Origin of the sequence: Micromonospora sp. NBC_01392, from assembly GCF_045040125.1 — a bacterium.
Classification (GTDB): domain Bacteria; phylum Actinomycetota; class Actinomycetes; order Mycobacteriales; family Micromonosporaceae; genus Micromonospora.
On sequence record NZ_CP109549.1, the window covers coordinates 461113 to 516248 of the forward strand.

Genomic DNA, 55136 nt, shown 5'->3' on the forward strand with positions numbered 1-55136 from the left:
GTCCTGACTCAACAGCACCCGATCGGTCGGATTCGTCAGGTCGGGCAACTCGTAGTGGGGCGCCGGATAGCCGAGCGCGACGAGTCGTTCGACGATAGTTTCCAGGGGGAGGCCGTACTCGTCGGCCACCGCGATGAGGTGACCGATAGGCACCGGTCGGGTTGGATCGAGCCAGGAGCTTCCGTCGTCGTTGGAGTGGGTGAGGATCGCGTCACTCGGCCGCGCCCGGACGATTCGCGCGGCGGACACCTGCAACTCGGTGCCGTGGAAGCCTGCGGCTATCCAGGCGACCAGCCGCCAGGTATCGACTGGATGGCTGAGCGTCGTGCTGTCGGGCTCCAGCCCTTGGTCCTTCGGGCTGATCGGGAAAATGTCCCATCTGGTATCGCCCGGGTAGCAGCCGACGGTGAGCAGTTCGTTCGCCAATGTGCTCCCTGGCCAGGTCGTCCGGCCGGCGTCGAGCGCCAACTCGAACACCGCATCCGCCACCGCCGGCTGGTGCGTGGCCAACTCCGCGATCCAACCGTGGTCGAACAGCGGGCTGTCGGCCGCGCCCGCGGCGGTGGCCGCCTCGTGGAGGAGCGCAATCACCGCCTTCGACTCGTCGTCGAGTATCTGGGTGCGGTTGACCGAGAGTCGCGGCGACTGTCTGCCGGACAGGTTGACCACGGCGGTGACGTCCGCCCCCTGCAGCCAGATGCCGTCCACCAGGACTGCACCCGACCGATCACACCACCACACCGGATGCGGCTCCGCGCTGACCACGACCGGATCCGGGTTCGCCCGGCGTGGTTCGCTGGCCACCTCCAACGGCGCACCGCTGCCCAGCGGAGCGGTCGTCGACAGGGCGCGCGGTTCCCACATCGCGACCTCACTGCCGTGCGTCACGGTGGTCCGGAACTCCGCCACCCAGAGGAGCCGTCGGAGGAAGTCCAACGCGGAAAGCTCCTCGGTGTCCTTCCGAAGGTAGAGACGGACTCTCGTACCGGCGCTCCGGCCGGGCCCGAGCTCCCGGATCCGGAACAGGTTGCCCGGTCCGGCGATGGATACCCATAGGCGGCTGCCGGGACGCCCCTCCTGACCGAATCGGCAGGTCTCCACCGTGATCTCGTCGGCGAGCATGAAGTAGCTCAGCACGCCGACCCCGAAGCGGCTGTTCGGGAAGAACTCGATCGGCGGTGCCAGGCGTGCCCACCGCGACTGTTCCTCCACGAACTCGGACGTCTCGACGAAGCGGGTGCCGGCTTGTGAGAACACGTCGGTCAGCTCCCGGACCCCCATCCCCACGCCGTTGTCCGTGCACTCCAGGTAGGCGCGGCCCTGCTCGTCCCGGCCCTGGACGAAGTCGATCCGGCCCTCCCACGGCGGCAAGGCCCCGTCGGTACGCCTGAGGTACTCGTTCCGGGCGGCTCGGTAGCGGCACGCGTCGAGCGCGTTCTGGTAGAGCTCCCTGATGGCCAGCAGCGGATCACCGTAGAGCTGCTCACCCATGAGCAGTTCCTGGATGCGGTCCTCGGCGAGGTGGAACCGCACCCCGGCGGACTGGTAGGCCCGTCCGTCCGGTCCCTCGCTCGGGCGGACCTGGTCCGCGGAGGCGTGTGCCGGCAGGGCCGAGAGCGGGTGGAGGTGGGTGTCCTCGGCGGCGGCGTCCTGGATCTCGACCAGGAGCGTGTCGAAGAACTCGACGTGGGCCCGCAGGGCGATCTCGATGGCCGGGTGGGCGCAGGTGGTGCGCAATACCCGCACTGGCCCGCGGGATTCCCACTCCACTGCGTCGATGGAGGCGTGCAGTTCGTCAGGTGACACCGGGTCGCTGATCCCCATGTGCTCGACGACCACCTCGGGCAGCGCGGGGGCCTCGATGGCCATGGCGCGTCCCGCGGCCAGGAGGTAGGCGACCAGGCGCTCCCGTACCGGTTGCTCGTCGGCGGTTCCCGCGCCGACCGTGCGGCGGCTCCGGAGCCGTCCGGGCCGGTCGGTGCGGGTGAGGAAGCCCGGACCGCCGCGCAGGCTCCGGATCAGCTCGATCACCCGGGGTTTCTCGAAGACCCGCGCGGACAGGTGCAGTGACGCGACGCCGAGCGGAATCAACTCGGCGACGTCGTCGTCCGACGAGTGGGTCAGGGACTGCCGGGCGATCCAGCGGTGCAGCAGCCACCAGCCGATCTGCCCGGCGACGTCCGGGTGCTGCGCCTGGCTGTTCAGGCGGCGCGACAGCCGCGGAAAGCTCTGTGCGAAGCGCCGGTAGGAGTCGCTGTCGGGATCGGGCTGCTCGGGCGCGGGCCAGGTGGCCGGATCGACGTGGGCGGCTCGGGCGGCGCGCAGCGCCCACCACGTGTCGTACAGGTACGGGCCGGCGACCAGCAGCGCGGCCTCGGCCGCGGACAGGTGCAGCTCGCCGTCGGGGGTCGCGCCGGGAAACGCGAGAAGGCTCGTCAGGAACTCGACCCGACGACTGATGCGCGTGGCGAGGTCCGGCTCGTGCCACGGATCACGCGTCAACTCCCGGGCGGCGTCCCGGCGCAGGCGTACCACGTGCTCGACCAGGCTGACGGTGGAGGCGCGAAGCTCCTCGTTGACCAGCGACGGGGTGACCAGTTCCCAGGCCCGGTGGGACTGCGCCTGGGCCACCCAGTCGAACGAACGCCGCGTCGACCGGCGCGACGAGATCGGGAAGGGGGTGATCTCCACGCCGGCCGGCTCGACGTGGGCGGTCTGGACCCGCCGGCCGTGGGCCGCCGCCAGCTCCCGCATCTGCTCGTTGAGCGCGGCGACGAGGTCGTCAAGGGTGTGGCCGGTCTGACCGTTGACCAGGATCTGCTGCCACGCCCGGGAGAAGACGCTGAAGGAGTCGGCGGTACCGGGAACGAACTGGGCCTTCTCCCCGGGCCCGCAGGCGAACAGGAAGGCGATCCGCTGCTGCGCCACGTGGTCGATTCGCCCGGTGCTCCACCGCTGTAGCTCCACCGCCATGGACTGCTGGTCGAACCCCTCCCGGCAGGCGTCCACCACGAAGAGCACCTGCCCGGCGCGGCTGCGCTCCAGCGCACCGGCCCAGTAGTTGAGCGGGACCATCGACTCCCGCAGCGGGATCCGCAGGTCCGCCTCGGACGGCACCAGGTAGTCGACGCCCTCGGTGTGGGCGCCGTGCCCGCTGAGATAGACGAGCAGGCTGTCGTTCGGGCGGGCGTCGCCGAGAAACTGGCCCACCTCGGCGCAGATCTTCGGCCGGCTGAGCCGGCCACCGTCGAGCGTTCGGACGCGGTATCCGGTCTCCTCCAAGGCCACGCTCAGCGCGCCGATGTCGTTCGGGACGAAGGGCAGCGGCACGATCTGCGGGTCGTCGTACTCCGCGACGCCGAGCAGGAGAGCGCGGAAGGCGGCCACGACGGCTACTCCCGGAACGTCAGCGTGACCGTGCCCTTGGAGCCGATCTCGGTGGTGCCGACCAGGTTCAGGCCGCCCTTGGCCGACACCTCGAAGCTGAACTGCGCCTCGGCGAGCCGGAGCCGCCCGGTCTCCTCGGTCACCTCGTCGAAGACCGTGCGCAGCGCGGCCACCGTGTGCCGGACGCTCTCCCGGAGCACGGCGATCGGGATGTTCCGGACCGCCACCTCCCGTTCGCCCTTGCGGAACAACCCCATGGTGTCCGGGTCGTCCGACACGTCCACGGACACCAGAAAGGGCAGAGTGTCGACATCGGTTACGGGTTGGGACATCGGGGACGCCTTCCCGGATCGAGGATCATTGACGGAGGGCGGACAGCATATCCGTGGAATTCGCGCCGGAGCGGGACTGTCGCATCGTCGACATCCCGTCGGAACGGCCGCCGGGCCGGCCTGATGGCCGGCCTTCCGGGGCGTACGAAAGAATGCGGTACGTGACGACGATCCCGAACGTGCTCGCCAACCGTTACGCCTCGCCCGAGCTGGTCGCCCTCTGGTCGCCGGAGGAGAAGGTCCGGATGGAGCGCCGGCTCTGGCTGGCGGTGCTCCGGGCCCAGCGGGACCTCGGCGTGCCGGTGCCGGACGGGGTGGTCGAGGCGTACGAGCGGGTGGTCGACGACGTCGACCTGGCCTCGATCGCCGCTCGGGAGCGGGTCACCCGGCACGACGTGAAGGCCCGGATCGAGGAGTTCAGCGCACTCGCCGGGCACGAGCACGTGCACAAGGGGATGACCTCCCGGGATCTCACCGAGAACGTCGAGCAGCTCCAGATCCGGGCGTCGCTGGAGCTGATCCGGGACCGGGTGGTCGCCACGCTGACCCGGCTGGCCTGGCACGCGGGTGAATACTCCGGCCTGGTGATGACCGGCCGGTCGCACAACGTCGCCGCGCAGGCCACCACGCTGGGCAAGCGCTTCGCGTCCGCCGCGGAGGAGCTGCTGATCGCGTACGAGCGGTTGACGGACCTGATCGACCGCTACCCGCTGCGCGGGATCAAGGGGCCGGTGGGCACGGCCGCCGACCAGCTCGACCTCTTCGACGGCGACGCCGACAAGGTGGCCGAGTTGGAGCGCCGGGTGGCCGGGCACCTGGGGTTCGCCCGGGTGCTGGACAGCGTCGGACAGGTCTACCCGCGTTCGCTGGACTTCGACGTGCTCTCCGCGCTGGCGCAGGTGGCCGCCGCGCCGTCGTCGCTGGCCACCACGATCCGGCTGATGGTCGGGCAGGAGCTGGTCACCGAGGGTTTCAAGCCGGGGCAGGTCGGCTCCAGCGCGATGCCGCACAAGATGAACACCCGCTCCTCGGAGCGGGTGAACGGCTTCGCCGTGATCATCCGGGGTTACCTGTCGATGGTCGGCGAGCTGGCCGGTGACCAGTGGAACGAGGGGGACGTCTCCTGTTCCGTGGTGCGGCGGGTGGCGCTGCCGGACGCGTTCTTCGCCGCCGACGGCCTGTTCCAGACGTTCCTGACCGTGCTGGACGAGTTCGGCCCGTACCCGGCGGTGATCAACCGGGAGCTGGAGCGCTTCCTGCCGTTCCTGGCCACCACGAAGATCCTGGTCGCCGCCGTGCGTCGGGGCGTCGGCCGGGAGGCCGCACACGAGGTGATCAAGGAGCACGCGGTGGCCGTGGCGCTGGCCATGCGGGAGCAGGGCGCGGCCGGGAACGACCTGTTCGACCGCCTGGCCGCCGACGGCCGCCTGAACCTGACCCGCGCGGACATCGACGCGCTGGTCACCGACCGCAACACCTTCACCGGCGCCGCCGAGACCCAGGTGTCCCACCTGGTCGCCCGCGTCACCAAGATCGTCCAGTCCCACCCCGACGCCGCCGCCTACTCCCCACCCCCCATCCTCTGACCCCCCTCTCCGGTGCCCGCTGATTCACGGAAAGAGTGGCTGTTCCGCGCTCGATGGCCGCACTTTCCGTGAATCAGCAGGCACCAGACGGCGGCGAAACACGGGGTCAGGGGCCGGTGGGGGTTTCGGCGGCCGTCGAGAGGTTGGGGGCGCTGGCCGGCTCGGCGATGCCGCCGGGGGCGCTGGCGATCTCCGGGTCGTGGGCCGTTTCGGCCGCGATCATCGGCTGGTCGGGTGGCATGACGTCGGGTGTCTTCGGCGCGACGATCACCGCGGTGCCGTAGGCGCAGATCTCCATCCACATCTCGCCGCAGTCGCGGCTGTCGAAACGCATCCCGATCACCGCGTTCGCGCCGAGCCGCTGGGCCTCCTCACCCAGTCGGGCCACCGAGTCGGTCCGCCACCGGGTGAGGTTGTCCGGGGCCATCGGGTCGTAGGCGCCACCGCGCAGATTCTTGACCCCCTCGCGGTACGGGTTGCGGGTCCTCGCCATCGAGGAGACCACTTCGCCGAGGATCTGGCGGATCTCGTAGCCGGGCAGTTGATCCGTCGTCACGACCAGCACGGTTTCGATGCTGTCAGCCACCGGCGGAGGCGATCGGGTGCCGTGGGCACCCGATCGGATGCTGCAAAACGGCGCGGCGCGGACGGCCGGGCGGGACCCGGCCATCCGCGCCGCTTCGACGCCAACCGTCAGACACCGGCCACGGAGGTGATCCAGGACCGGTTGTACGCGACGCTGCCGTAGTTCTGGATGCTGGAGCCGTCGGCGGTGGAGGCCACGCCCACCTGCCGGCCGTTGTAGAACTGCGGGCCGCCCGAGTCGCCCCGCCACGCGTTGCCGTTGATCCGGGTGCTCCGGATCGCCTGGCCGCCGTACGCGTCGGTGACGTTGGTGCTGGTCACCTGGACGTTGGCGGTCTTGAGCTGGGGCGACGCGCCGCAGCCGCTGTAGCAGGTCATGCCCCAGCCGTAGATCGAGTTGGTGGAGCCGACCGGCGGGTTGCTGCTGGCCAGCGACACCGTGGAGGTGCTGACCGTGCTGGAGAGCCGGAGCAGGGCCAGGTCGTAGCGGGTGTAGGAGGCGCTCACGCTGCGGGTGACGCCGCCCGAGGCGGAGTAGACGCTGCCGACCCGGACCGACATGGTGCCGGTGACGCAGTGCCGGGCGGTGAGCACCCACTGGGACGCGATGACGCTGCCGGAGCAGGTGAACGAGCCGTTGCTGAAGACGGCCGCGGCCCACGGCGCGGACGAGACGGTGTTGCCGCCGATGATCGGCTGCGGACCGGCCGGTGCGGCACCGGCGCCGGATGCGGTGGCCAGCACGCCGGCGAGCGCGGTGGTCAGCACCGCGAGCAGGGGACGGAGGCGCATGTCGGGGCTCCTTCTGCGCGACACCCGGGATCCCCGGGTGCGGATCGGTGCCCGCCGGGCGGGGTGGGCCGGCGGGAGACATCGATCACTAGCATCGACATCTGACGATGCATGCTACGGTCGGGGCGAGTCCCGTCACAAGATGTCAATCGAGTTGAATCGATGTGTGGGGCGCGCCGGCCCGCTGTCGGAAGTCGGCCCTGTCCGCCCGGCGGTGGGACGTGAAACGCCTGGTGAGAGCCGTTGCCCGGGCCTCTGGGCGGATGCGCTGCGCAACGAATGCGTATCGACGCCGCAACGAACGCGCAACGGTCTCCCCGGTCCCGCCCTCCACTGTTCGAACTGGCCCCGGCCGGTGCGGGTCGGGCGGTATCTGCCAGGTAGGCTGGCTGCGCTCGGCCGTTTGTGGGCCGGCACCCAACTGCGTACACAGTCAGGAGTGCCCAGTGCCTCGCGTCGTCGTCGACGTCATGCTCAAGCCCGAGATCCTCGATCCGCAGGGCCAGGCCGTCGCAAACGCACTGCCCCGGCTCGGCGTCAGTGACGTCGCCTCGGTCCGGATCGGCAGGCGGATCGAGATCGAGTTCACCGGCGAACCGGACCTGGACCGGGCCCGCGAGATCGCCGACAAGCTGCTCGCCAACCCGGTCATCGAGGACTTCACGGTCCGCGTGGTCGAGGCCGACGAGACCGCGGGCGCGCACTCGTGACCGCCCGGGTCGGTGTGGTGACCTTCCCCGGCTCGCTCGACGACGGGGACGCGGCCCGGGCCGTCCGGATCGCCGGCGCCGAGCCGGTCCGGCTCTGGCACGGCGACCCGGACCTGCACGGCGTGGACGCCGTCGTCCTGCCCGGTGGTTTCTCCTACGGCGACTACCTGCGCTGTGGCGCCATCGCCCGGTTCGCGCCGGTGATGGAGACGATCGTGGACGCCGCCCGTGGCGGCCTGCCGGTGCTGGGCATCTGCAACGGCTTCCAGATCCTCTGCGAGGCGCATCTGTTGCCCGGGGCGCTCACCCGCAACCAGCACCTGCACTTCCGCAACCGGGACCAGGTCCTCCGGATCGAGGCCACCGGCACCGCCTGGACCAACACGTTCCAGCCGGGCCAGGAGGTGCTCGTCCCGGTCAAGAACGGCGAGGGCTGCTACGTCGCCGACGCCGCCACGCTGGACCGGCTGGAGGCCGAGGGCCGCGTCGTGGCCCGGTACGTCGGTGGCAACCCCAACGGATCACAGCGCGACATCGCCGCGATCACCAACGAGGCCGGCAACGTCGTCGGCATCATGCCGCACCCCGAGCACGCGGTGGAGGCGCTCACCGGCCCCTCCCTGGACGGCCTCGGCTTCTTCACCTCGGTGCTCAAGCACCTGGTGGGGGCCCCGGCGTGACCATCGGTCGGCTCACCCGCCGTCCCGACGGCGAGCGCAGCAAGGAGACGTCATGACCACCCATCCGGATCCGGGCCTGCGGGCGCCGCAGGGCGTGTCGCCGCAGGCCGGCCCGACCGACGACTGGGCGCCGGGCGTGGACACCGTGCCGCAGGCCGCCGGCACGCCGGAGGAGCTTCAGCCGTACGCCGAACTCGGCCTGCGTGACGACGAGTACGACCGGATCCGGCAGATCCTCGGCCGCCGGCCGACCCAGGCCGAGCTGGCCATGTACTCGATCATGTGGAGCGAGCACTGCTCCTACAAGTCGAGCAAGGTGCACCTGCGTCAGTTCGGGGAGAAGGCGCCGCCGAGCGACCGGCTGCTCGCCGGCATCGGGGAGAACGCCGGCGTGGTCCGGGTCTCCGACGAGCTGGCGGTGACCTTCAAGGTCGAGTCGCACAACCACCCGAGCTTCGTCGAGCCGTACCAGGGCGCGGCGACCGGCGTCGGTGGCATCGTCCGCGACATCCTCGCCATGGGCGCCCGCCCGGTGGCCGTGATGGACCCGCTGCGCTTCGGCGCGGCCGACCACCCGGACACCGCCCGCGTGCTGCCCGGCGTGGTGGCCGGCGTCGGCGGCTACGGCAACTGCCTCGGCCTGCCCAACATCGGCGGCGAGGTGGTCTTCGACCCCTGCTACCAGGGGAACCCGCTGGTCAACGCGCTCTGCCTGGGCGTGCTGCCGGTCGACCGGCTCCAGAAGAAGGACGCCACCGGCCCCGGCAACATCGTGGTGCTGATGGGCGCCCGGACCGGCCGCGACGGCATCGGCGGCGTGTCGGTGCTGGCCAGCGCCACCTTCGACGAGGGCAGCGAGCAGCGCCGCCCGTCCGTGCAGGTGGGCGACCCGTTCATGGAGAAGCTGCTCATCGAGGCGTGCCTGGAGCTGTACGACGCCGAGCTGGTCGTCGGCATCCAGGACCTCGGCGGCGCCGGCCTGACCTGCGCGCTGACCGAGACCGCCGCCTCCGCCGGCACCGGCATGCGGGTGTGGCTGGAGCGGGTGCCGCTGCGCGAGCCCTCGATGGAGCCGCACGAGATCCTGGCCAGCGAGTCCCAGGAACGGATGCTGCTGGTCGTCACGCCGGAGAAGCTGGAGGCGGTGCTCAAGACCGCCGAGAAGTGGGGCGTCTGGGCCACCGCCATCGGCGAGGTCACCGCGCCGTCGCCGGACGGCCGGCCGGGCCGGCTGGTCATCACCTGGCGCGACCAGCTCGTGGTGGACGTGCCGCCGGGCTCGCTCGTCGACGACGGGCCGGTCTACGCCCGCCCGATGCGGGAGCCGGCCGACCTGATCCTGCTCCAGGCCGACCGGGCCGAGACGCTGCCCCGCCCGAGCACCCCGGACGCGCTCCGGGAGACCGTGCTGCGCATGATCGCGTCGCCCAACCTGGCCGACAAGACCTGGGTGACCGAGCAGTACGACAGGTACGTGCTCGGCAACACCGTGCTCGCCCAGCCGGAGGACTCCGGCGTGATCCGGATCGACGAGCGCAGCGGTCTCGGCGTCGCGCTCTCCGTCGACGGCAACGGCCGGTACGCGCGCCTCGACCCGTACCACGGGACGAAGCTGGCGCTGGCCGAGGCGTACCGGAACGTGGCGGTGACCGGCGCGAAGCCGATCGCGGTGACCAACTGCCTCAACTTCGGCTCGCCGGAGGACCCGGGCGTGATGTGGCAGTTCGCCGAGGCCGTGCGCGGCCTGGCGGACGGCTGCCTGGAGCTGGGCATCCCGGTGACCGGCGGCAACGTCAGCTTCTACAACCAGACCGGCGCGGCGGCCATCCACCCGACCCCGGTGGTCGGCGTGCTGGGCATCCTCGACGACGTCGCCGCGCGGGTGCCGATGGGCTTCGTGCCGCGGCCGGCCGGCGACCACGACCAGCTCTTCCTGCTGGGCGAGACGCACGTCGAGCTGTCCGGCTCGGAGTGGGCCTGGGTGACCCACGAGCACCTGGGCGGCATCCCGCCGCAGGTGGACCTGGCCCGCGAGCGGCAGCTCGGCGAGCTGCTGGCCGAGGCGGCCCGGGTGGGGCACGTCAGCTCGGCGCACGACCTCTCCGACGGCGGCCTGGCGCAGAGCCTGGTCGAGTCCAGCCTGCGTCGCGGCGTCGGCGCCCGGATCACCCTGCCGGAGCACTTCGCCGACGGCTCGATGCCGTTCGTGTTCCTGTTCAGCGAGTCCGCCGGCCGGGTGCTGGTGTCGGTGCCGCGCGGGCACGAGAAGGCGTTCACCGCCCTCTGCGCCGAGCGTGGGGTGCCGTGGGAGTACATCGGCGTGACCGACCCGGCCGGTGGCGCGCTGGAGGTGCGCGGCCAGTTCCGGGTCGGCCTGGACGAGCTGCGTGAGGCGCACAGCGCGACGCTGCCGCGCCTGTTCGGCGACGCCGAGGCGCCGCGGGTGGAGGTGGCGGCGACCCGTACCGGCACCACCACCGTGCTGCCGGCGACCGCCGAGCAGCCGGTGGGGGTGGATCCGGCCCGGGTCGACGCGGAGCCCATCGCCCGTACGGCCCCGGACGCGGAAGCGCCGGCACCGTCGGGCGGCCCGACGCGGGCGGACGCGGGCACCGGGTCCGCCCCGGCCCGGCAGGTCTCGCCCGAGGCCGGAGCCGGCTCGCCCGAAGCGGGAGTCGGCTCGCCCGAAGCCGGGGACGCGCCGCCGACGGGTCCGACCGCGACGGCGGCTGGCACCGACTCCGCCGACCCGTCGCGGGGCGACACCGGGTCCTCCGGGTCGCTTCCGGCGCGGGCCGAGGCGCAGTCCGGCGGGTCCGCTCCGGCGCGCGTCGACGACGAACCGGCCGGGCCGGCCACGGGACGGGCCGAGGCGTCCCCGGCGGAGGTCACCGGGCCGCCGTCCGACTCCACCCCGGGCGATGCCCGCCCGGCTGCCGGTGAGCCGGACCAGCGCTGAGGTCACGAACGTGGGCGTCTTCACGCAGCCCGGCGCCGGCGCCCGATTCGACTGGGGCCTGACCGGAGCGGCGGAACTCGGCCGGGTCTGCGCCGTCCTGGTGGTGGTGGACGTCCTCTCGTTCACCACCGCCGTGGAGGTGGCGGTGAGCCGGGGCTCACGGGTGCACCCGTTCCCGTGGGGCGAGCAGGCGGCCGAGTACGCCCGCCGGGTCGGCGCCGTCGCCGCGGTGGGCCGCCGGCAGACGACCCCGGAGCATCCGTGGTCGCTCTCCCCGGCGGCGCTGCGGACCGCACCCGTGGTCGCCGACCTGGTGCTGCCGTCGCCCAACGGCTCGGCGATCAGCGCCGCCGCGAGCGCCACCGGGATGCCGGTGGTGGCGGCGTGCCTGCGTAACGCACGCGCCGTCGGGCGATGGCTCCGCCACCAGGGGTACGGCACGAACGACGCCGCCGTGGGCGTGGTGGCCGCCGGTGAGCGCTGGCCGGACGGGTCGCTGCGCCCCAGCGTGGAGGACCAGCTCGGGGCCGCCTGCGTGCTGGACGCCCTGGCCGGCGTGCCGGGTGGCCTCTCGGTGGAGGCGGCCATGGCGCTGGCGGCACTCGCCAGCACGCCCGACGTGCCGGCGGCGGTGCGGGGTTGCGTCTCCGGCCGGGAGTTGGCCGAGGGCGGGTTCGCCGAGGATGTCGAGGTCGCCGCCGAGATCGGTGTCTCCGACGTGGTGCCGGTGCTGCGCCAGGGCTACTTCGCCCCCGCCTGACAGTCTCCTCGCCTTCGGCGACCTTCGCGCTTCTCGGGATCAGCACCCTGCTGTTCGGGACGACTGAAGATCTTGGCACGAGACCATCCGGAAGGGCCGTGCCGTACCAAGATCTTGGGCCGATGGACCGGCGCTCTGGTGACCTGACGAGCGTGGCCGCCCGGCGGGTGCCGGACGGCCACGGGTGGCACGAGGAAGGTGGGTCAGTCGTCCAACCAGTCGAGGCGTCGCCCGCCCCGCTCCGGCGTACCGTCGGCACGGCCTCGACCGGCCTGCGCCGGATCGTCGGGGTAGCCGCCCGGGTTGTCGTAGCCGGGACCGCGCTGCTGCGGCGGCTCCTGGCCGTACCCGCCCGACTGGGCGTAGCCGCCCTGCTGGCCGTAGCCGTCGCCGTAACCGCCACGCTGGTCGTAGCCGCCCTGCTGGTGGCTGCCGTCGTAGCCGCCGGGCCCGTTGCCGTAGCCGCCGGCCGCGCCGGCCTCGTAGCCGCCCGGTTGGCGGGCGTCGTAGCCGCCGGTCGGGTTGCTGTCGTAGCCGCCGGCCGGCGCGTCGCCGTAGCCACCCTGCTGCCGGCCACCGTCATAGCCGCCCATCGGGGCGTTGTCGTAGCCGCCGCCCGGCCTGCTGTCGCCGTAGCCCGGGGCATCGCCGTAGCCGCCGGCGGGGGCGTTGTCGTAGCCGCCCGTCGGAGCAGCGCCGTAGCCACCGGTCGGCGCAGCGCCGTAGCCGCCCGGCTGCCGGCCGCCGTCGTAGCCACCGGCGGGGTTGCCGTCGTAGCCGCCCGACGCGGCCCCGTAGCCACCGCCGGCGCCGTAGCCGTCGGCCTGCTCCGCGCCCCGGCCGTACTGACCCGGGCCGGGCTGGTCGTAGCCCCGACCCTGCTCCGGCTGGTAGGTGCTGGTCGGATACGGGTCGGCCGCCGGCGCGTACTGGGTGCTGTCGCCGGTGTAGCGGCCGGTGGGCTCGTCGAAACGTTCGTTGGCGTACCCGCCGCCGCCCTGGGCCGCGGCGTAGCCGGCCGCGCCGGCCGCCCCGGCAGCACCGGCCGCGTAGTCGGGGCTGCCGTAGCCGGCGCCGGAGGACGGGCCGTTGCCGTAGCCGCCGCCCGAGGAAGGGGCGTTACCGTAGCCGTTGCCGGCACCCGAGGAGGGCGCGTTGCCGTAGCCGTAGCCGCCCTGACCGGGCGCGTCGTCGCCGTAGCCGTAGCCGGCCTGCCCCGCCCCGACGCCGTACGCGGGCCCGGGGGGCGCGCCGTACGGGTCCGGCGGGACGTCGTCCACCACCGGGCGCTGGAGCATGGTCGGCGCCTCGCTCATCGCGGCACCCCCGACCATGGTCGGAGCCGGCCCGGCGCCCATGCCGTTGACCACCCGGGTCTGGTCGTCCACGCCCCGGTAGGCACCGTGGGCCGCGGGGACCGCGCCCGCCGCGCCGCCGCCGGGACCGCCCGGACCGACCGGCCCGTCGGGACCGTCGCCGTCGCCCTCGTCGTTCTTGCGGCGCATGTAGAGCAGCACGATGGTGCCCACGCCGACGGCGACGAAGAGCCCGCCGAGCAGGATCAGCAGCCAGTTGCCGAAGCCGCCGGAGTCCTCGCTGGCCCCGGTCGGCTGCTGGGCGGCCGGGGCCTCGGTGGCCGGGCCGTCGGTGGCCTCCTCCTCGGTGACCTCCTCGGACGGCGGAGCGGACTCGCTGGCCGACGGCGTCGCGCTCGGGCTGGCCGACGCCTTGAGCGCCACGTTGAGCCGGACGCCGGTCACGGACTGGCCGGCGGCGGCGTTGATCGACTTGGCGCTCGGGGTCGCGCCGTCCGCGGAGGCGCCCAGGTCGATCCGGCCCGGCGCGATCGGGTTGTCGGCGGAGCCGCCGAAACTGAAGTTGCCACTGCCGTTCGTGTTCGTCCGGCGTTCCTTGCCGGCGCTGTCGCGCAGCATGACGAGCGCGCCGGAGATCGGCTCACCGTTGGAGTCGACCACCTTGCCGGAGACCGTCTTGACGGTCTGCGGCTGCTGCGGCGGCGGCGCGGCCTTGCCCTTGACGGTGAGGTTGAAGTTGCCGGTCGCCGCGTCGGACTTGTCCGGCTGCACCTGCACGGTCACCGAGCCGTTGGCGTCCCCGGCGTTGTCGTTCGCGCGGATGGTGAGCAGCTGCGTCTTGGGCATCGGGTTGCCCGGCGCGAAGTTGACCTGGCCGCAGCCGGAGACGCAACTGACGCCGGAGGGCAGGCCGGTGATGCCGATCTGCGCGTTCTGGTCGCCCTCGCCCGGGGTGACCCGGACGGTCACCGTGGTGTCGCTGCCGGCGTTGAGCGTGACCGAGCCCGGCGAGACGCTGACGTCGGCCGCGAGGGCGGGTGTGGCGGGGACGGTGAGCAGGGCGCCGAAGACCAGCGCTACGACCACACCGGCCCGATGCTTCCAGGCACGTCGGTGTGTGGACACGTCCACCGCCTTCCGGGTCTGATCTTCCCGCCGGCCGGTCCGGCCGGGTTGATCACTCACGGTACGAATTACGCCGTCGGCAACTATGCCTTGTCTGACCGGATCATCTCTACCCAGGGCCGGCGTCGGGCCGCCTTCTGCCGGGTCGTATCGTCCCGTCGTGTCCTCTCCGCACGCTTATTCCGACTCGGTGCTCACCGCTCTGGCGGCACTGGACGAGGGGCGTACGCCCGAACGGCCGGTGCTCCGGGAAGCGGTCCGGATGCTCTTGACCGCCCTCACGGAGCGCGCTCCCGGCCGATCGGTGGAGGTGCGCGTCCCACCCTACGGCGCGGTGCAGTGCGTGGCCGGGCCGCGACACACCCGGGGCACCCCGCCGAACGTCGTGGAGATGGACCCGGGCACCTGGCTGTCGGTCGCCACCGGCCGGCTCGGCTGGATGGAGGCGGTCACCGAGGGTCGCGTCCGGGTCTCCGGCAACCGCGCCGACCTCTCCGCGTACCTCCCGATTTAACCGCCCGGCACCGGCGTTCCGAGCCACGCTCAGCGGACATCTCGTGACTGTCGGTGGCGACGCGGGTTCGCGTACACTGGTGGCCGACGACGGTCCCGGCCCACGGTGCGGAGCTGCCCCCCGACTCCGCCAGGCCAGTCCAGACCCCCCAGCACGAGGGAGCGGCAGGTGCCCCGAGGCGATGGCCGGCTGAGCCACGACCTTGACCCCCAGCGACCCGGCCCCCAGGACGCGTGCGGCGTCTTCGGTGTCTGGGCGCCCGGCGAGGAAGTCGCGAACCTTACCTATTTCGGGCTCTACGCCCTCCAGCACCGCGGCCAGGAGGCCGCGGGCATCGCGGTCAGCGACGGCTCCGGCGTGGTGGTCTACAAGGATCTCGGCCTGGTCGCCCAGGTGTTCGACGAGCCGACGCTGGCCAGCCTGCGCGGGCACGTCGCGATCGGGCACGCGCGCTACTCGACCACGGGCGGCTCGACCTGGGAGAACGCCCAGCCGACGATCCGGGCCACCAGCGCCGGCACCACGATCGCGCTGGCCCACAACGGCAACCTGGTCAACACCGCCGAGTTGCAGCGCGAGGTGTCCGCCCGCGGTCTGGACTCCGACGGGTCGAGCAACGACACGTCGCTCGTCACCATGCTGCTGGCCAGCCGGCCCGACCTCTCGGTCGAGGCGGCCGCGCTGGAGGTGCTGCCACAGTTGCGCGGCGCGTTCAGCTTCGTCTTCATGGACGAGTCGACGCTCTACGCGGCGCGTGACCCGCACGGCGTGCGCCCGCTTGTGCTCGGCCGGCTGGAGCGCGGCTGGGTGGTGGCGAGCGAGACCGCCGCGCTGGACATCGTCGGCGCGAGCGTGGTCCGCGAGGTGGAGCCGGGCGAGCTGATCGCCGTCGACGAGGACGGGCTGCGCTCCAGCCGGTTCGCCGCGCCGGAGCCCAAGGGCTGCCTCTTCGAGTACGTCTACATCGCCCGGCCGGACGCCACCATCGCCGGCCGGAACGTGCACGCGGCGCGGGTGCAGATCGGCCGCCAGCTCGCCAAGGAGCACCCGGTCGAGGCGGATCTGGTGATCCCGGTGCCGGAGTCCGGCACCCCGGCGGCCATCGGCTACGCCGAGGAGTCCGGCATCACCTACGGCCAGGGACTGATGAAGAACCCGTACGTCGGGCGCACGTTCATCCAGCCCTCGCAGACGCTGCGCGCGCTCGGCGTACGGCTCAAGCTGAACCCGCTGCGGCAGAACGTCCGCGGCAAGCGGCTGGTGGTGGTGGACGACTCGATCGTCCGGGGCACCACCCAGCGGGCCATCGTCCGGCTGTTGCGCGAGGCGGGCGCGCTGGAGGTGCACGTGCGGATCTCCTCGCCGCCGGTCAGCTGGCCCTGCTTCTACGGCATCGACTTCGCCACCCGGGCCGAGCTGCTGGCCAACGGGTTGGACAACGACGGCATCCGGCGGTCGATCGGCGCCGACACGCTGGGCTACGTCTCGCTGCCCGGTCTCATCGCGGCGACCGAGCAGCCGAAGACCCGACTCTGCCGGGCGTGCTTCGATGGGGAGTACCCGATCGAACTGCCGGCCGGGAACCTGATCGGCAAGCATGTGCTCGAGGGAGTGGGCCGCCGGGTCGTCGCCGAGGCGGCCGAGCCCACCGGCCCGCTCGTCGCCACACCGACCCATCACCCGTAGCACCACCGACGCGGGTCCGGCGTTCCGGCCCCGCGGAACCACAAAGGGGAGAACCGTGACGCACGTGTCCGAGCGCAGCGGCGCAGGATCCAGCCCGACGGGCGCCGGCGGCGACCGCCAGCCCTGGTCGGCGGGGTCCGGCCGCACGCAGCGCAAACGCTCGGTCTCGTACGCCGACGCCGGGGTGTCGATCGAGGCGGGCGACCGCGCGGTCGAGCTGCTCAAGTCCAAGGTCCGGGAGACCCGGCGCCCGGAGGTCATGGGTGACCTGGGTGGTTTCGCCGGCTTGTTCCGGCTGGACACGAAGAAGTACAAGAGCCCGATCCTGGCCTCCTCCACCGACGGGGTGGGCACCAAGCTGGTGATCGCCCAGCAGCTCGACATCCACGACACGGTCGGCATCGACCTGGTCGCCATGGTCGTCGACGACCTGGTCGCCTGCGGCGCCGAGCCGCTGTTCCTGCTCGACTACATCGCCACCGGCGAGGTCGTCCCGGACCGGGTCGCCGAGATCGGCGCCGGCATCGCCGACGGCTGCCGGTACGCCGGCTGTGCGTTGCTGGGTGGCGAGACCGCCGAGCACCCCGGCGTGCTGCGCCCGGACGAGTACGACATCTCGGCCACCGGCGTCGGCGTGGTGGAGGAGAGCGAGATCCTCCGCCCGGAGCGGGTCGAGGTGGGCGACGTGGTGATCGCCATGCGTTCCTCCGGCCTGCACTCCAACGGCTACTCGCTGGTCCGGCACGTGCTGCTGGGCGCCGGCCGGATGCGGCTGGACGTGGTGATCGAGGACTTCGGCCGCCAGCGCACGCTGGGCGAGGAGCTGCTCACCCCGACCAAGATCTACGCGCAGGACTGCCTCAAGCTGATCGCCGAGGCCGAGGTGCGGGCGCTGGCCCACGTGACCGGCGGCGGCATCCCGGGCAACCTGGTCCGGGTGCTGCCGGAGCACGTCGACGCGGTGGTCAACCGGTCGACCTGGAAGCCGCAGCCGATCTTCGACCTGATCCAGTCCAAGGGCCGGATCGAGGACCCGGAGATGGAGTCGACGTTCAACATGGGCGTCGGCATGTTCGCCATCGTCGCCGCGGAGGACGCCGACCGGGCGCTGGCCACCCTGACCGGTCGCGGTGTCGACGCGTGGCAGGCCGGCGAGATCATCGAGGGCTCCGGCAACGTGCAGATGGTCGGGCAGCACACCCGGGGCTGATCACGCTGGTCACCCTGTGCTGATCAGCCGGGCACCTGATCGGGGGTTCACCCGAGTGGCCGCCTCCGCCTAGCCTGAAGGTTCGGTTTTCCGGCGCGCGGGGGAGGTTCGATGGCTGCACGCCCGCCCGGAGGGATGCGCGGCATCGCCGCCGTCCCCTCGTACGTGGTGATGCAGCCGACCACGTTGTGCAACCTTGACTGCGCCTACTGCTACCTGCCGCTGCGCGCGGCGGACCGGCGGATGGCGGTGGCGGTCGCCGAGGCGGTGGCGGCGTCGGTGAACCGGTGGGCGGCCCAGGGGCGGTGCTCGGTGGTCTGGCACGGCGGGGAGCCGCTCGCGGCCGGCCGGGAGCACCTGGCCGCGCTGCTGGCCCCGTTCGGGGCGGAGGTCGAGCACCACGTGCAGACCAACGCCACGCTGATCGACGACGCCTGGTGCGCGTTCTTCGCCGAGCACCGGGTGCGGGTGAGCGTGAGCGTGGACGGCCCGCGGGCGCGCAACGCCGAGCGGGTGACCCGGGGCGGCCGGCCGGCGTACGACCGGATCGTGGCCGGGGCGGCGGCGTTGCGCCGGCACGGCCTGCCGTTCTCGGCCCTGGCGGTGGTCTCCCGGCCGGAGCCGGGCCTGGCGGCCGAGCTGTACGCCTACTTCCTCGACCTGGGCTGCGAGGTGCTGGGCGTGAACATCGAGGAGACCGAGGGGGTCAACACCCGCTCGAACGCCCGGGACGGCGCCTCGGTCACCGGGTTCTGGGCCGAGCTGGTCGCCGCCTGGCGTCGGGATCCCCGGATCCACCTGCGCGAGGTGGAGTGGTCGCTGCGGTACGCCGGCGCGGTGCTGGCCGGCGCCGCGGACGATCTGCTGCCCCGTCGGCTCGACCCGATCCCGACGGTCGGCCACGACGGCTCGGTGGTGGTGCTCTCGCCGGAGCTGGCCGGCTTCACCGATCCCCGGTACGGCGACTTCGGCAGCGGGAACGTGCTGGTCACCCCGTTGGGCGAGATCCTCGCCGGTGCCGGGCGGACGCCCTGGGTCGGCGAGTTCCTCACCGGCGTGGAGGCGTGCCGGGCGTCCTGTCCGTACTTCGGTTTCTGCGGCGGGGGCCACGCCGCCAACCGCTACTTCGAGCAGGGGCGGTTCGACGGCACGGAGACCGAGCACTGCCGCAACAGCAAGATCCGCCTACTGGAGGGAGTGTTGGAGCATGCCCGAGATCACCAGTGACACCGACCGGGAAACGGTCGCCGGCCGGGTGCGGGACGCCGCCGCGGGGCTGACCGCGCTGCTCCACGAGGCGGAGGCGGCGCGCCTGCTGCGGGCGGAGGCGCCGGGCGACGGCGGCACCGCGGTGTGCGCGTGGAACCACTTCGAGAACATTCCGACGTTCTACAACTGGAACAACCGGCCGCGCTGAGTGCCGGGTCCGCGATCAAGGACCTGCCGGCGCAGCCGGGGAGGCGTCCCGGGTGCGGCAGGTCCCTGATCGTCGGTGCTCCGTCGGCTCCGGCTGAGCACATACGTGAGCACGCGGGGGCTACCGCGTGCTCAGATGTGACCGGAGGTCAGCGGGTCGGACGGGCCCAGGGGTCCGGATCGTCGTCCGCGTGGTCCTCGTCATCGTCGTCGACATACTCTTTGTAGTCGTCGTCGAAGTTGTGCTCAGACTTACCACTACCCGCCAGTTCACGCTGCAAGGCGGTTAGGTCGGTGTTCGGGGAGTGGTACTTCAACTCCCGGGCCACCTTCGTCTGCTTGGCCTTAGCACGGCCGCGCCCCATGGCTCGACCCCCTCGCACAGAATGCGGGGCAGCCCGAAGGCGGGCCCCGATGACGTCAGGCATCTCTCGTGGCTCTTACGGTACATGGGGATGCCACCGTTCGGCACCTCGGGTCACCGTCGACCGGCCCTGCGCGTCGCAGTGTTCCGGCCGTCACACAGTGTACCCGGTAAGGAGTGAATGCCGGGGCCGGCCGTGACAGCGGACGAACTGCTACGTAAACACCAAAAACAGCTTAACGCCCAACTCGGGCCCGGGTGCGGCCCGGGGGTGGACCGACGCCCGCCCCCGGGCACCGGTTCACCGCAGGTGGATGGTGCGCAGGCGGCCGACCTCGGCCATCCGCCGCTCGGCGAGCCGGTCCGCGGCCACCGCCGGCGGAACGCCCTCGTCGTCGGCGAGCCGCAGGATCTCCCGGGTGGTGTCGAAGATCCGGGTGGCACGCAGCTTGGCCCGCTCGAAGTTGAAGCCCTCGATCTCGTCGGCGACCTGGATCACGCCGCCGGCGTTGACCACGTAGTCCGGCGTGTAGAGGATGCCCCGGTCGGCGAGCACCTTCTCGATGCCCGGGTGGGCGAGCTGGTTGTTCGCCGCGCCGCTGACCACCTTGGCCCGCAGCACCGGCACGGTCTCGTCGTTCAGCGCGCCGCCCAGCGCGCACGGGGCGTACACGTCGATGTCGGACGCGACCAGCGCGGCGGTGTCGTCGACCAGGGTGACCTGCGGGTGGGTGGCGTGCACCCACTCCCGGGCACGCGGGTTGACGTCGGTCGCCACGACCTCCGCACCGTCGGACAACAGGTGCGCGGTCAGGTACTTGCCGACCTTGCCCAGACCGGCCACGCCGACCCGGCGGCCGGCCAGCGTCGGGCTGCCCCACACGTGCTCGGCGGCGGCCCGCATGCCCTGGTAGACGCCCCAGGCGGTGAGGACGGAGGAGTCCCCCGCGCCGCCGTGCGCCACGCTGCGGCCGGTGACGTAGCGGGTCTCCCGGGCGATCATGTCCATGTCGCTGACGTCGGTGCCGACGTCGCACGCGGTGTAGTACCGGCCGTTGAGCGACTCCACGAAGCGGCCGTACGCGCGCAGCAGCGCCTCGCTCTTGAGCTGCTCCGGGTCGCCCCAGATGACCGCCTTGCCGCCGCCCAGGTCCAGGTTCGCCAGGGCGCTCTTGTACGCCATCCCCCGCGACAGGTCGAGCACGTCGGCGAGGGCGTCGGCCTCACTGGCGTACGGGTAGAACCGGGTGCCACCGAGGGCGGGGCCCAGCGCGGTGGAGTAGATCCCGATGATCGCCTTCAGGCCGGACTGCTTGTCCTGGCAGAACACGACCTGTTCGTGACCCGAGGATGACGGGTCGTCGGTGCTGGCGAATACGCCCATGGCTGACTCCTGTGTCGGTGTGCGCCCTTGTGGGGCGCGGAACCTTCGGTGGCACGCCGGCGGGATGGTGCCGGTGCCGTTGAGCCTAATATCGGCCGGAACCGTGCTGTCGCGCACGTCACGCCGCCGGTGTGACGGCGGCGACGGACGGCCCCGTCTCGTGGGAGGATCGCGCCGTGCCGTCGCTCTTCGCTTCATACCTGCGCGTGTACGAGCCGCTGACCGCCTTCGACCGGGACCGGCAGTCGTACTGGCGCCGGTACGTCAGCGAGGGCCGGGCGATCGCCCCGCTGGACGGGCCGGGCCGGCAGCGCACCTCGGTGATCGAGGCGCTCGGCGCGGGCTGGACCCGGCTGCCCGACCTGCCCGACGAGGCGTACGTGCTGGAATCCGACGACGCGCTGCTGGTCTGCCCCTGGAATTTGCGGATCCGGGTCGCCGAGGCGGCGTTGAGCGCCCGCGACGGGGTGCCGTCGGTGCTCGCCGACGCGTTCGTGCCGCCGGTCCTGGCCGGTCAGGCCAAGGCGGTGGTGGAGGACTGGCGCAGCGGGGCGCGCGTGCTGGAGCACGGGGTGCCCCGGGTCCACGAGCAGGTCGCCACGTGGGGCGTGCCGCTGCGGTGGTTCGTGCTGTTCGAGGCCGGTGAGCGGCACCTGGTCACCGAGCCGGAACGACGCGCGTTGCGCTACCGCACGGAGATCTCCAAGGCCCGCCGCCGCTCGTCCCGGGCGCTGTCCGTGCTGCGCAAGTCGGTCGGCGAGGCGCCGATCACCGAGGCGGTCGAGGAGGCCGCCCGCTGGCTGGAGGAGTTCCACCCGCGTTCGGTGGTGGAGCTGGACTACGGCGGTCTGGTGCAGTTGCTGCCGGACGAGACGCTGGCGGCCGACGACTCGACCGAGCTGGTCGCGGCGGGCCTCGCCGGGTTGTCCCGGGGCGAGGCCGAGGAGGCCTCGGCGGCGTACGACAAGCTGGTCGCCCGCTGGCGTGCGGTGCAGCTCCTGGAGCGCTGCAACTGACACCCGGTTTGCCCCCTTCCCTGGCGGGCACTACGAGAGTGTCTCGTAATTGACGCATCACGAACCGTGATCATGAGTCCTAATAAGGTGGTTTCTGCGGTGTAAAAGTCGTAAAAATCGGGCATGGTTCATCCGTCCGTCTAGGGACCTTCAGCCGTTCGGCCCATGTCGGACATCGGGGACTAGCCGGACCATGGGAGACGCGTCGGCCGGCGGGACCCCGGCCGATGTCTATACATGTGGAGGAGTGACCCCGATGGCATCGCGAACGCACGAACCCGAGCCGCTACTCACACCGGCCGAGGTGGCGTCGATGTTCCGTGTCGACCCGAAGACGGTGACCCGGTGGGCCAAGGCTGGCAAGCTCAGCGCCATCCGGACCCTGGGCGGCCACCGCCGTTACCGCGAGTCGGAGGTTCGGGCCCTGCTGCAGGGGCAGATCCCCCAGCAGCGTCAGGGGGACTGACGACCCGGACGATCTCTCAGGCGTTCCGATCAGGGGCGGTGGGACGTCGCGACAGCGACGATCCGCCGCCCTCAATCGTGTCCGGAGGTCGGTGCGTCCAGCACGATCCGCAGCCCCACCGTGCCGCCCTCGCCCCGCCGCAACCGGCTGCCCAGCAGGCTCAACCGGCCGATCAGCCGGTACTTGCGCTTGAGCAGCCCACGGACCCGACGCGTGCTCTCCGGGTCGTCGATCGTCGCGTGCCCCGGCACCGCCTCGCCGTGCGGCCGGCCCCGCACGTCGCACGGCGCCACCGTGACCCGGCCGTCCCGCCGGATCCGTTTCACCTTGCCGGAGTCGGACACCGTCCACACCGCCAACGCGTCGCCGTCGCGCACGGCCCACACCGGCGTCGGCACCGCCCGGCCGTCCTTGCGGAACGTGGTGAGCAGGACGTACTTCTCCGCCGCCAGGCGGTCCAGGTCGGTCACGCCGCCCAGGATACGGCTGCGACGGCGGAACCGAGCCCGGATAGCGTGCACCCATGACCGGGGAGCCCACGATCGGCGACGTGTTCGGCGAGATGATCCGCGACGCGTACGCGGTGGCCACCGGCGTCGGCCCCCGGCCGATGGCCGGTGGACGGCTGCCACGGCCGGTCATCGAGATCATCGAACGGGACGACGGGCTGGTCAACGGCGCGCCCGCCGGGCACTACCTGGACCCGCCGCAGCAGTGGCAGCCGCACGACCACCGGGCGGTCGACCGGGTGCACGGGCACGTGCTCGACGTCGGCGTCGGCGCCGGCCGGATCGCGCTGCACCTCCAGGAGCGCGGCGTGCCGGTCACCGGGCTGGACACCTCGCTCGGCGCGTTGCGCGTCAGCCGCCACCGGGGCGTCCGCGAGCTGGTGCACGGCACCGTCGACGAGCACGTCGCGGACGGCCGGCGCTACGACACGTTCCTGCTGCTCGGCAACAACCTCGGCCTGTTCGAGGGGCGCGAGCGCGCACCCGCGCTGCTGGCCGCGCTCGCCGCGCTGGCCCGTCCCGGCGCGCGGGTGATCGCGCACGGCACCGACCCGTACGGCACCACCGATCCGGTGCACACCGGCTACCACGAGGCGAATCGGCGGCGCGGCCGGCTCGGCGGGCAGCTCCGGCTGCGGCTGCGCTACCGGCTGCTCGGCACCGAGTGGTTCGACTACCTGGTGTGCTCGCCCGACGAGTTCGCCGAGCTGGTCCACGGCTCCCCGTGGCGACTGACCGACGTGGACGACACCGACCGCCCGTACTACCTCGCCACGCTGGCGCTACGCCGTTGAGGAGGGGCCCCTTCTATCGCCTACGCGATAAGAAGGGGCCCCTCCTTGTATCTCAGACCTGGACGGTGGGGGTGGTCTCCTCCGGGGGGAGGCCGCCGTCGCCGTCGACCACCTCGTCCGGCGTGCCGTCCTCGTCGATGTCGACCATGGTGATGTCCACCTTGCCGTCGCCGTCGGTGTCGAACTGGAACAGGTCGGCCTTGCCGTCGCCGTCGGTGTCCACCACCCACACGTCGGTCTTGCCGTCGTTGTTGGTGTCCGCACGAAGCAGGTCCACCCGCTCGTCACCGCGCGTCTCGACCGTCTCGGTGCGCTCCGCGCTCTCCGGTGCCTGGCTCATCTCGTTCCTTCCTTCGGCGTTGACGCCGGTCTTTACCCCATCCGGCCGGCCCCCACGCATGCCCGGCGGGCTCGTCCTGCATAGGGTCGCATCCAGGGACGAGCGAGCGGCCGGCCCGGCGCGGCGGAGACCCCGCGCGCCACCGCCGCGGCGAGGGGACACGATGAGTGGTCGTTTTGTGGTCGTCGGGGCCGGCACCATGGGCCTCGGCATCGCGTACGTGGCGGCCGGCGCCGGGTACGCGGTCGAACTGGTCGAGGTGGACCCCGACCGGGGGGCCGACGCGGTCCGGCGGCTCGGCGAGCTGTGGGACCGCGCCGTGCAGCGGGGCAAGCTGACCGCCGAGGCGGCCACCGCCAACCGGGTCCGGGTGACCCTGCGGGCCGGGCTGGCCGAGGTGGCCGAGGGACCGGACGTGATCGTGGAGGCGGTCCCGGAGCGCCTCGACCTCAAGCGGGCCGTGCTCCGCCAGGCCGAGGGCCGCCGGCCGGCGCTGCTGGGCAGCAACACCTCCAGCATCCCGATCGCCGAGCTGGCTGACGGGCTGGACCGCCCGGCGGACTTCCTCGGGCTGCACTTCTTCAACCCGGTCTGGGCGATGGCGCTGCTGGAGGTCGTGGTCGGCGCGGCCACCGCGCCGGAGACCACCCGGGCGGCGGTCGCGCTCGCCGGCCGGCTGGGCAAGGACCCCGTCGTGGTACGCGACATGCCCGGCTTCGCCACCTCCCGGCTCGGCGTCACGCTCGGCCTGGAGGCGATCCGGATGGTGGCCGACGGGGTGGCCGCCCCGGCCGACATCGACAAGGCGATGGTGCTCGGCTACCGGCACCCGGTGGGCCCGCTGGAGCTGACCGACCTGGTCGGGCTGGACGTCCGACTCGACATCGCGCGGACGCTCCAGGCCGCGTACGGCGACCGCTTCGCGCCGCCGCCGCTGCTGGCGGAGATGGTCGCCGCCGGCAAGCTGGGCAAGAAGTCCGGGCAGGGCTTCTACACCTGGGAAGGCGGCGTCAAGCGATGAACGGGCTGCGGATCGAGGAACTGCCGGACCGGCTCGTGGTCACGCTGGACCGGCCGGAGAAGCGCAACGCGATCGACGCCGACCTGGTCGGCGAGCTGCACGCGGTCTGCGCCGAGTTGGAGGCACGTCCCCGGCTGATGCTGCTCACCGGCGGGGCGGCGGGCATCTTCGCCGGCGGCGCCGACATCGGGCAGCTCCGCGAACGCGGCCGGCTGGACGCGCTGGCCGCCATCAACCAGGGCGTCTTCGCGCGTATCCGGGCGCTGCCGATGCCCACCGTGGCGGCCGTCGACGGCCCGGCGCTGGGCGGCGGCGCCGAGCTGGCGTACGCCTGCGATCTTCGGGTGTGCACGGGCCGGGCGGTCTTCGGCCAGCCCGAGGTGCGGCTGGGCATCCTGGCCGGCGCCGGCGCGACCTACCGGCTGCCGGCGTTGATCGGCGAGGCCCGGGCCAAGGAGCTGCTCTTCACCGGCCGGCGGGTGGACGCCGACGAGGCGCTGCGGATCGGCCTGGTGAACCGGGTGGTGGACGACCCGGCGGAACTGCTGCCCACCGCGCACGGCCTGCTCGACGAGATGGCCAAGGGCTCGGCGTTGGCGCTGCGGCTGACCAAACTGGCGGTGGACGCGCCGCCGGCCGCGCACCCGCAGCTCGACCTGCTGAGCCAGGCGGTGCTCTTCGAGGACGAGGAGAAGCACCGGCGGATGACCGAGTTCCTGGAGCGGCGCCGGGCGCGCTGAACCGCGAACGCCGAGGGCCGCACCGGGAAGTCCCGGCGCGGCCCTCGATGCTCGTCGGGCTCAGTTCCGGATCTGCACCCCGGCGTCGGCCAGCGCGGTGATCGCGGTCGCCGACTCGCCGAATCCGATCACCAGCACGGCCTCCGGGCCGAAGCTCTTGATGTCCCCGGCGATGCCGGTGAAGTCGACGGGCGTCTTCGGGTCGTCCGGCGGCGTGTAGGTCAGCAGCTTGACCCGGTCCGCCCCGACCCCGGCCTTCTCCAGCTCGGCCCGGACGTTCTCCTGGAGGCCCTCGCCGTAGGAGTCCTTACGGGCCAGCAGCACGATCTTGCGGGGGCCGTCCCGCAGCATCACGTCGGCCAGCGCGCGGCCCTGGAGGCTGTCCGGCGGGGCGGTGCGGAAGTAGAGCCCCTTGTCGTCCACGGTGCTCAAGCCCGCGTCCGTGTTCGACGGCGAGAAGAGGATCCGCCCGGCGGCCACCACGTCCGGCAGCACCGCCCGGGAGATGCCGGACGCGCCGGCGCCGATGATGACCGGGATGCCCTGGGCGACGTGCGTGGCCACGGTCGCCTTCGCCACCGCCGGGTTGGTGCCGTCGTCGCCCTCGACGAACTTCACCGGCTCGCCGAGCACCCCACCGCCGGCGTTGATCTCGTTGACCGCGAGCGTGACCGCGGCGGCCATCGGCGGGTACGCCAACGCCAGGTCACCGGTCTTCGGCAGCAGGCCGCCGAGCACCAGCGGCGCGTCCTTCGCCTTGCCGGCGCGGGGCTTACGGCCGCGCGGCGGGGACTTGGTGCTCGCCCCGGACTCCTCGCCGGCGCCGACGAACTCGGTCTTCGCGTCGTCGAGCTGCTGGTTGTCGAAGTGCAGCGTGCCGTAGCTCGCGGTGGCCGGCTCACCGTTGTCGGTGAAACCGGCCCGGGTCAGCGACACCCCCCGGTACTCCAGGTCCTGGCCGGCACGGGCGAGCTGGAGGCAGACGGCCACCTCGTCGCAGCGCTGGCCGCCGGTGGTCACGCCGACGATCTGCTTGGCGATCTCGGCCGGCGCGGTGGTGCCGGCGAGCTGGGCCGCCAGCGCGCTGATCACCACGGCGTCGTACGACTCGGCGGAGTAGAGGTAGTCCGTCAGCTTCGGATTGACGTTACGTAGCCGCTCCTTGAAGCTCTCCGGCAGCGGCGTGAGCGGGGTGGTGCCCTTCATGCCGTTGAGGAGATTCGCCCGGTCCTTGAGTTCCGCGGCGAAGGAGTTCTGCATGTTGCCGTCGGTGCCGTAGAGGCGGACCTGGGTGGTGCCCGCGTCCTTCGGCTCGTCACTCCCGCAGGCGCTGGTAGCGAGCAGGAGCGCCGCGCAGGCCATGGACAGGGCCGCGCGCGACGTGCGATTTCCAAGCATGGTCGTCCTTCCTCCGGCGAAGGTCCGCTGCGCACATTAGCGTGCCGGCGCGGCACGCGGGACTGTGGACCGGGCTCCGTCGGCACCCCGACTGCGGGTATCACTCTCGGTGATCGACATGCTGGTTCCGGGTCACCGCTTGACCCCCGACGTTACTGTTCCGCAGGTGACCGATGACGCACAGCAGACGCTGGACGACGCCACCGCCGTGCTCCGTTCGGCGTTGGCCGGCGACGGCGCCGGTGTGGTCGGCGCCTTCGACGCGGTGGTGGACCGTTCCGGGCTGGCCGGTGCGTACGGGGTGGCCTGGTGCCTGGCCGCCACCATGCTCGGCGAGGACGCCCCGGCGGGCGCCGCCGCGCTCGACTTCCCCGACATCGACCAGGCCGACTACGACACCCGCTGGGTGGCTCGCTTCGTCAGCGCGTACGCCAACGACGACGCCGACACCGGCGAGGCGCTGTTCGGTGCGGCAGCCGCCGACGGGTTGCTGCCCGACTGCCTGCTCACGCTCGCCGGCTCGACCATCGCCACGCTGCGCAGCCGGGAGGACTGACCAGCCGTCGCCTCGTTGTGGTAACCCTGACTGATGTCCGAGGCGATGCTCAGCAAGGTGCGCAAGCTGCTCGCCCAGGCCGAGGACCCGGCCTGCACGCCCGCCGAGGCGGCCACGTTCATGGCCAAGGCCACCGAGCTGATCGCCCGGTACGGCGTCGACCGGGCGCTGCTCGCCGCCCGGGACCCGGCCGTCGACCCGGTCGGTGACCGGACGGTCGAAGTGGTCGCCCCGTACGCCCGGGACAAGGCCGGCCTGCTCGCCGCCGTCGCCGACCCGCTGCGCTGCCGCTGCGTCCGCCGCCGCCACGGCAACGGCTTCGCCATGCACCTGTTCGGCTTCGCCAGCGACCTGGAGCGGGTCGAGCTGCTCTTCACCTCGCTGCTGGTCCAGGCGGCGCACGGGCTGGCCGGGGCCGCCGTGCCGGTCGGGGAGCACCCGGCCGCGTTCCGGCGCACCTGGCTGGCCGGCTTCGCCCAGGTGATCGCCGAGCGGCTCCGCGCGGCCGAGGCCGGCGCCGCCGCCGAGGCCGGCGTGCCGTCGGTGGCGCTGGTGCTCGCCGACCGCTCCGACCGCGTCCAGCGCCGGCTCGCCGAGACGTACCCGCGACTGCGTACCGCCCCGCGCCGCCGGCTCGCCGGGGGTGGCTTCGGCTCGGGCGCCGCCGCGGGCCGCCGGGCCGACCTGGGCGACACCGGACTGACCGGCAGCGGCGCGAGCCGGGGCATCGCCGGCTGAGCCGCGCGGTCGCGTGGCGGTCGGTCAGTCGGTGGTCCGGGTGACCGTCGCCAGGTAGCGGCAGAGCAGCTCGTGCCAGCCGGCGGTGAGCGCCTCGCGGTAGCCCTCGGCGGCCGAGCCGTGCCGGTCGAAGTAACGGTGCTCGACGTCCACCCGGGTCGAGTCGGGGCCCTCCGGGTGGAAGAGCACCTCCACCTCGCTGGCCCGGGCCGGGTCCGGCACCGGCACCCGGTCCGGCCCGATCTGCCAGGTGAAGACCAGCCGGCGGGGCGGATCCCAGGTCAGCACGCGGCCCCAGTCGTTGCGGAAGCCGTACGGGCCGATCTCGTAGAGCATGCCGCCGGCCCTCGGCTCGACCCCGAGCCCGGCCAGCGCCTCCGGCCCGGACCAGGTGTATTCGCGCACCCACCAGTCGGCCAGCGCGCCGGTGAAGACGGCGTACGCCCGCTCGCCGGATGCCGGGACGAGGATGCTGCTGCGGAGGTAGAAGCGGTCGGATTCCTGCCGGACCTCATCCGGATCGGCCATCTCCTGTCCCATAAGCCCGGACCATACCGGCTGATGTCTCGCTGTGCAGCTTTGCTTTCGGCTGCTTCCGGACAGCGGGAACGCCAGTTCCCGACCGTGAACCGCCCGGCGGATGTCGGATCCGAAAGCGGGTAACCGCCGCTGGCCCGGACCGACCGATGGGGGAGCGGAGCATGAGCGACAGCGGAGCCACCGAACGGGCCCGGGAGCCGACCGCCTCCCGGACTGCGGCCGAACCGGAGCCGGACGTCCTGCTCGACGTGCCGGAGTTGTCGGTCGACGAGATCCGGCTCACGGTCGACGGGCTCGACGCGGACCTCTCGCTGCGTGCCCGGCTGGCCAACCTGCTCCAACTCGACGCGGGCGTGCGGGTGCACCTGGAGGGCGTCGAGTTGGACATCACCGGGGTCCGGGCCGAGGCCCTGCTCAAGGTACGGCTGGAGAAGCTGGTGCAGATCCTGGACCGGGCGCTGACGACGATCGACCGCAACCCGCAACTGATCGACGCGCTGGCCCGCTCCGTCGGAGTGACGGTCGACGACGTGCACCGGGCGGCCGGCCGGGTCGCCGGGCCGGTCGTGGAGGAGGTGGCCGAGACCGGTGAGGTGCTCGACCGGACCGGACCCGCCGCGGTGGACCCGCTTGTCCGGGCTGCGCCGTCCACCGGCGATCGGCCGGCGGACGTCCCGCCCGAGGAGGTGGGCCCGGAGAGCGGTGAGAATGCCTGGCCGGCCGGTGCGACGCCGACGCATACGGCCGACTCGGGGGAGACGGTCGCGTCCGCGACGGAGACCGGGGCCCGCGGTGCCGCACCGGCTGGTGCGACCACCACCGCTACCGGTGGTGGCGATGGTGGGATCGGCCGAAGTGGCACCGGATCAGGTGACGGGGAGCCGGGGCGGGGACAGTCGCCGGGTGTCGGGGCAGGGCAGTTGGCCGGCCAGGCCGGCCAGGCGCTGCGTCAGACCGGCCGGAGTGTCTGGGAAGCCATCCAGAGCGGTGTGCGCCCACAGCGCGCCGAGCGCTGACCCGGCCCCGAGGTCGGGGGGTGACGACGAGGAGATCGCGACTTGCGACTACCGGGAATCGATGATTCGAAGTACGTCCTTGGCGGCGAAGAGGCGAGCATAGCGTCGTCCCGTCCGCTCCTGCAGGATCCCGAGGTGCTCCAGCCGGCGGATGGCAGTGTTCACCGCTGGATAGGAGACGCCGTACATCTTGGACGCAGTGGTTGGGCTGATCATCGGGTAACCGATCAGGTCCTCAACGATCCTGACGGCTACCCCCCGAACGTTGGCGTCTCTGAGTCGCTCAAGCGCGTGCTCCTTCCAGTCGAGTAGAGCGTCGATGCGGTCAACAGCCAAGACCGCCTGTGCTCGTACTGCCTCTGAGAAGAATCGGATCCAGGGATCGAACTTGCCGGTCATGCTGGTCCGTAGGAGGTGGTCCTGGTACTCCCGCCGTCGCACCTCCAGCCATGGCGAGAGGTTCAGAACCGGAACGCGCAGCTCTCCCTCGGAGGCGAGTTGGAGTACGCAAACCAACCGCCCTAGGCGCCCGTTTCCGTCATTGAACGGGTGAAGTGTCTCGAACTGGTAGTGGCCAAGGGCCATCTTGGCAATCAGTGGAAAGTCGTCCCTGCCGGTGATCCAGTCCTCCCACGCCTCCAGGCCAGCCTGCAACTGGTCGCCTGGTGGCGGAGGGACGAAGCGGGCTTCGTTGACGCGGCCGGCGCTGAGGCCGATGAAGACTTGGATGGTCCTGACGTTGCCGGCGTCGGCTGTTTCCCCGCAGGTTCCCCGTACGAGGATCTTCTGGAGTTCGCGCAGCATGCCGATGGTGATCGGCCTGTCCTTGATCCACTCGTACGCCAGCTCGGCAGCTCGGACGTAGTTCACGACCTCGGAAACGGTGGCCGATACCTCCCGGTCCTCCAGGAAGTCGGCCTCAAGCACGTCGTCCAGTGCTGCGTAGGTTCCCTCAAGGGCGGAGGTGCTGACAGCCTCGCGGCGGATCGCCGGCCTTGCCAGAAGCATGGGGTTTGGAAGCCTGATCGCTGCCTGATCAAGCCGCGCCACGGCAGCGGTTGCCGCGGTGAGGTCCCGGAAGGTTTCCTGCTCGAGGGTAAGCCGGCTCGGCAGAGGGTTCGGCAGGAACGCCTTGTGATCGTAGGGCTCGTCGTACCGAGCATCGTGGCCGTTGATCGGGACCAGGACGCCGGCGGGAGACGAGGCGAACGCCTCGAGGTCCACGGTTTGTAAGCCATCCCCTAGAAACTTTAATTTCAGCGCTGTAATTAGAAGCCCAGCTTAGCGCTCGAGGTCACATCTAAAGTTTCGAGGCCCAAACTTACATTTGGGGCCTGGGTTTGCAACTACGGAGCGCTAGCGCGATCCGCGCTCAAGCGGAGGTGACGGTTACTCAGGGTGGTGACACCTTGTCGGAATGTTAGCTGTGGCCGCGGTGCATGAGGCCTGGAACCCTGGCGACCTGATGACGCGGAGCGCCGGTGGCCATGACGCGAGCTGTACGTCCTCGCGAACTCCACCCGGACGGACGGCTGGCGGGAGGAAAGCAGAACGCCGACCGGCGTTTCCGCTGGTCGGCGTTCTTGTAGCCCGGCGAAAGGCTATGTGGCCAGGGGCGGGGTCGAACCGCCGACCTTCCGATTTTCAGTCGGACGCTCGTACCAACTGAGCTACCTGGCCGTGGTGCTCGGCACATGCTACCGCACAGCCGATACGCAGAACGCCGCGCATGAGTTGCGCGGCGTCAGCGCTTGCGGTCCTGACGGGACTTGAACCCGCGACCTCCGCCTTGACAGGGCGGCGAGCACTCCAACTGCTCCACAGGACCTTGCTGATGTTGCATCCGGCGCGAGCCGGACCGTGCCCCCAACGGGATTCGAACCCGTGCTACCGCCTTGAAAGGGCGGCGTCCTGGGCCGCTAGACGATGAGGGCGGCCCCGCCATCATTGCACACTCGCAACTTCAAGCGGACTTGCTCCCATCCGGCCCCGCCGGAGGCAGGAGAAGCATATGCCATCCCTCCTCGGACGACCAAACCGGTATGGCCGCCCGCACACCGCCGAGCGAAGCCGCAGCTCAGCGGTGTTGTCACCGGAGCCGGACGATGCCGTACCGCCGCTTGAGATCGGGGATCAGGCGTCGGCACGCGGCCATGGTCTGGGTTCGGTCGCCGCCCGCGTCGTGCATCAGCACGACCGAACCGTGATGGGCGGCCGACTCCACCCGCGCGATGATCTTCTTCGCCGGCGGGTGGTCCCAGTCCTGCGGGTCGACGCTCCAGTGCAGCGGACGCAGGCCCAGTTGCCGGGCGACGGTCAGTTCCTCGGCGGTCCACCGGCCGCCCGGCTGGCGGAACCAGGTGATCGGCGCATCGGGCGCGGCGGCGCGGATGGCCCGGTTCGTCCGTTCCAGGTCGGCCCGGATCTCGGCCGCCGGCCGCCGGCCGAGGTCCACGTCGTGCCGCCAACTGTGGTTGCAGAGCTGGTGCCCCTCGCGGACGATCTGGGCCACCAGGTGCGGGTAGCGCTTGGCCTGCTTACCGACCAGACAGAACGTGGCGGTGACGTGGGCCGCCCGGAGCTGGGCCAGGATCTGCGGCGTGTAGCGGGGGTCCGGCCCGTCGTCGAACGTGAGCGCCACCCCGGGGCTCCCGCTGCGCCGGTGCAGCCCGGTCGGGAGCTTCTTGGGCAGCGGACGCAGCGTCGGCTTCGGCTTCGGCTTCGGGGTGGTGCGGCTCGGCTGGGGCTTCGGACTGGGTGTCGGCGTCGGCGCGGCCGAGACGGACGGCTGGGCGGTGACCCGTTGGGGGGTCTTGCCCGGGCCGCCGCAGCCGGTGACGAGGAGCACCAGGCCGAGGACGAACGCCAACAGGGTGCGTGGACGCATCTGTCGCTCCCGGAGGGGGTCGGGTCAGACGGACTTTCCGACCGTAGTGGACGCCACCCCCGGAGCGGGAGTGGGGCCTCAGCCCGCCGTCGACTGATCCAGCGAATCCCGTACGGCCACGGCCAGCGAGAGCGCCTCGGCCAGGTCGACCGGGCGGACCACTCCGGCCGGTAGCGAGTCGGCCCGCCAGCCCGGCCCGGCGGCCAGCACCAGCAGCGGCCGGCGCGGGGCGGCCAGCAGCGCGATGAGCTGGTGCGGATCGGCGGTGGCGCGGATGTGCGACCAGACCACCACGGCCGCCGGCCCGGTCCGGTTGACGGCCTCGACCAGGGCGGGCGTCGGCACCCGGGCCCCGAGCATGCGATAGCTCACACCGATCTCGGCCAGCGCGGCGGCCAGCGCCTCCAGGGGTAGCGAGTGCTGCTCCTCGTCCGCGCAGGAGAGCAGGATCCGGGGCGTTCCGACGGCCGGGTGCGCGCGCGCCACCGAGGCGAACGCCTCGGAGACGCACCGGGACATCAGGTGCTCCACCTCGATCAGACCGGCAGTGGCGGCGTGCCGCTCCCCGATGCCGACGAGCACCGGCCGGAGCAGCCCCTCCCAGGTCGCCACCACGCCGTCCGCGGCGAGCGAGTCCGCGATGGTGCGGCCGATCGCCACCGAGTCCAGCCGCATGGCGGCCCGGGCCAGGCCACGGGCGACCGGTCCGGCCCGCCCGACCGGGATGGTGGCCCCGCCGCCGTCCCGGGCGGTGCTGACGCCGGCCTTCAGGCCGAGCCGTGCCGGCGGCGGCACGGCCGGCGCCTGCCGGGCCCAGCGGGCCGCCTCGGCGGGCGACACCCCCTCCACGGTGAGCCGCCGCATGATCTCCAGCCGGGCCAGGTCGGCGGGCGTGTAGCGCCGGTGGTGGCCGGGCACGTGCTCACTGGGGCCGAGACCGTACCGCTGGTGCCAGGTGCGCAGGGTGGTGACCGCCACGCCCAACCGGCGCGCGACGGCCCCCGCGCTCAGCGCCTCATCGGCCACCCGACCGCTCCGGTGCCTCGACGGCGGGCACGCCCGACCGGGACGATTCGACGGGCCCGCCCGACCGGGCCGGGTCGGCCGGGTGCAGGAGCCGGTTCACCACGCCGCCCAGCCAGGGCGCGTACGACCGGGGGTCGGCGTCGAGGTCGGCGATCACCGCGACCGGATCCACCCAACGCAACTCGGCCACCTCGTCCGGGTCGGGTCGGGTGGGCAGGTCGGCGGGCACATCGGCGCGCAGCACGTGGTCGTACTCGAACTCGACCCGGCCGGTGGCCGGATCCTCGGCGTAGTAGAGGTACGTCCCCACCTCGGTCAGGCCGACCGGATCGACGCCCAACTCCTCACCGAGCCGGCGGTTGGCGGCGTCGGTCAGCAACTGGCCGGGCAGCGGGTGCCCGCAGCAGGAGTTCGCCCAGCGGAGCGGGAACCGGGTCTTGACCGCGGCCCGCCGCTGGAGCAAGATCCGCCCGGCGGGGTCGACGAGCAGCACCGAGAAGGCCCGGTGCAGCCGGCCGGGCGGCTGGTGGGCGGTGGCGACGGTGGTCTCGCCGATCACCCGGCCACCGTCGTCGACCAGCTCGACCAGGTGCTTCTCCCGCCCGGTCATCGTGCCCGCCCTTCGTTCGCGACTGCGGGGCTCCGCTTCGCTGCGCTCCTCGCGCTCACCGGGCCCGCCTTTCGTTCGCGACTGCGGGACTCCGCTTCGCTGCGCTCCTCGCGCTCACCGGGACTGCCCGGTGATTCGCGCGGCGGCCAGCTTGCCGCTGATCAGCACCATCGGCACCCCCACGCCGGGCTGGGTCCCGGAGCCGACGAAGACCACGTTGCCCAGCGTGCGGTGCAGGTTGGACGGCCGGAACGGGCCGGTCTGGAAGAGGCTGTGCGCGGCGGCGAACGGGGTGCCGGCGGCCATTCCCTGCGCGGCCCAGTCGGCCGGTGTGACGGTGCGCAGCACCTCGATGCCGTCGCCGAAACCGACGTAGCCGCGCTCCTCCAGCGTGGCCACGAGCTGGTCGGCGTAGCGCCCGGTGAGGTCACCGGCCCAGTCGAACGGCGCCCGGTCGAGGTTCGGCACCGGGGCCAGCACGTAGTAGGTGTGCCTGCCGGCCGGGGCCACCGACGGGTCGGTGCGGCTCGGGTTCGTCACCAGCAGCGACGGGTCGGTCATCAGCTCGCCTCGCCGGATCACCTCGTCGAACGTGCCCTTCCAGGCGCGTCCGAAGTGGATGTTGTGGTGGGCGATCTTGCCATAGCCCTGCGTCGAACCGACGTGCAGGACCACACAGGACGGCGAGTAGGTGAGCTTGCGCTGCCGGCTCTCCGGCAGCAGTTCCTGGTAGGCGACGGGCAGGTCCGGGTTGAGTACCACCACGTCGGCCGGGACGAACTCGCCGTCCGAGGTGATCACACCGGTGGCCCGGCCGTGGGCGGTCTCGACCCGGGTCACCGTGGTGCCGTACCGGATCTGCACGCCGTGCTTCTCGGCCGCGCCGGCCATGCCGCGGGAGACCGCGTGGATGCCGCCGCGCGGGAAGCTGACCCCGGCCACCGAGTCGAGGTACGCGATGACCGTGTAGATGGCCAGCGCGTCGTGCGGCGACAGGCCGGCGTACATCGCCTGGAAGGAGAAGATCCGCTGGGTACGCGGGTCGCGGAAGAACTGGTTGATCTTCGTCTGGAGTCGCCGGAACGCGCCGTTGGCGAACAGCTTCAGCAGGTTGCCGGTGAGCAGGTCGGTCGGCGCGTCGAGGTTGCGCTCGATGAAGTCGGCCCGCTCCCACTTCCACAGGTTGCGCGCGTAGTCGACGAAGCGCAGGTAGCCGTCCGCCTCCCGGGGGCCGCAGACCTTGGCGATCTCGGCGGCCATCCGGGTGGTGTCGGTGATGACGTCGAGCGTCGACCCGTCCGGGTAGTAGGCACGGTAGGCCGGGTCGAGCGGGGTCAGGTCGAGCCAGTCGCCCAGCTCCTCGCCCACCGCGCCCAGCGCCTCGGCGATCAGGTCGGGCATGGTGAGCACGGTCGGCCCGGTGTCGAACTCGTACCCGTCGACGCTGAGCCGGCCGGCGCGCCCGCCGGGCACCGGCTCGCGTTCCAGCACGGTCACCTGACGGCCGCTGCCGGCCAGGTGCAGCGCGCAGGCCAGCCCACCCAGCCCGGCGCCGACCACGACCACCCGGTCGGTCCGTCCGTTCACGGTGCGCATTCCGGCTCCCTTGCTCGTGCTCACGAAGGTGTTCATCAGGACCGCCGCGCGGTGGCGGCGGTGGCGAGGCCGGTCAGCGCGGTGCGCGCGGTCTCGTCGATAGGTGCGGTGTCGAGCGCGGCCAGCGCCTCGGTCACCCGTTCGGCGATCATCCGTTCCACCCCGGCCGCGGCCCCGGTGTCCCGGACCACGTCGGCCAGCCGGCTCACCTCGTGGTCGCCGGTGACCGTGCCGGCCCGGTCCAGGGCGCGGCGCTGGGCCGGGTCGGCGAGCTGCCGGGCCAGCATCAGCAGCGCGGTCGGCTTGCCGGTGCGCAGGTCGTCCCCGGCCGGCTTGCCGGTGGTCGCCGGGTCGCCGTAGACGCCGAGCAGGTCGTCGCGGAGCTGGAACGCCTCGCCGACGGCCAGCCCGTAGCGGGTGTACGCGGCGATCAGCGGGCCGTCCGCGTCCGCGCCGCCCAGGCAGGCGCCGAAGAGCAGCGGTCGCTGGACGGTGTAGCTGGCGGTCTTGTAACGGGCCACCCGCAGCGCCCGGTCGACCGACCAGCTCGCCGCGTCGTTCTCGCCGAGCACGTCGAGGAACTGCCCGGCCACCGTCTCCACCCGCATCTGGTCGTAGCAGCGGCGCACGTCGAGCAGCCGGTCCGCGGGCACGGTGGCGTGTGCCATCAGCCGGTCGGCCCAGACCATGCAGAGGTCGCCGATGAGCACGGCCACCGCCTCGCCGTACCGGTCGGGATCACCGGTGTGCCCGGCGGCCCGGTGCCGCGCGGCGGCGGCGCGGTGTGCGGTGGGCCGGCCGCGCCGGGTGTCGGAGGCGTCCATCACGTCGTCGTGCACCAGTGCGAACGCGTGCAGCAGCTCCAGCGCGGACAGGGCGGGCAGCACCGTGCCGAGCGGCGCGTCGCCGCCGACCACGCCGCGCCAGCCCCAGTACGCGAACGTGGGGCGCACCCGCTTGCCACCGGCCAGCACGCAGTCGCGTGCGGTCGCGGCGAAACCACCCATGGCTGCGTCGATCTCGGTCAGTGAGTCGACTTCGGCGGCCAGGAACGCCGTCAACGTGTCGTCAACGCCCCTGACCAGGTCTTTCGTGAACGCGGCCAGTACGCCGCGGACCGGATCGTCCGTCGCTTCCGGCTGTGCCGGCGCGACGCGGAGCGCGTTACCCGCAACTGCGTCGTTGGCCATGTGAGGGAGCGTACCCTAGGGTTACGAGTTGCGTCGATTGCTGCGTCGAAACCGAGGAGGGCCGGTGGACACGGATCTCACCGCTGCCTATGACCGTTGCCGCGAGCTGCACCGGCGTCACGGCCGTACCTACTATCTCGCCACCCGGCTGCTCCCCGCTTGGAAACGGCGGCATGTGCACGCCCTGTACGGCTTCACCCGCTACGCGGACGAGATCGTCGACCGCACCGAGGACCTGCCGCCCGCCGAGCGGGCCGCCAGGCTGCGCGAATGGTCGGACCGGTTCGTCGCCGGCCTGCACGGTGCGTCGGTCGACGACCCGCTGCTCCCCGCCGTGCTGCACACCATCGCCGTGTTCGACCTGGACCGCGCCGATTTCGCGTCGTTCCTGCGCAGCATGGCGATGGACCTGACGGTGATGTCGTACCCGACCTACGACGACCTGCTCGACTACATGGAGGGCTCGGCCGCCGTCATCGGCACCATGATGCTGCCGATCCTGGGCAGCTCCGACCCGGCCGCCGCCCGGGAACCCGCCCGCCAGCTCGGCTTCGCGTTCCAGCTCACCAACTTCATCCGGGACGTCGCCGAGGACCTCGACCGCGGCCGGACCTACCTGCCCGACGAGGACCTGGCCAAGTTCGACGTCACCCGCGACGACCTGCTCGCCGCGAAGGCCGCCGGGCGGACCACGCCGGCGATCCGCGAGCTGATCGAGTACGAGGTGACCCGCGCCCAGGCCCACTACCTCGCCGCCGCGCCCGGCATCCCGCTGCTCAACCCCGCCTCGCAGGCCTGCATGCGCACCGCGTACGCGCTCTACGGCGGCATCCTCGACGAGGTCGCCGCCCAGGACTTCGACGTCTTCGTCCGCCGGGCCCTGGTGCCGCAGCGGCGGCGGATGTCGGTGGCCGCCCGGTCGCTGCTCACCCCGACCGGCACGCCGGTGCGTGTGCCCGGCCCGGCGCTCACCCCGGCCCTGGCCGGATGACCGAGCGTACGGCCGTCGTGCTGTTCACCCGCGACCTGCGGGTGCACGACCACCCGGCGCTCGCGGCGGCCGTATCGGCGTTCGACCGGGTGGTGCCGCTCTACGTGCTCGACCCGACGCTTGCGAAGCTCTCCCCGAACCGCACCCGCTTCCTCCACCAGAGCCTGGCCGAGCTGCGCGAGTCGCTGCGCAAACGCGGCGGCGACCTGGTCGTCCGACGCGGCGACCCGGTGGCCGAGACGGTCAAGCTGGCGCGCCAGGTCGGCGCCGAGGGCATCGGGCTCTCCGCCGACGTGACCCGGTACGCCCACCGGCGGGAACGCCGCCTGCGCGCCGAGTGCGAGCGGCACCGGATGTTCCTACGGCTCTTCCCCGGGCTGACCATCGTCGAGCCGGGCGCGCTGCGGCCGACCGGCGGCGACCACTACCGGGTGTTCAGCCCTTACTTCCGCGCCTGGCAGGGGGTGCGGTCGCGGGAGGAGCTGGCCGCGCCGAAGCGGGTCCGGCTGCCCGACGGCGTCGACCCGGGCCGGCTGCCGGAACCGCCGAAGGGCGACAGCCCGGACGCCGCCGAGGGCGGGGAGAGCGTCGCCCGCCGCCGCCTCACCGCCTGGCTGCCCACCCTCGACCGGTACGACGACATCCACGACGACATGGCCGGCGACGACACCTCCCGGCTCAGCCCGTACCTCCGATGGGGTTGCGTCTCCCCGCTGGCGGTGGCGAACCGGGCCGGCGACCGCGACGGGCCGTTCGTCCGGCAGCTCTGCTGGCGCGACTTCTACCACCAGGTCGTCGCCGGTTTCCCGGACCTGTCCACCACCGCCTACCGGCGGGGCGCCCGGGAGGACTGGCGGGACGACAGCCACGCGCTGGCGGCCTGGACCGAAGGGCGCACCGGGATGCCGATCGTGGACGCCGGCATGCGGCAGATGCGCGCCCAGGGCTGGATGCACAACCGGGCCCGGCTGATCACGGCCGGCTACCTGACCAAGCATCTCGGGCTGGACTGGCGGCCGGGCCTGGACGTCTTCTTCCACTGGCTGCTCGACGGCGACCGGGTCAACAACTCCGGCAACTGGCAGTGGGTGGCCGGCACCGGCAACGACTCCCGGCCGTACCGGGGCTTCAACCCGGTGCGGCAGGCCGAGCGCTACGACCCGGACGGCGCGTACGTGCGGCGCTGGGTGCCCGAGCTGGAGTCGGTGCCGGGCAAGGCGGTACACCAGCCGTGGCGGCTGCCCGACGAGACCCGTCGAGGCCTCGACTACCCGCCGCCGCTGGACGTCCCCGGCAGCGACCCGGTCTGGATGCGCTGACCGCACCCGCACGTCCCGATCACCTTCCGTGACTTCAGCGTCCGGTCGGACCCTGCCACCGGTTCCCTTTGCTCTGCAGCCATATCCGCATCGGTGACGGAACGTGGCTGGGCAGCCCGCCCGCGCCGTTCCGGCGCGGCGGCTGAACTGCCTGATGGCGACGATGCTGCGCCATTGGCTGCAGAGCAAAGGCGAAAACTGGGGTGGGGTCTTCCCGCCCGGAGGATCACCCTGCGCAACAAGGCTCCGTCGTCACGCTCGGTGGCAAGCGGTCAGAGGCAGGAGTGCAACGCCTCGACCAGTTCGTCCACCCGGTCGTGGTCGGCCAGTCGCGCGGTCGCGTAGGCGAACGTGTAGCCGCGCGCCGGGTCGGCCCAGGCGCTGCTGCCGCCGATGCCGCCCATGCCCCAACTGCCGTCCGGCTCCCACTGCATGCCGAGCGTCCAGTGCGCCGTCCGGTCCAGCACCAGATCCGGGCCGGCGTACTGCACCCGGGTCGCCTCGGCCACCAGGTCCGCACCGAACAGCCGGATCCCGTCGAGGATGCCGCCGGCGAGCAGACCCGCGTAGAACCGGGCCAGCCCGGACGCGGTGGCGTGCAGGTTCACCGCCGGGATCTCCGCGGCCCGCCACGCGTCGCCGTTCACCACGGCGACGTCCCGCCCGCCCGGCGGGTTGTCCAGCGCCCGGGCCCGCAGCGAGCCGGGCTCACCGCGCGTCCGGTCCGGCCAGCCCGGATCGCCGTACGACAGGTCGGCGCACCGCCGCCGGTCGGCCGGGCCCAGTCCGAAGGCCAGATCCAGCCGCCACGGGCCGGCGATCTCCTCGGCCAGGAAGCGCCCCACCGACCGCCCGTCCACCCGGCGGACCAGCTCACCCACCAGGTGCCCGTACGTCCAGGCGTGCTCGCCCGCGACGGTGCCCGGCACCCACTCGGGCTCGGCCGCGGCCAGGTCGGCGCAGAGCAGCTCCCAGTCGGTGACCGCCTCGGCGGGTCGGGGCACCGGGAAGGCCGGCAACCCGGCGGTGTGGTCGAGCACCTGCCGCACGGTGGCCGGGGCACGGAACCCCGGCCAGTACGCGGACACCGGCGCGTCCAGGTCGACCCGACCCCGGTCGACAAGCAACAACAGGCAGCACGCCACCACCGGCTTGCCCACCGAGTAGACGTCGACGAGCGTGTCCGGCAGCCATGGCCGAGCCGCCCCGACGGCCGGCGTCACCGCACCGGGCGGTACGGCCGCGCGGCTGCCGCCCACCAGCTCCAGCACCGGTGTGCCGTCGTGCCAGACGGACAGCGCCGCGCCGGTCTCCCGGCCGGCGGTGAACAGGTCGTGGAAGCAGTCCCGGACCGGGTCGAAACGCGCGTGCATCCGGTCACGGTAGGCGGTCGCACTCATTACCGGCGGAGGAATTCCGGCCGGGTCCGGTGGTCGGCGCCCCCGGCCGTGCGGAATGCTGGCGGGATGGCACAGCCGGAACTGGTGGACGTGGTCGTGGTCGGGCTCGGCGTCGGCGGCGAGGAGGTGGCCGGGCGGCTCGCCGAGGCCGGCCTCGACGTGGTCGGCATCGAACGGGACCTGGTCGGTGGCGAGTGCCCCTACTGGGGGTGCGTGCCGAGCAAGATGATGATCCGGGCGGCCAACGCGTTGGCCGAGGCGCACCGGGTGAACGAGCTGGCCGGGTCCGCGCAGGTGCGCCCCGACTGGGCACCGGTGGCGAAGCGGATCCGCCAGGAGGCCACCGACACCTGGGACGACAGGGCGGCGGTGGACCGCTTCACCGGCAAGGGCGGCCGGTTCGTACGCGGCAGCGGCCGGCTCGACGGCCCGAACCGGGTACGCGTCGGCGACCAGGTCTTCGAGGCCCGCTACGGGGTGGTGCTCGGCACCGGCACCCGGCCCTCGATCCCGCCGGTCGACGGGCTGGCCGACACGCCGTACTGGACCAACCACCAGGCCATCGAGGTCGAGGAGCTGCCGGGCACGATGCTGGTGCTCGGCGGCGGCGCGATCGGGCTGGAGCTGGCCCAGGTGTTCGCCCGGTTCGGCGTGCGGGTCACCGTCGTCGAGGCCGGCGACCGGGTGCTCGCCGTCGAGGAACCGGAGGCGTCCGCGCTCGCCGCCGACGCGCTGCGCGCCGACGGGGTGGAGATCCACACCGCGGTCAAGGCCGGCCGGGTCAGCCACGACGGCGACGAGTTCACCGTCCACGGCGACGGCGTCTCGTTCCGCGGCGAGAAGCTGCTGGTGGTGACCGGCCGCCGGGCACACCTGGAGGAGTTGGGGCTGGACACGGTCGGCGTGGACGCCAACCAGCGCTACCTGCCGGTCAACGACCGGATGCACGTCACCGAGGGCATCTGGGCGGTCGGCGACCTCACCGGCGAGGGCGCGTTCACCCACATCGCGATGTACCAGGCCGGCATCGTGGTGGCCGACGTGCTCGACCACATGCGGCGTACCCGGGGCGGGCCGGACGCCAGCGGCACCGCGAGCGTGGTCGGCGGCGCGGCCGGCGTGGTCAGCGCCGTCGGCGGTGCGATGAGCGCGGGCGGGTCGACGGTCGCGCCGGGCAGCGTCCCGGTCGCCGACTACCGGGCGCTGCCCCGGGTCACGTTCACCGACCCCGAGGTGGGCGCCGTCGGCCTCACCGAGCAGCAGGCCCGCGACCGGGGCATCAACGTCCAGATCGGCTACACCGACCTGACCTCGTCCACCCGGGGCTGGATCCACAAGACCGGCAACGCCGGTTTCATCAAGCTGGTCGCCGACGCCGACCAGGGCGTGCTGGTCGGCGCCACCTCGGCCGGCCCGGCCGGGGGCGAGGTGCTCTCCGCGCTGCTGGTGGCCGTGCACGCGGCGGTGCCGATCAGCCAGCTCCGGCACATGATCTACACGTACCCGACGTTCCACCGGGCCATCGAGGACGCGTTGCGCAACCTGAAGTGACGCCTCAGCCGGCCGGCGCACCGTGCCGGCCGGCACCGGCGGCGAACCGGCCGGCGCCGCGCACCCCGTCGACCGCGAGCGACTCCGTGCCGTAGGCCAACTCCACGGCGAGCGCCTCCGGCTCGGGCCGGCCGGCGCCGTCGAGCAGCGCCGCCCGGTCGTTGCGCAGGCAGGTCTGCGGGTGCCGGGCGATCCCGGCGGCCAGCCGCTCGGCCTCCGCCCGGGCCGCACCGGGCGGGACCAGCCGGTTCACCAACCCCATCGCGTACGCCTCGTCGGCCGGCACCGGCCGCCCGGTGAGGATCAGGTCCATCGCCCGGCTCTCCCCGATCAGCCGGGGCAGCCGGACCGTCCCGCCGTCGATCAACGGCACCCCCCACCGCCGGCAGAACACGCCGAGCGTCGCGTCCGACTCGGCGACCCGCAGGTCGCACCAGAGCGCCAGCTCCAGGCCGCCGGCCACCGCGTACCCGGAGATCGCGGCGACGACCGGCTTGGACAGGCGCATCCGCGTCGGACCCATCGGACCGTCGCCCTCGGCCTCGACCCGGTTGCCGCGCGCCGTGCCGATCGCCTTGAGGTCGGCGCCCGAGCAGAACGTGCCGCCCGCGCCCCAGAGCACGGCGACCGCCGCGTCCGGGTCGGCGTCGAACGCGCGGAACGCGTCGGCAAGCGCCCGGGCGGTCGGCCCGTCCACCGCGTTACGGGCCTCCGGCCGGTCCAGAATCACCGTGGTCACGCCCGCAGCGTGCTCAACCCGCACCCCCATCCCCTCAGCATGCCCGCGCCCCCGCCGCACGCGCCAGCGGAGCCTGGCCGCGCTGATTCACGGAAAGAGTGCCCATCCAGCGCGCGATGAGCACTCTTTCCGTGAATGTGCGGGCGGGAAGGGGTGAATGAGGGCCGGCGGCGCTACTACTTGATGGCGCCGGGTGGGGCCAGCCAGCGCATCGGCTGGCCGGTGACCGCGCCTACCTGGTCGAAGCCCCGGTCGTAGTGCAGCAGCGAGAGCCCGTGATATTCGGCGGTGGCGGCGATGAGCAGGTCGACCGCACCGGCCGACCGGTGCGTCCCCCGTGCCGTCAGGTCGAGCTGCGTCTCTGCCGCACGGTCGTAGACCCGGTCGGGCATCGTCACCCATCCGAAGACGGTCCGGAGCTGATCCGCCAGTTGCGCGCGGTCGGCGACGGACCGGGCGGTGTAGAGGAATTCCAGTTCGACGAGTGGACAGACGGCGACCAGCCCGGCGGTCACCGCCTGCTCCCACCGGTCCAGTACTTCCGGGTCACGAAGTAGCCGGACGAGGGCGCTGGTGTCGATCAGGTGGTCGGCGAACTTCACGAGCGGTAGTGCCCCTTGTCGAGCAGCTCGTCAAAGTCGCCCGCCTGTCCACGGCCGGCCAGTTCGGCCAGGGCGCGGGCGCGGCGGAGGCGGGCCGCGCCCCCGACCGACCGTTGCAGTATATCCAGGATGTCGTCCGCCCCGGCCCGATCCGGTCAGGGTTTTGCCCGACGTCCGGTTTGGGGGCTCTGCTGCCGGGAAGTCGGAACAGGTGCGCGAACTACTGACGAAGCTTGAGCAGGCCGCGGGGCTCGACCGGGTCGGCGACCGGGTCCAGCGCGTCGTGCAGGGCACGCTGCGCTCGCAACGCGTCCGGGACGCGCTGCACGGCGTCTGGCTGGGCCATCCGCTGCACCCCGCCATGGTGCAGGTCCCGGTCGGCGCGTGGATCTCCGCCGCCGTGGTGGACCTGCTGCCCGGCCAGCGCCGGGCCGCCACCGCGTTGGTCGGGCTCGGCACGGTCAGCGCGTTGCCGGCGGCGGTCGCCGGGTGGAACGACTGGGCGGCGCTCTCCCGGGACCAGCGGCGGATCGGGCTCGTTCATGCCGGGGCCAACATCGTCGGCCTCACGCTCTACGCCGGCTCGCTGGCGGCCCGACTGAACGGGCGGCACGGCCTCGGCCGGGCGCTGGCCTACCTGGGGCTGTCCGCCGCCGGCGGCGGCGCGTACCTGGGTGGGCACCTCGCCTACAAGCAGGGGGCCCAGGTCAGTCAGAGCGTCTCCGATCTGCACCTGATCGGCGAGGGCTGGCACCCGGTGGGCGACCTGAACAGCCTGCCGCAGCGCGAACTGGTCACCCGGGAGATCGACGACGTCTCGGTGATCCTCTACCGGCACGGTGACGACGTCACCGTGATGTTGGAGCGCTGCCCGCACCAGAGCGGCCCGCTCGGCGAGGGCGAGGTGCGGCAGATCGACGGCCACGCCTGCGTGGTGTGCCCGTGGCACGGCAGCGCGTTCCGCCTCAACGGCGGCGAGGTGGTGCACGGCCCGGCCGCCAACGACCAGGTCGTGCTGCCCACCCGCGTGGTCTCCGGCCGGGTCGAGGCCCGGCTGCCCTGATCCGGCCGCCCGTGCCCACGGCGCATCCGGCATTCGGCGACCGGCGACCTGCGGCGCACCGGGCTCAGTCGCGGCGGTGCCGGCCGTTGCCCAGCGCGCGGCTGCCCAACGCGCGGGCCGCTACCGGCCGGCGGCGCAGTCCGAGGACGGCGCCGATCTGGGCGCCCACGATGCTCGCCACCGCCAGCACCGCCGAGATGGCCAACGGGCGGTTGATGCCCTCCTCGGCCGTGGCCCGGGACGCGCCCGCCGCCATGGCCGGCGGCTGCCCCTCCGGCGCCTCCACCGTGGGCGTGGTGTCCCGCGCCGGCGTGTGCGGCGCGGGCTTCGGCTTCGGCTTCGGCGCCATCGCGGACGTACCGCCCCCGTCGGGCTTCGCCGGGGCGGGCTTCGCCGGCGTCACCACCAGCCGGCCGGCGGCGTGTCGGCGGGCCCCCTCGTCCACCGCGCCGCCGGGCAGTTCGAGCAACTGGCCGGGGCGGATCCGGTCCGGGTCGGTGAGCCGGTTCAACCGGGCCAGCTCCCGGTAGCGGTCGAAGTCGTCCAGGTAACGGTCGGCCACCTCGCCCAGGTAGTCGCCCTTCGCCACCCGGTACACCGCCGGGCCGGTGGCGTCCGGTGCGGCAGGCGTCGGCGTCGCGACCTGAGGTGCGGTGTACGCCGTGGTGACGGCCGGCGCGGCGACCACCGGTTGCGGCGCGGCCAGCGTCGCGGCGCTGGCCGCGGCCGGGCTCGCCGCCAGGATCAACGCCACGGATCCGACCAGCGCGGCGGCGGCCCGCTGCTGGCGGTGCATGCCGGGCAGCTTCGGTGCGGGTCGGCGCAACACCGACGCGAGCAGTTCCACCACGACCGAGAACGCGAACGTGGCCCAGCCGAACCAGCCCACCACGGCCAGCGCCCGCAGGAAGAGCTGCCCATCGTCGCGGCTGGTCAACGCCGTACCCACCTCGGCCAGGGTGGGCAGGTGGTCGGGCAGCGGGTTGCCGGCGAAGGCCAGGAGGGCGACCGGTCCGCCGGCCAGCAGCCCCACGAGCACGACGAGAGCGCCGAGCCCGGTGAGAACCTGGCCGGCGCGGTGGACGGCGGAGCGTCGGGGTGCACCCATGGCGGCCTTCCCTTCCTACGGTCCGGTGAGCGCCCGAGCGGTGGCCTCACCGGTGACGGTGGTGGTCTTCTGCGCGCCGAAGAGCCCGATCAGGTCCCGGCGGTAGGTGATCCGGACGCGTACCCGGATCTGGGTCTCGAGGCCGACCACGGGGAAGTCGACGTCGTGGCCACCGACCTCACCCGCGGCGCTGAGGTAGTCGGCGACGGCCGCACGGGCGGCGACCTGGTCGATCCGCTTCGGACCGCCCTCGATGGCGCTCGCGCGGTCGATCATCTGGCCGCCGCTGCGGGCCGCCTCGGCGGCCAGGTTGTCGGCGCGTTGCAGCGTCCGGAGCTGCCCGGCGCCGTCGTAGGCGAGGCTGACGATGGCCAGCACGCCGGTCATCGCCACGGCCAGGAACAGGCTCACCCGGCCGCTCTCCGCACCGCGCCGGCCGGTCATCCGCGGCTCCGGTAGGTGTCCAGCGGCGAGGTGAAGCGCGCCGCGACCGTCTTGCCGCCCGGCACCCCGGGCAGGCCGGGCGCGCGCAGGTCGTCGAAGGAGACGGTGCAGGTGACCGTCACCGTGACCGTCGCCGGCACGCCGGCCGCGCTCCGGTACGCGGTGGCGAAGGTGGTCTCCTGCCCGGCCACCGACCCGCTCAGGTCCAGCCTCGGTGGGGCGGTGCAGCGCAGGCCGGACCAGTTGAGCTGGTCGCGGGCCGCCTGCTCGGCGGCCTTCTCGCCGGCGCGGGCGTCGCGGGCCAGGGAGGCGGCCCGGGCGGCGTCGTGCGCGGCGGACTCCACCGCCTCGTCGGCGACGGCGGTCCGGCCGGCCACCCCGGCGAGCACCATCAGCCCGATGAAGGCGGGGGCGAGCACCGCCACCTCGATCGAGACGGAACCGCGGTCCCGACGTGCCGGCCTCATCCCGTGGTCCAGCGTTCGGCGGGACCGTGCGCGGTCTGCGTGACCTCGAAGTCGACGCCCGGGACGACCGACAGGGAGCGCCCGCGCACCGTGCAGGTGACGTCGACGGCGGTCTCCACGCAGGTCGGTCCGTTCTTGTCCCAGCCGACCAGCCAGTCGCCGGAGCGGCGCAGGAACGTGATCGCCTGCGCCCGGCCGGCGTCCGGCCCGGCGTCGAACGTGCGTTGCGCGTTCACCCCGGTCTGCGCCGCGTTGAGCGCGGTGGACCGGGCCACGAACCAGACGCCGACCTGGATCGAGCCGAAGAGCAGCACCAGGATGGCCGGCATCATCACGGCCAGCTCGACCGGGTTGGCGCCCCGCTCGCGCCCGCCCGCGTCGAGGCGGGCGCGCAGCGTGGCGGCGATCCGCCCCGGACCGCGCGGACCGGCGACGCGGCCGGCGTCCGCCGGCCGACGCCGGACCGGACGGGCGGGGCGAGCCATCACGGGGCCTTCGGCGCCGTGTTGTTCGGGATGGCGTTCATCCAGTTGTTCGCCTTGGCCAGGGCGAGCCCGGTGACCGCGATGGCCACCGCGACCAGACCGAAGATGATCACGGCGGTCGGGACCGGGCTGTCGCCGCGCTCGTTGTCCCGGCGCAGTTCGGCGAGACGGGTGCTCACCGTCGCGTAGAGGTAGGCGTAGAGGTGCATGGTCTTCTCCTTCTCGGGGGTGGGGTTCACAGGCGGGCGAGGAACGGATAGACGGCGAAGCCGAGCAGGACGAAGACCAGCAGCGATCCGGGAATGTCCAACTTGCTGGTCACCCCCTCGGCGCGGGTCAGGTTGTCGGTACGGATCTGGTCGCGCAGCGAGTCGGCACGGGACCGCAACGTCTCGTGCACCTGGGCGCCCTCACTGCCGGAGGAGCGCATGATGGCGCCCACGTCACCCAGCTCCGGAATGCCGATCCGGTCCGCCAGCTCCTGCAACTCGTCCCACGGCGAGTGCATCTGGAGCTGGGCGAGCCGCAACGCCTCCCGGATCCGGTCGAACACCCAGCCGTCGCAGACCGCCGCCGCGCGTTCCAGCGACTGCACCGGGCCGTGCGCGGCGGAGAGTTGCAACGCCACCAGGTCGAGGTAGGTGCAGACCGCCTGGCGGAACTCGTCCCGGGCGGCGTCCGCCTTGGCCAGCACCGAGCGGTGCGCGACCAGGCCGGCGAGCAGCGCCATGCCGAGGCTGGCCACCACCGGCACGGCCACCGGCAGGGAGACCCCGCCCAGGAAGAGCACGGCCGATCCGACCGCCGGCGTGACGAACCCGATCAGCGCGGAGAGCAGCACCGACAGGGCGTACTGCTCGGGGGTCTGGTCGAGCAGGGCGAGCTGCCTGGTCGGCGGGCGCAGCCAGCGGGCGAAGCCGCCGAGCCAGTCCGGCCCCGCGCTGGTCGTCGGGGCCTGACCGGGCGGCTGGTGCAGCCGGCGCAGCGCCGGGCCGAGCGCCGGGGTGGCCGGGAGCGCCTCGCGGACCACGAGGAAGAGACCGAGCCCGACCGCCGATCCGCCCAGCACCGCCACCGCGAGCTGCCAGTTGAGGACCACTATGCGATCGCCTCCTCCGGGTCGGGCGCCGGCAGGAAACGCGCCGGGCGGGGCGGCTGGCTCATCGACCGCACCCAGGCCAGCAGGCCGATGAAGGCCGCGCCGAGCACCGCCATCACGAGCTGGCCGGTGACCGTGCCGTACGGGCGGATGTAGTCGCTGTTCACCAGCCCGTACGCCAGCGTGGCGAGCGTCATGCCGGTGAGGAAGCGGACCGCGAACCGGGGCTGGGTCCGCTTCGCCTCGACCTCGCGCCGGGTGGCCACCTCGGCGGACGCGGCGCCGGCGATCGAGCGGAGCACGTCGCCGAGGCGCTCGCCCCGGTCGGTGAGGTGCAGGATCAGCGCGGCCACCACCTGATCGGCGACCGGGTCGGCGATCTCGTCGGCGAACGCCAGCAACGCGGACTTGGCCAGCCAGCCGGCCTGGAGGCGGGCGGCCAGCGTGCGTACCTCCTCCTGGATCTCCTCCGGCGCGGTGGTGATGGTGCCGACGATGGCCTGCTGGAGCCCCTGCCCGGTGGCCGAGATGTCCTTGAGTCGCCGGGTCCACTCGCCGACCGCCTCGACCCGGGCGATGGCCCGTTGCTCGGCCCGACCGACCGCGAACAGCCACGGCACCCCGGGCACCGCGAGCGCCACCAGCAGGCCCACCACCGGCAGCCCGGTGAGCAGGAACGCCAACGCGCCGGCGGCCACCGCGCCGCCCAGCAGGAGCTGGTGGCGTCGCTGGTCGGCGCGACCGGTCCCGGCGCCGGTCCAGAGCCGGCTCAGACCCGGCCCGGCGCTGCCCGGCGTCGACCCCGGTGGCCGGCGGGTGCCGACCAGCGCGACCACGGCCAGCACCAGCCCGGCCACGCAGGCCGCGCCGGAGACCAGCGCGATCAGCTCGATCTGCGTCACGCCTGCCCTCCGTTCGGCCGGCGCCCGAGGCGGGTGTGCCGGGGCCGCCGCCAGGCGCCGACGCCGGCCTCGACGAACCGGGTGAGCAGCCGGGCGTCGTAGCCGACGCGCAGCAGTTGGTCGCGGATCCGCTCCGGCAGGTGGCGGGGGACCGCCCGGCCGTCCGGCCCCGGGCCGAAGACCGTGGTGGTGGTGATCCGGTTGCCCTCGCCGACGCCGATGACCTCCTCGACGTGCGAGACGAAGCGGTGCTTGCGGCCACCGATCGCGGTCTCGTCCTCGACCGTGACGTAGACGATCAGGTCGAGCGCGTTGCCGGCCATCCGGCGGGCCTGGTCGACGGTCATCTCCCGGCCGTGGGAGAGCGCCAGCTCGATGATCCGTTCGCTCACCCCGGCCGGGGTACGGGCGTGGATGGTGCACATCGACCCACGACTGGTGGTCATCGCCTGGAGCATCGGCACGATCTCCCGGGACCGCACCTCGCCGACGATGATCCGCAGCACGCCCATCCGCAGCGACACCGGGATCAGGTCGGCGATGCTCACCTCACCGGCCGGTCGCCCGTCCGCGCCGCGTTCGCCGTGCCCCTCCCGGGACTCGAAGCTCATCACCGCCCGGTGCTTGTGCCCGCGCCGGGCCGGCAGCAGTTCCCGGCTCTCCTCCAGCAGCACGTACGGCTCGTCGGCCGGGATGTCGTCCATCAGCGCCCGGATGACAGTGGTCTTGCCGGCCCCGGCCAGCCCGGCGACCATGATGTTCAAGCCGGCGCGCATGGACGCGCGGAGGAAGTCGCGCAGCAGCGGATCGATCATCTCGTCCAGGTCGGGGCGGGCGCCGGCGATGTCCTCCAGGCTCACGTCAAGCGTGTTGTGCTTGCGGATCACCGCGTACGGGCGGTGGCTGACCAGGAAGACCGCGGCGAGCCGGCTGCCGTCGGGCAGTTGCAGGTCGAGCGTGGGCTTGGAGGTGGAGAGCGACCGCTCGGTGGCCCCGGCCCGGCGGGCCGCCGCCTGGAGGATCTCCACCAGTTCGTCGTCCGTCTCGGCGATCGGCTCGGCCCAGTCGACGCCGCCGCCGTGCCGGGTGATGCGCACCTGGTCGCAGCCGAGGATGTGCACCTCCTCGATGGTGTCGTCGACGAGCAGCGTCTGGAGCCGGCCCAGCCCGACCAGTTCGGCGGTCACCTGGTCGAGCAGCAGCCGTTCCGCGTCGGCGGGCATCGGCGTGCCGGCCCGGCGCACCGAGTCGGCGTACGCGGAGACCACCGCGACGGCCAGTCGGGCCCGCTCGACCTCCTCGGCGTCGGCGTCGAACTCCCGGCCACGCTGCCAGTGGGTGAGTCGCTCGCTCAGTTCCCGGCGCAGCTCGCGGACGACCGCGAAGTCGACCCGGGGGCGGGGCGGCGGGGCGGGCGGTGCGGCGGGGAGCGCCGGGCCGGCCACGTGGTGCCGTCCGTTCGGTGGCGCCAGCGGCGGGACCGTGGAGACGACGCCGGGTTGCTGCCCGCGCGGGTCGTGCGAGACCGGCTCAAACCGCACCGGGCACCCCCGGTGCGGTCGGCGCGCTGACCGCTGCCGCGGCGGTCACGCCGGGCCAGGACAGCCGGGCCCGACGCCGGTCGAGCAGCGCCCGGACCGGCACCTCCAACGCGCCGGCCGCGCGCATGAGCGGCCGGTTGGCGCGTACGGTGCCGCCGCGGCCGAGCACCTCGGCGGTACGCGGGTCGTGCGGCAGGCGGGCGATCACCGGCAGCCGCAGCGCCTTGCTGATCTCGCTGGTGCCGTGCCCGTCGCCGACCACCAGCAGGCGCAGGTTGCCCGGCGGGACGCGGTGCTCGGTGAGGTCCCGTTCGATCGCCCGGACCGCGGCCCGGGTGGCGGAGAGGTCGGGCAGGTGCGCGCGGGTGACCAGCAGCACCACCGCGGCGGCCCGCAGCAGCGGCCAGGGTGGACCGGCGACCGCCAGTCGACCGCAGTCGACCAGCACGTCGTAGGGGGGCACGCCGCGTTCCAGCCCGGTGAAGTAGTCGGCGAAGCGCTGCCAGAGCGGGACCACGCTGCCGGCCTGGGCCGGGTCGACCACGCCGGGCAGCAGCAGCCGCTCGCGGCGGGGCGCGTCCAGGTCGACGAGCTGGGACCAGAACGTGCTCTCCAGGCTGCCGTCGCGCAGTTCGCCGACGGCCAGCTCGCCGATGCCGCGCGGGCCGTCGAGCGCGCCGCCGAGGTAGCCGGCGAGGATGGAGCCACCCGACGGGTCGCACTCGGCCAGCACGAGCCGGCGGTGCCAGCTCAGCGCGGCGGCCAGCGTGGTGGTGGTGACGCCGGGCGAACCCTTCGCCGAGACCAGGGCGATGATCGCCATCAGGCCGCCTCGGTGAGCACGAGCGCGATCCGGTCGTCCGCGGCCAGCACCACCACCGCCGGCACGTCCCGGACGGCCAGCGCCAGGTAGACCACCACGTCGCCGTTCTCCGGCGTGGCGGTGTCGATCACGGTGGCCGCGAACCGGGTGCCGCCGCCCCGGGCCGCGTCGGAGCCGCTGGTGCCGGCGGTCGGCGTGCTGACCAGCAGCACCTTGTCGCCGGGGTGCAGTTCGCGGGCGGGTACCTGGTCGGCCGCCAGTCCCAGCGCGATCTGCTGCTGGCCGGGGCCGAGCAGCGGGGCGTCGGTGAGTTGGGCCGGGGTGAGCAGCGTGCCGGGGGTGAGCCGCACGGCGGCCCGCAGGCCGAGCAGTTCCTTCATCCGATCGGCCGGCACCGGCCGCAGCTCGCGCCCGCCGGAGACGCGGACCGGCACCAGGTCGTCGGCGGTGAGCTGCTGACCCACCTCGACCGGCCGGGCGACCGCCAGGTAGCTGCCGGTGGACCGGACCGAGGTGACCGCGAACGCCGCGCCCAGCCCGCCGAGCGCGATCAGCAGGATGGCCAGGCCGAGCAGGCCGGGCCGGATGCGCCGCTGCCGGACCACCTTGGGCGGCGCCACCGGCGCCTCCACCGGGGTCCCGTTCCGGGCCGCCACAACACTCATCGGGTCACCACCTGGAGTTCGTTGATCTGCACCGGGACGACACCGCTGACCCGGCTCTGGTCGATCACGCCGCTCTCCCCGCCGCTGGACGACCAGTCGACGGTCCAGAACGTGGTGGCGTAGACCTGGTACGTGTCGGCCTTGGAGTAGCCGTTGGGCAGGCCGCAGTCGGGTGACGGGGCGCCGGCGTGCGGCCCGTCCGCCTCGTACGGCGTGCCCGGTCCGTCGCAGGTGACGTCGAGGTCGTCGGCCATGTGCCAGACGATCCGCTTCACCTCGGCGGTGATCGTGACGGTGAGGCCCCGCTCCGACGTGGAGGCGGTCAGCGGCCCGAAGTAGGACTTGCCGGGGCTGGCCCACATCCAGACCGGCAGCCCGACCAGCCCCGGCCCCTTGCTGCGCCGGGGCGCGACCGCCGCCCGGGGCGGCAGCAGCGAGATCGAGGCCAGCGCGCGACGGGCCAGCTCCTCCGGGTCGGGCGGGGTGCCGTAGCCGCCCGGCGGCGCGTCGAGCAGCACAGTGCCCTGCTGGCCGGTGGCGCCGTCCTGGCAACTGGCGTAGTACCACTGCTGGCCGGGCGGTGCGGGCTGCTGGGGTTCGGCCAGCTTGTAGTAGCAGCCGTCGCCGTTGTTGAACCAGCCCATGATGTCGTCGTAGCACTTGACGACCTGGCCGTTCCACTGGCACTTCGCGGTGCCTCCGCCGCTGCTGCCGCCGCCGTCGTTGCCGCCGCCGCCCGGCCCGCCGCCACCGCCCGGGACGCCCGGGTCGTCGTCCCAGACGTCGCAGTTGGTCTGGTCGGGTGGGCAGGAGCCGCCCGGGTCGGCGGCGCGGGCGGGGGAGCCGGCCAGCGTCAGCACCGCCACCAGGCCGGCGACGAACCACCGGCGGGGCGTCCCGACCCGGTCGGCCGGGACGCTCCCTCCTCCCCAGGTCAGCACGGCTGGTCCCGGTGCGCGGCGCCGGAGTTGATCAGCCACCGGCCGTCCGGGTAGCGGGCCGCGGTCGCGGTGGCGAGATACCGTCCGCTCCGGGTGCCGGGCACCGGCTTGCCGTCCTTGGCGTAGACCAGCCGGTAGCCGGTCGCGTCCAGGCAGTCCTGGATCTCGACGGTGGGCGTTTCGGCGGCCAGGTCGACCGAGACCACCGTGGGGGTGGAAACCAGTTTTCCGGTACGCATCGCGCCGTGCTCCTTCGCGTCACGAATTGCCAACCGCACCTGGGTCAGCAGCGGGTCGGCCAGAAATCGGCCGAGGGCGGGATGGCCGGGATCGCTGCGGGCGCTCGCCGCCCGGGACGCGGCGAGATAGCCGGAATAGGCGGTGAGTGCCGCTTTTTCGGCCGCTTTCTCCTCGGCGGTGGAATGCGCGGCGGGCGCGGCGGCGCGGCCGGTCAGTGGGCCGGTGGTCGCCTCGGGCCCGGTGCCGCAGCCGGCGGCGCCGACCGCCAGCACGAGGCTGAGCAGGCCGCCTTCCCATCGGCGGGATTGCCATGTGCGCAACGCCGAGCCCTCCTCGGTGCCGGCCCGGTGCGGTCGCGCGGAGCGCTCCGGGCATGCGGAAGCACGCCCGGATCTGTCGGACCGGACCTCGACCGCCACCGTGTGCATTTACCTGTGCTGATCTTCGTCAAATGTGGAAGTGATGTCTCCGGTCCGCCTCCGACGCCATTGAGCGGGGGTTGCGTCGTACCCAAGGGGCGAGCATAGGCTGACGTCCGCCGATGCAACAGAGGCAATTCACGTGAACACGTTGAGTGAAGACGGGTGGTGGCGGCCGGTGGTGTTCCGGACGGTGACGAGCGGGTCCTCCCCGGCCCTCCCGACAGTCGGTGTGCGCTCACCCGCACCCGTCCACCCGCCCGCGCCGGCCGGCCGCCGCGCCACCGGTATGGGTGGGGTGCACCCCGCTCGTCCGATCCGTCCCGCCGGCCGGCCACGCCCGGCACCCATCGCCGGCACCGGTCGCTCCGGGCCCCCGCCGGACGCCATTTTCCGCGTCATCCGCCACACGCCGATCAACGTGACGTCACTCTGCGTGCTCCGCAGGGGAACCACCGGCAACCGGATGGGGGAGCCGGCATGACCACCGAACGGGTCCGCCACCCCGACCCGCCGGCCGTCACCCGCCGCCCGCTCGTCCGGCTGTTGGCCACCCTCGCGGTCGGGCCGCCGGTCCGGCTGGCGGTGGCCCGCTACGCCGTACCGCCGGACCGCCCGGACCGGACGGCGTGCGACGCCTGCGGCACACCGATCGGGCTGGACCGGCCGTGGCCGGCGCTCGGGCCGGCGGCCCGCTGCCCCGGCTGCCGGGCACGGATCGGCGCGCCGCCGGCCGTGGCGGAGGTGGCGCTCGCGGTCGCCGTCGCGGTGCTGGCGTTGGCCGGCGGGCTGCCCGGCGCGCGTCTGGCGCTGGCCTGGTGGCTCGCCTGGGCGGTACCGATGGCGCTTGTGGACGCCGCGGCGCACCGGCTGCCCGACCGGCTGACCTGGCCGGCCGCCGCCGGCGCCGCGGCGCTGCTCGGGGCGACCGCGCTGGCCGGGCCCGGCCCGGCACCCTGGGTACGGGCCGTCGCGGCCGGGCTGGCGCTCGGCGCCGGCTTCGCGGCCACCACCGTGCTGTTCGGCCGGCGCGGTTTCGGCCTCGGCGACGCCAAGCTGGCCCTCGGCGCGGGCGCGCTGCTCGGCTG

Annotated in this window: 54 protein-coding genes, 3 tRNA genes and 1 pseudogene (2 of these 58 only partly in view); 23 read left to right on the forward strand and 35 right to left on the reverse strand. The window is 73.1% G+C overall.

What is annotated here, in order from left to right:
* A protein-coding gene (locus OG767_RS02125) for a caspase family protein (protein ID WP_405091913.1) crosses the window boundary here: on the reverse strand, positions 1 to 3387 show its 5' portion. 1452 nt of this gene lie to the left of the window's left edge; only the first 3387 of its 4839 coding nucleotides appear in the window; its start codon is at positions 3385 to 3387; its stop codon lies beyond the left edge, outside the window.
* A 5-nt stretch (positions 3388 to 3392) separates the two neighbouring features.
* The gene (locus OG767_RS02130; protein ID WP_405091914.1) at positions 3393 to 3719 is read right to left on the reverse strand and encodes a hypothetical protein; all 327 of its coding nucleotides are present in this window, start codon (positions 3717 to 3719) and stop codon (positions 3393 to 3395) included.
* A gap of 161 nt (positions 3720 to 3880) precedes the next feature.
* On the opposite strand from OG767_RS02130, the gene purB reads away from it, so the two are divergent.
* Entirely contained in the window at positions 3881 to 5305 is a 1425-nt protein-coding gene (gene purB / locus OG767_RS02135; protein WP_405091915.1) for an adenylosuccinate lyase, read from the forward strand.
* A gap of 106 nt (positions 5306 to 5411) precedes the next feature.
* Here the strand turns inward: purB and OG767_RS02140 are convergent, their stop codons facing one another.
* Both OG767_RS02140 and OG767_RS02145 read right to left on the reverse strand, forming a co-directional pair.
* Entirely contained in the window at positions 5412 to 5975 is a 564-nt protein-coding gene (locus OG767_RS02140) for a YbjQ family protein (protein WP_405091916.1), read from the reverse strand.
* Between the two features lie 23 nt (positions 5976 to 5998).
* Positions 5999 to 6682 (reverse strand): S1 family peptidase, encoded by a 684-nt coding sequence (locus OG767_RS02145; RefSeq protein ID WP_405091917.1) that lies wholly within the window; start codon positions 6680 to 6682, stop codon positions 5999 to 6001.
* 446 nt (positions 6683 to 7128) lie between these two features.
* On the opposite strand from OG767_RS02145, the gene purS reads away from it, so the two are divergent.
* The 4 genes and pseudogenes from purS (at position 7129) to OG767_RS02165 (ending at position 11791) form a co-directional block, all read left to right on the forward strand.
* Positions 7129 to 7392: a phosphoribosylformylglycinamidine synthase subunit PurS gene (purS, locus tag OG767_RS02150; protein ID WP_107157991.1), complete on the forward strand. Its 264-nt coding sequence runs from the start codon at positions 7129 to 7131 to the stop codon at positions 7390 to 7392.
* The gene (purQ, locus tag OG767_RS02155) at positions 7389 to 8072 is read left to right on the forward strand and encodes a phosphoribosylformylglycinamidine synthase subunit PurQ (protein WP_405091918.1); all 684 of its coding nucleotides are present in this window, start codon (positions 7389 to 7391) and stop codon (positions 8070 to 8072) included. The genes purS and purQ overlap by 4 nt, the downstream gene beginning before the upstream one ends.
* Before the next feature lie 52 nt (positions 8073 to 8124).
* Positions 8125 to 10506: pseudogene (gene purL, locus OG767_RS02160) on the forward strand (phosphoribosylformylglycinamidine synthase subunit PurL); the annotation flags it as partial.
* 487 nt (positions 10507 to 10993) lie between these two features.
* Complete coding sequence (locus OG767_RS02165) at positions 10994 to 11791, forward strand: 2-phosphosulfolactate phosphatase (protein WP_405091919.1); 798 nt, start codon at positions 10994 to 10996, stop codon at positions 11789 to 11791.
* Positions 11792 to 11994: 203 nt separating this feature from the next.
* Here the strand turns inward: OG767_RS02165 and OG767_RS02170 are convergent, their stop codons facing one another.
* The gene (locus OG767_RS02170; RefSeq protein WP_405091920.1) at positions 11995 to 14232 is read right to left on the reverse strand and encodes a carboxypeptidase-like regulatory domain-containing protein; all 2238 of its coding nucleotides are present in this window, start codon (positions 14230 to 14232) and stop codon (positions 11995 to 11997) included.
* Positions 14233 to 14422: 190 nt separating this feature from the next.
* Here OG767_RS02170 and OG767_RS02175 point away from each other — a divergent pair, with 190 nt between their 5' ends.
* The 5 genes from OG767_RS02175 to amcA all read left to right on the forward strand — a co-directional run bounded on the left by OG767_RS02175 (position 14423) and on the right by amcA (position 19059).
* Complete coding sequence (locus OG767_RS02175; RefSeq protein WP_405094111.1) at positions 14423 to 14746, forward strand: sterol carrier family protein; 324 nt, start codon at positions 14423 to 14425, stop codon at positions 14744 to 14746.
* A 168-nt stretch (positions 14747 to 14914) separates the two neighbouring features.
* Positions 14915 to 16432 carry an amidophosphoribosyltransferase gene (gene purF, locus OG767_RS02180; protein ID WP_343444139.1) on the forward strand — a complete coding sequence of 506 codons (1518 nt, stop codon included), beginning with the start codon at positions 14915 to 14917 and terminating at the stop codon, positions 16430 to 16432.
* A 55-nt stretch (positions 16433 to 16487) separates the two neighbouring features.
* Positions 16488 to 17642, forward strand: coding sequence for a phosphoribosylformylglycinamidine cyclo-ligase (gene purM, locus OG767_RS02185; protein WP_281933554.1), 1155 nt, complete (start codon positions 16488 to 16490; stop codon positions 17640 to 17642).
* 135 nt (positions 17643 to 17777) lie between these two features.
* Entirely contained in the window at positions 17778 to 18869 is a 1092-nt protein-coding gene (amcB, locus tag OG767_RS02190; protein WP_405094112.1) for a cyclophane-forming radical SAM peptide maturase AmcB, read from the forward strand.
* Positions 18850 to 19059 carry a multiple cyclophane-containing RiPP AmcA gene (gene amcA, locus OG767_RS02195; protein WP_281933550.1) on the forward strand — a complete coding sequence of 70 codons (210 nt, stop codon included), beginning with the start codon at positions 18850 to 18852 and terminating at the stop codon, positions 19057 to 19059. Before amcB ends, amcA begins: the two co-directional genes overlap by 20 nt.
* A gap of 148 nt (positions 19060 to 19207) precedes the next feature.
* Here the strand turns inward: amcA and OG767_RS02200 are convergent, their stop codons facing one another.
* Together OG767_RS02200 and OG767_RS02205 are read right to left on the reverse strand one after the other, a co-directional pair.
* Complete coding sequence (locus OG767_RS02200) at positions 19208 to 19423, reverse strand: DUF3073 domain-containing protein (protein WP_107157984.1); 216 nt, start codon at positions 19421 to 19423, stop codon at positions 19208 to 19210.
* Between the two features lie 300 nt (positions 19424 to 19723).
* The gene (locus tag OG767_RS02205; protein ID WP_405091921.1) at positions 19724 to 20806 is read right to left on the reverse strand and encodes a Glu/Leu/Phe/Val dehydrogenase; all 1083 of its coding nucleotides are present in this window, start codon (positions 20804 to 20806) and stop codon (positions 19724 to 19726) included.
* 176 nt (positions 20807 to 20982) lie between these two features.
* On the opposite strand from OG767_RS02205, the gene OG767_RS02210 reads away from it, so the two are divergent.
* Both OG767_RS02210 and OG767_RS02215 read left to right on the forward strand, forming a co-directional pair.
* A complete protein-coding gene (locus OG767_RS02210; RefSeq protein WP_107157982.1) occupies positions 20983 to 21822 on the forward strand; it encodes a hypothetical protein in 840 nt (279 codons plus the stop codon).
* A 256-nt stretch (positions 21823 to 22078) separates the two neighbouring features.
* Positions 22079 to 22288 carry a BldC family transcriptional regulator gene (locus OG767_RS02215; protein ID WP_007073996.1) on the forward strand — a complete coding sequence of 70 codons (210 nt, stop codon included), beginning with the start codon at positions 22079 to 22081 and terminating at the stop codon, positions 22286 to 22288.
* A gap of 71 nt (positions 22289 to 22359) precedes the next feature.
* Here OG767_RS02215 and OG767_RS02220 read toward each other — a convergent pair whose 3' ends face one another.
* Complete coding sequence (locus tag OG767_RS02220; RefSeq protein WP_405091922.1) at positions 22360 to 22758, reverse strand: PPOX class F420-dependent oxidoreductase; 399 nt, start codon at positions 22756 to 22758, stop codon at positions 22360 to 22362.
* A 53-nt stretch (positions 22759 to 22811) separates the two neighbouring features.
* Here OG767_RS02220 and OG767_RS02225 point away from each other — a divergent pair, with 53 nt between their 5' ends.
* Positions 22812 to 23591 carry a class I SAM-dependent methyltransferase gene (locus OG767_RS02225; RefSeq protein ID WP_405091923.1) on the forward strand — a complete coding sequence of 260 codons (780 nt, stop codon included), beginning with the start codon at positions 22812 to 22814 and terminating at the stop codon, positions 23589 to 23591.
* A gap of 52 nt (positions 23592 to 23643) precedes the next feature.
* On the opposite strand, the gene OG767_RS02230 is transcribed toward OG767_RS02225, so the two are convergent.
* Complete coding sequence (locus OG767_RS02230; protein ID WP_107157979.1) at positions 23644 to 23931, reverse strand: hypothetical protein; 288 nt, start codon at positions 23929 to 23931, stop codon at positions 23644 to 23646.
* A 163-nt stretch (positions 23932 to 24094) separates the two neighbouring features.
* Here OG767_RS02230 and OG767_RS02235 point away from each other — a divergent pair, with 163 nt between their 5' ends.
* On the forward strand, positions 24095 to 24952 hold the full coding sequence (locus OG767_RS02235; RefSeq protein ID WP_405091924.1) for a 3-hydroxyacyl-CoA dehydrogenase family protein: 858 nt from the start codon (positions 24095 to 24097) through the stop codon (positions 24950 to 24952).
* Entirely contained in the window at positions 24949 to 25692 is a 744-nt protein-coding gene (locus tag OG767_RS02240; RefSeq protein ID WP_405091925.1) for an enoyl-CoA hydratase/isomerase family protein, read from the forward strand. Before OG767_RS02235 ends, OG767_RS02240 begins: the two co-directional genes overlap by 4 nt.
* A 60-nt stretch (positions 25693 to 25752) precedes the next feature.
* On the opposite strand, the gene OG767_RS02245 is transcribed toward OG767_RS02240, so the two are convergent.
* Positions 25753 to 27090 carry an ABC transporter substrate-binding protein gene (locus tag OG767_RS02245; RefSeq protein WP_405091926.1) on the reverse strand — a complete coding sequence of 446 codons (1338 nt, stop codon included), beginning with the start codon at positions 27088 to 27090 and terminating at the stop codon, positions 25753 to 25755.
* Between the two features lie 166 nt (positions 27091 to 27256).
* Between OG767_RS02245 and OG767_RS02250 the strand changes: the two genes are divergently transcribed.
* Positions 27257 to 27646: a hypothetical protein gene (locus tag OG767_RS02250; RefSeq protein WP_405091927.1), complete on the forward strand. Its 390-nt coding sequence runs from the start codon at positions 27257 to 27259 to the stop codon at positions 27644 to 27646.
* Positions 27647 to 27679: 33 nt separating this feature from the next.
* A complete protein-coding gene (locus OG767_RS02255) occupies positions 27680 to 28384 on the forward strand; it encodes a DUF2786 domain-containing protein (RefSeq protein ID WP_405091928.1) in 705 nt (234 codons plus the stop codon).
* Positions 28385 to 28408: 24 nt separating this feature from the next.
* On the opposite strand, the gene OG767_RS02260 is transcribed toward OG767_RS02255, so the two are convergent.
* Positions 28409 to 28924: an SRPBCC family protein gene (locus OG767_RS02260; RefSeq protein ID WP_281933532.1), complete on the reverse strand. Its 516-nt coding sequence runs from the start codon at positions 28922 to 28924 to the stop codon at positions 28409 to 28411.
* A gap of 161 nt (positions 28925 to 29085) precedes the next feature.
* Between OG767_RS02260 and OG767_RS02265 the strand changes: the two genes are divergently transcribed.
* Positions 29086 to 29940 (forward strand): hypothetical protein, encoded by an 855-nt coding sequence (locus tag OG767_RS02265; RefSeq protein ID WP_405091929.1) that lies wholly within the window; start codon positions 29086 to 29088, stop codon positions 29938 to 29940.
* A 48-nt stretch (positions 29941 to 29988) separates the two neighbouring features.
* Here the strand turns inward: OG767_RS02265 and OG767_RS02270 are convergent, their stop codons facing one another.
* The 9 genes from OG767_RS02270 to OG767_RS02310 form a co-directional block, all read right to left on the reverse strand.
* Positions 29989 to 31164, reverse strand: coding sequence for a Fic family protein (locus OG767_RS02270; protein WP_405091930.1), 1176 nt, complete (start codon positions 31162 to 31164; stop codon positions 29989 to 29991).
* 382 nt (positions 31165 to 31546) lie between these two features.
* Positions 31547 to 31620, reverse strand: a tRNA-Phe gene (locus OG767_RS02275).
* A gap of 74 nt (positions 31621 to 31694) precedes the next feature.
* Positions 31695 to 31768: transfer RNA gene (locus tag OG767_RS02280), tRNA-Asp, on the reverse strand.
* 33 nt (positions 31769 to 31801) lie between these two features.
* Positions 31802 to 31874, reverse strand: a tRNA-Glu gene (locus tag OG767_RS02285).
* A 155-nt stretch (positions 31875 to 32029) separates the two neighbouring features.
* The gene (locus OG767_RS02290; RefSeq protein ID WP_405091931.1) at positions 32030 to 32827 is read right to left on the reverse strand and encodes a polysaccharide deacetylase family protein; all 798 of its coding nucleotides are present in this window, start codon (positions 32825 to 32827) and stop codon (positions 32030 to 32032) included.
* A 78-nt stretch (positions 32828 to 32905) separates the two neighbouring features.
* Complete coding sequence (locus tag OG767_RS02295) at positions 32906 to 33853, reverse strand: MerR family transcriptional regulator (RefSeq protein ID WP_405091932.1); 948 nt, start codon at positions 33851 to 33853, stop codon at positions 32906 to 32908.
* Entirely contained in the window at positions 33843 to 34463 is a 621-nt protein-coding gene (gene idi / locus OG767_RS02300) for an isopentenyl-diphosphate Delta-isomerase (protein ID WP_405091933.1), read from the reverse strand. The genes OG767_RS02295 and idi overlap by 11 nt, the downstream gene beginning before the upstream one ends.
* 114 nt (positions 34464 to 34577) lie before the next feature.
* Positions 34578 to 36059 (reverse strand): phytoene desaturase family protein, encoded by a 1482-nt coding sequence (gene crtI, locus OG767_RS02305; RefSeq protein WP_281933521.1) that lies wholly within the window; start codon positions 36057 to 36059, stop codon positions 34578 to 34580.
* Between the two features lie 35 nt (positions 36060 to 36094).
* Complete coding sequence (locus OG767_RS02310; protein WP_405091934.1) at positions 36095 to 37249, reverse strand: polyprenyl synthetase family protein; 1155 nt, start codon at positions 37247 to 37249, stop codon at positions 36095 to 36097.
* 64 nt (positions 37250 to 37313) lie between these two features.
* Here OG767_RS02310 and OG767_RS02315 point away from each other — a divergent pair, with 64 nt between their 5' ends.
* Complete coding sequence (locus OG767_RS02315) at positions 37314 to 38240, forward strand: phytoene/squalene synthase family protein (protein WP_281933517.1); 927 nt, start codon at positions 37314 to 37316, stop codon at positions 38238 to 38240.
* Entirely contained in the window at positions 38237 to 39559 is a 1323-nt protein-coding gene (locus OG767_RS02320) for a cryptochrome/photolyase family protein (protein WP_405091935.1), read from the forward strand. The genes OG767_RS02315 and OG767_RS02320 overlap by 4 nt, the downstream gene beginning before the upstream one ends.
* A gap of 272 nt (positions 39560 to 39831) precedes the next feature.
* Here the strand turns inward: OG767_RS02320 and OG767_RS02325 are convergent, their stop codons facing one another.
* On the reverse strand, positions 39832 to 40932 hold the full coding sequence (locus tag OG767_RS02325) for a serine hydrolase domain-containing protein (protein WP_405091936.1): 1101 nt from the start codon (positions 40930 to 40932) through the stop codon (positions 39832 to 39834).
* A gap of 93 nt (positions 40933 to 41025) precedes the next feature.
* Between OG767_RS02325 and OG767_RS02330 the strand changes: the two genes are divergently transcribed.
* On the forward strand, positions 41026 to 42510 hold the full coding sequence (locus tag OG767_RS02330) for a dihydrolipoyl dehydrogenase family protein (RefSeq protein WP_405091937.1): 1485 nt from the start codon (positions 41026 to 41028) through the stop codon (positions 42508 to 42510).
* 4 nt (positions 42511 to 42514) lie between these two features.
* Here OG767_RS02330 and OG767_RS02335 read toward each other — a convergent pair whose 3' ends face one another.
* Both OG767_RS02335 and OG767_RS02340 read right to left on the reverse strand, forming a co-directional pair.
* Positions 42515 to 43279, reverse strand: coding sequence for a crotonase/enoyl-CoA hydratase family protein (locus tag OG767_RS02335; RefSeq protein WP_405091938.1), 765 nt, complete (start codon positions 43277 to 43279; stop codon positions 42515 to 42517).
* A gap of 146 nt (positions 43280 to 43425) precedes the next feature.
* The gene (locus OG767_RS02340) at positions 43426 to 43851 is read right to left on the reverse strand and encodes a PIN domain nuclease (protein ID WP_405091939.1); all 426 of its coding nucleotides are present in this window, start codon (positions 43849 to 43851) and stop codon (positions 43426 to 43428) included.
* 211 nt (positions 43852 to 44062) lie between these two features.
* Between OG767_RS02340 and OG767_RS02345 the strand changes: the two genes are divergently transcribed.
* The gene (locus OG767_RS02345; protein ID WP_405091940.1) at positions 44063 to 44914 is read left to right on the forward strand and encodes a Rieske 2Fe-2S domain-containing protein; all 852 of its coding nucleotides are present in this window, start codon (positions 44063 to 44065) and stop codon (positions 44912 to 44914) included.
* A 64-nt stretch (positions 44915 to 44978) separates the two neighbouring features.
* On the opposite strand, the gene OG767_RS02350 is transcribed toward OG767_RS02345, so the two are convergent.
* The 12 genes from OG767_RS02350 to OG767_RS02405 are packed head-to-tail and all read right to left on the reverse strand — an operon-like array spanning position 44979 to position 53949.
* On the reverse strand, positions 44979 to 46022 hold the full coding sequence (locus tag OG767_RS02350) for a LysM peptidoglycan-binding domain-containing protein (RefSeq protein WP_405091941.1): 1044 nt from the start codon (positions 46020 to 46022) through the stop codon (positions 44979 to 44981).
* A 15-nt stretch (positions 46023 to 46037) separates the two neighbouring features.
* Positions 46038 to 46466 carry a hypothetical protein gene (locus OG767_RS02355; protein WP_405091942.1) on the reverse strand — a complete coding sequence of 143 codons (429 nt, stop codon included), beginning with the start codon at positions 46464 to 46466 and terminating at the stop codon, positions 46038 to 46040.
* A complete protein-coding gene (locus OG767_RS02360; protein WP_405091943.1) occupies positions 46463 to 46933 on the reverse strand; it encodes a TadE/TadG family type IV pilus assembly protein in 471 nt (156 codons plus the stop codon). Before OG767_RS02360 ends, OG767_RS02355 begins: the two co-directional genes overlap by 4 nt.
* A complete protein-coding gene (locus OG767_RS02365; RefSeq protein WP_405091944.1) occupies positions 46930 to 47418 on the reverse strand; it encodes a TadE/TadG family type IV pilus assembly protein in 489 nt (162 codons plus the stop codon). Before OG767_RS02365 ends, OG767_RS02360 begins: the two co-directional genes overlap by 4 nt.
* Positions 47418 to 47627, reverse strand: a complete 210-nt coding sequence (locus tag OG767_RS02370; RefSeq protein WP_405091945.1) for a hypothetical protein — start codon at positions 47625 to 47627, stop codon at positions 47418 to 47420. The genes OG767_RS02365 and OG767_RS02370 overlap by 1 nt, the downstream gene beginning before the upstream one ends.
* A gap of 26 nt (positions 47628 to 47653) precedes the next feature.
* Positions 47654 to 48517, reverse strand: coding sequence for a type II secretion system F family protein (locus tag OG767_RS02375; protein WP_405091946.1), 864 nt, complete (start codon positions 48515 to 48517; stop codon positions 47654 to 47656).
* The gene (locus tag OG767_RS02380; protein ID WP_405091947.1) at positions 48517 to 49419 is read right to left on the reverse strand and encodes a type II secretion system F family protein; all 903 of its coding nucleotides are present in this window, start codon (positions 49417 to 49419) and stop codon (positions 48517 to 48519) included. Before OG767_RS02380 ends, OG767_RS02375 begins: the two co-directional genes overlap by 1 nt.
* A complete protein-coding gene (locus tag OG767_RS02385; protein ID WP_405091948.1) occupies positions 49416 to 50960 on the reverse strand; it encodes a CpaF family protein in 1545 nt (514 codons plus the stop codon). Before OG767_RS02385 ends, OG767_RS02380 begins: the two co-directional genes overlap by 4 nt.
* Positions 50950 to 51783, reverse strand: a complete 834-nt coding sequence (locus OG767_RS02390; protein WP_405091949.1) for a ParA family protein — start codon at positions 51781 to 51783, stop codon at positions 50950 to 50952. Before OG767_RS02390 ends, OG767_RS02385 begins: the two co-directional genes overlap by 11 nt.
* The gene (locus tag OG767_RS02395) at positions 51783 to 52448 is read right to left on the reverse strand and encodes an SAF domain-containing protein (protein WP_405091950.1); all 666 of its coding nucleotides are present in this window, start codon (positions 52446 to 52448) and stop codon (positions 51783 to 51785) included. Before OG767_RS02395 ends, OG767_RS02390 begins: the two co-directional genes overlap by 1 nt.
* Complete coding sequence (locus OG767_RS02400) at positions 52445 to 53389, reverse strand: hypothetical protein (protein ID WP_405091951.1); 945 nt, start codon at positions 53387 to 53389, stop codon at positions 52445 to 52447. The genes OG767_RS02395 and OG767_RS02400 overlap by 4 nt, the downstream gene beginning before the upstream one ends.
* Entirely contained in the window at positions 53383 to 53949 is a 567-nt protein-coding gene (locus tag OG767_RS02405; protein WP_405091952.1) for a hypothetical protein, read from the reverse strand. The genes OG767_RS02400 and OG767_RS02405 overlap by 7 nt, the downstream gene beginning before the upstream one ends.
* Before the next feature lie 579 nt (positions 53950 to 54528).
* Between OG767_RS02405 and OG767_RS02410 the strand changes: the two genes are divergently transcribed.
* A protein-coding gene (locus tag OG767_RS02410; RefSeq protein ID WP_405091953.1) for a prepilin peptidase crosses the window boundary here: on the forward strand, positions 54529 to 55136 show its 5' portion. 175 nt of this gene lie beyond the right edge of the window; 608 of the gene's 783 nt are visible here — the first part of the coding sequence; it begins with the start codon at positions 54529 to 54531; its stop codon lies beyond the right edge, outside the window.

Bases quoted from the DNA above. Each gene is read 5' to 3' on its own strand.
- OG767_RS02200 (WP_107157984.1), bottom strand. From the start codon at position 19,423: ATGGGGCGCGGCCGTGCTAAGGCCAAGCAGACGAAGGTGGCCCGGGAG.
- OG767_RS02235 (WP_405091924.1), top strand. From the start codon at position 24,095: ATGAGTGGTCGTTTTGTGGTCGTCGGGGCCGGCACCATGGGCCTCGGC.
- OG767_RS02215 (WP_007073996.1), top strand. From the start codon at position 22,079: ATGGCATCGCGAACGCACGAACCCGAGCCGCTACTCACACCGGCCGAG.
- OG767_RS02370 (WP_405091945.1), bottom strand. From the start codon at position 47,627: ATGCACCTCTACGCCTACCTCTACGCGACGGTGAGCACCCGTCTCGCC.
- OG767_RS02130 (WP_405091914.1), bottom strand. From the start codon at position 3,719: ATGTCCCAACCCGTAACCGATGTCGACACTCTGCCCTTTCTGGTGTCC.
- OG767_RS02240 (WP_405091925.1), top strand. From the start codon at position 24,949: ATGAACGGGCTGCGGATCGAGGAACTGCCGGACCGGCTCGTGGTCACG.
- OG767_RS02290 (WP_405091931.1), bottom strand. From the start codon at position 32,827: ATGCGTCCACGCACCCTGTTGGCGTTCGTCCTCGGCCTGGTGCTCCTC.
- OG767_RS02360 (WP_405091943.1), bottom strand. From the start codon at position 46,933: ATGAGGCCGGCACGTCGGGACCGCGGTTCCGTCTCGATCGAGGTGGCG.
- OG767_RS02320 (WP_405091935.1), top strand. From the start codon at position 38,237: ATGACCGAGCGTACGGCCGTCGTGCTGTTCACCCGCGACCTGCGGGTG.
- OG767_RS02165 (WP_405091919.1), top strand. From the start codon at position 10,994: ATGCCCGCCCGGCTGCCGGTGAGCCGGACCAGCGCTGAGGTCACGAAC.
- OG767_RS02260 (WP_281933532.1), bottom strand. From the start codon at position 28,924: ATGGGACAGGAGATGGCCGATCCGGATGAGGTCCGGCAGGAATCCGAC.
- crtI (WP_281933521.1), bottom strand. From the start codon at position 36,059: ATGCGCACCGTGAACGGACGGACCGACCGGGTGGTCGTGGTCGGCGCC.
- OG767_RS02255 (WP_405091928.1), top strand. From the start codon at position 27,680: ATGTCCGAGGCGATGCTCAGCAAGGTGCGCAAGCTGCTCGCCCAGGCC.
- OG767_RS02265 (WP_405091929.1), top strand. From the start codon at position 29,086: ATGAGCGACAGCGGAGCCACCGAACGGGCCCGGGAGCCGACCGCCTCC.
- OG767_RS02230 (WP_107157979.1), bottom strand. From the start codon at position 23,931: ATGAGCCAGGCACCGGAGAGCGCGGAGCGCACCGAGACGGTCGAGACG.
- OG767_RS02355 (WP_405091942.1), bottom strand. From the start codon at position 46,466: ATGACCGGCCGGCGCGGTGCGGAGAGCGGCCGGGTGAGCCTGTTCCTG.
- OG767_RS02335 (WP_405091938.1), bottom strand. From the start codon at position 43,279: ATGGGGGTGCGGGTTGAGCACGCTGCGGGCGTGACCACGGTGATTCTG.
- amcA (WP_281933550.1), top strand. From the start codon at position 18,850: ATGCCCGAGATCACCAGTGACACCGACCGGGAAACGGTCGCCGGCCGG.
- OG767_RS02225 (WP_405091923.1), top strand. From the start codon at position 22,812: ATGACCGGGGAGCCCACGATCGGCGACGTGTTCGGCGAGATGATCCGC.
- OG767_RS02245 (WP_405091926.1), bottom strand. From the start codon at position 27,090: ATGCTTGGAAATCGCACGTCGCGCGCGGCCCTGTCCATGGCCTGCGCG.
- OG767_RS02325 (WP_405091936.1), bottom strand. From the start codon at position 40,932: ATGCACGCGCGTTTCGACCCGGTCCGGGACTGCTTCCACGACCTGTTC.
- OG767_RS02145 (WP_405091917.1), bottom strand. From the start codon at position 6,682: ATGCGCCTCCGTCCCCTGCTCGCGGTGCTGACCACCGCGCTCGCCGGC.
- OG767_RS02365 (WP_405091944.1), bottom strand. From the start codon at position 47,418: ATGGCTCGCCCCGCCCGTCCGGTCCGGCGTCGGCCGGCGGACGCCGGC.
- OG767_RS02330 (WP_405091937.1), top strand. From the start codon at position 41,026: ATGGCACAGCCGGAACTGGTGGACGTGGTCGTGGTCGGGCTCGGCGTC.
- OG767_RS02350 (WP_405091941.1), bottom strand. From the start codon at position 46,022: ATGGGTGCACCCCGACGCTCCGCCGTCCACCGCGCCGGCCAGGTTCTC.
- OG767_RS02390 (WP_405091949.1), bottom strand. From the start codon at position 51,783: ATGGCGATCATCGCCCTGGTCTCGGCGAAGGGTTCGCCCGGCGTCACC.
- OG767_RS02310 (WP_405091934.1), bottom strand. From the start codon at position 37,249: ATGGCCAACGACGCAGTTGCGGGTAACGCGCTCCGCGTCGCGCCGGCA.
- idi (WP_405091933.1), bottom strand. From the start codon at position 34,463: ATGACCGGGCGGGAGAAGCACCTGGTCGAGCTGGTCGACGACGGTGGC.
- OG767_RS02140 (WP_405091916.1), bottom strand. From the start codon at position 5,975: ATGGCCGGGTCCCGCCCGGCCGTCCGCGCCGCGCCGTTTTGCAGCATC.
- amcB (WP_405094112.1), top strand. From the start codon at position 17,778: ATGCGCGGCATCGCCGCCGTCCCCTCGTACGTGGTGATGCAGCCGACC.
- OG767_RS02395 (WP_405091950.1), bottom strand. From the start codon at position 52,448: ATGAGTGTTGTGGCGGCCCGGAACGGGACCCCGGTGGAGGCGCCGGTG.
- OG767_RS02205 (WP_405091921.1), bottom strand. From the start codon at position 20,806: ATGGGCGTATTCGCCAGCACCGACGACCCGTCATCCTCGGGTCACGAA.